This is a genomic window from Jeotgalibacillus aurantiacus (assembly GCF_020595125.1).
GTDB lineage: Bacteria > Bacillota > Bacilli > Bacillales > Jeotgalibacillaceae > Jeotgalibacillus > Jeotgalibacillus aurantiacus.
This window is the reverse complement of the sequence record NZ_JACNMS010000004.1, coordinates 57,672-115,342: the sequence shown is the minus strand read 5'-3', so window position 1 is coordinate 115,342 and position 57,671 is coordinate 57,672. Positions and strand designations below refer to the sequence as shown.

The 57,671-nt window shown below is 43.5% G+C and carries 51 protein-coding genes and 1 other annotated feature (1 of these 52 only partly in view); of the genes, 14 read left to right on the top strand and 37 right to left on the bottom strand.

Annotated features, from left to right (window positions below; all coding sequences use genetic code 11):
* Positions 1 to 183 precede the first annotated feature (183 nt).
* Together H7968_RS13420 and H7968_RS13415 are read left to right on the top strand one after the other, a co-directional pair.
* A complete protein-coding gene (locus H7968_RS13420; RefSeq protein WP_227396634.1) occupies positions 184 to 1,494 on the top strand; it encodes a purine-cytosine permease family protein in 1,311 nt (436 codons plus the stop codon).
* An 86-nt stretch (positions 1,495 to 1,580) separates the two neighbouring features.
* Positions 1,581 to 2,063: a universal stress protein gene (locus tag H7968_RS13415; protein ID WP_227396633.1), complete on the top strand. Its 483-nt coding sequence runs from the start codon at positions 1,581 to 1,583 to the stop codon at positions 2,061 to 2,063.
* Positions 2,064 to 2,098: 35 nt separating this feature from the next.
* Here the strand turns inward: H7968_RS13415 and argH are convergent, their stop codons facing one another.
* The 10 genes from argH to sppA all read right to left on the bottom strand — a co-directional run bounded on the left by argH (position 2,099) and on the right by sppA (position 12,119).
* Positions 2,099 to 3,475, bottom strand: a complete 1,377-nt coding sequence (gene argH / locus H7968_RS13410; RefSeq protein ID WP_227396632.1) for an argininosuccinate lyase — start codon at positions 3,473 to 3,475, stop codon at positions 2,099 to 2,101.
* On the bottom strand, positions 3,472 to 4,686 hold the full coding sequence (locus tag H7968_RS13405; RefSeq protein WP_227396631.1) for an argininosuccinate synthase: 1,215 nt from the start codon (positions 4,684 to 4,686) through the stop codon (positions 3,472 to 3,474). Before H7968_RS13405 ends, argH begins: the two co-directional genes overlap by 4 nt.
* A 489-nt stretch (positions 4,687 to 5,175) precedes the next feature.
* The gene (locus H7968_RS13400) at positions 5,176 to 6,012 is read right to left on the bottom strand and encodes an EcsC family protein (RefSeq protein ID WP_227396630.1); all 837 of its coding nucleotides are present in this window, start codon (positions 6,010 to 6,012) and stop codon (positions 5,176 to 5,178) included.
* A gap of 372 nt (positions 6,013 to 6,384) precedes the next feature.
* Positions 6,385 to 7,569 (bottom strand): acetate kinase, encoded by a 1,185-nt coding sequence (locus H7968_RS13395; protein ID WP_227396629.1) that lies wholly within the window; start codon positions 7,567 to 7,569, stop codon positions 6,385 to 6,387.
* A 226-nt stretch (positions 7,570 to 7,795) separates the two neighbouring features.
* Positions 7,796 to 8,779: a class I SAM-dependent methyltransferase gene (locus tag H7968_RS13390; RefSeq protein ID WP_227396628.1), complete on the bottom strand. Its 984-nt coding sequence runs from the start codon at positions 8,777 to 8,779 to the stop codon at positions 7,796 to 7,798.
* A 118-nt stretch (positions 8,780 to 8,897) separates the two neighbouring features.
* The gene (gene tpx, locus H7968_RS13385; protein ID WP_227396627.1) at positions 8,898 to 9,398 is read right to left on the bottom strand and encodes a thiol peroxidase; all 501 of its coding nucleotides are present in this window, start codon (positions 9,396 to 9,398) and stop codon (positions 8,898 to 8,900) included.
* Positions 9,399 to 9,462: 64 nt separating this feature from the next.
* Positions 9,463 to 9,855: a GerW family sporulation protein gene (gene ytfJ / locus H7968_RS13380; protein ID WP_227396626.1), complete on the bottom strand. Its 393-nt coding sequence runs from the start codon at positions 9,853 to 9,855 to the stop codon at positions 9,463 to 9,465.
* The gene (locus tag H7968_RS13375) at positions 9,839 to 10,453 is read right to left on the bottom strand and encodes a hypothetical protein (protein ID WP_227396625.1); all 615 of its coding nucleotides are present in this window, start codon (positions 10,451 to 10,453) and stop codon (positions 9,839 to 9,841) included. The genes ytfJ and H7968_RS13375 overlap by 17 nt, the downstream gene beginning before the upstream one ends.
* 110 nt (positions 10,454 to 10,563) lie before the next feature.
* Entirely contained in the window at positions 10,564 to 11,103 is a 540-nt protein-coding gene (locus tag H7968_RS13370) for an RDD family protein (protein WP_227396624.1), read from the bottom strand.
* Positions 11,104 to 11,117: 14 nt separating this feature from the next.
* The gene (sppA, locus tag H7968_RS13365; protein WP_227396623.1) at positions 11,118 to 12,119 is read right to left on the bottom strand and encodes a signal peptide peptidase SppA; all 1,002 of its coding nucleotides are present in this window, start codon (positions 12,117 to 12,119) and stop codon (positions 11,118 to 11,120) included.
* A gap of 143 nt (positions 12,120 to 12,262) precedes the next feature.
* Here sppA and H7968_RS13360 point away from each other — a divergent pair, with 143 nt between their 5' ends.
* Complete coding sequence (locus H7968_RS13360) at positions 12,263 to 13,063, top strand: NAD kinase (RefSeq protein ID WP_227396622.1); 801 nt, start codon at positions 12,263 to 12,265, stop codon at positions 13,061 to 13,063.
* A gap of 270 nt (positions 13,064 to 13,333) precedes the next feature.
* On the opposite strand, the gene H7968_RS13355 is transcribed toward H7968_RS13360, so the two are convergent.
* The 6 genes from H7968_RS13355 to H7968_RS13330 all read right to left on the bottom strand — a co-directional run bounded on the left by H7968_RS13355 (position 13,334) and on the right by H7968_RS13330 (position 18,994).
* Positions 13,334 to 13,576 carry a hypothetical protein gene (locus tag H7968_RS13355; protein ID WP_227396621.1) on the bottom strand — a complete coding sequence of 81 codons (243 nt, stop codon included), beginning with the start codon at positions 13,574 to 13,576 and terminating at the stop codon, positions 13,334 to 13,336.
* A 79-nt stretch (positions 13,577 to 13,655) separates the two neighbouring features.
* The gene (rarD, locus tag H7968_RS13350) at positions 13,656 to 14,573 is read right to left on the bottom strand and encodes an EamA family transporter RarD (protein WP_227396620.1); all 918 of its coding nucleotides are present in this window, start codon (positions 14,571 to 14,573) and stop codon (positions 13,656 to 13,658) included.
* Positions 14,574 to 14,655: 82 nt separating this feature from the next.
* Positions 14,656 to 16,251 carry an amidohydrolase gene (locus tag H7968_RS13345; protein ID WP_227396619.1) on the bottom strand — a complete coding sequence of 532 codons (1,596 nt, stop codon included), beginning with the start codon at positions 16,249 to 16,251 and terminating at the stop codon, positions 14,656 to 14,658.
* 111 nt (positions 16,252 to 16,362) lie between these two features.
* Positions 16,363 to 16,563, bottom strand: a complete 201-nt coding sequence (locus tag H7968_RS13340; RefSeq protein ID WP_134375083.1) for an alpha/beta-type small acid-soluble spore protein — start codon at positions 16,561 to 16,563, stop codon at positions 16,363 to 16,365.
* An 81-nt stretch (positions 16,564 to 16,644) separates the two neighbouring features.
* Positions 16,645 to 17,856: a tRNA uracil 4-sulfurtransferase ThiI gene (thiI, locus tag H7968_RS13335; protein ID WP_227396618.1), complete on the bottom strand. Its 1,212-nt coding sequence runs from the start codon at positions 17,854 to 17,856 to the stop codon at positions 16,645 to 16,647.
* Positions 17,846 to 18,994 carry a cysteine desulfurase family protein gene (locus tag H7968_RS13330; protein WP_227396617.1) on the bottom strand — a complete coding sequence of 383 codons (1,149 nt, stop codon included), beginning with the start codon at positions 18,992 to 18,994 and terminating at the stop codon, positions 17,846 to 17,848. Before H7968_RS13330 ends, thiI begins: the two co-directional genes overlap by 11 nt.
* A gap of 206 nt (positions 18,995 to 19,200) precedes the next feature.
* Between H7968_RS13330 and brnQ the strand changes: the two genes are divergently transcribed.
* Positions 19,201 to 20,550, top strand: a complete 1,350-nt coding sequence (gene brnQ / locus H7968_RS13325) for a branched-chain amino acid transport system II carrier protein (RefSeq protein WP_227396616.1) — start codon at positions 19,201 to 19,203, stop codon at positions 20,548 to 20,550.
* A 116-nt stretch (positions 20,551 to 20,666) separates the two neighbouring features.
* Here brnQ and H7968_RS13320 read toward each other — a convergent pair whose 3' ends face one another.
* The gene (locus tag H7968_RS13320; protein WP_227396615.1) at positions 20,667 to 22,358 is read right to left on the bottom strand and encodes a septation ring formation regulator EzrA; all 1,692 of its coding nucleotides are present in this window, start codon (positions 22,356 to 22,358) and stop codon (positions 20,667 to 20,669) included.
* A 164-nt stretch (positions 22,359 to 22,522) separates the two neighbouring features.
* Here H7968_RS13320 and hisJ point away from each other — a divergent pair, with 164 nt between their 5' ends.
* Positions 22,523 to 23,326, top strand: a complete 804-nt coding sequence (hisJ, locus tag H7968_RS13315; RefSeq protein WP_227396614.1) for a histidinol-phosphatase HisJ — start codon at positions 22,523 to 22,525, stop codon at positions 23,324 to 23,326.
* Here hisJ and refZ read toward each other — a convergent pair.
* Positions 23,302 to 23,925 carry a forespore capture DNA-binding protein RefZ gene (gene refZ, locus H7968_RS13310; protein ID WP_227396613.1) on the bottom strand — a complete coding sequence of 208 codons (624 nt, stop codon included), beginning with the start codon at positions 23,923 to 23,925 and terminating at the stop codon, positions 23,302 to 23,304. The genes hisJ and refZ overlap by 25 nt on opposite strands.
* A gap of 176 nt (positions 23,926 to 24,101) precedes the next feature.
* On the opposite strand from refZ, the gene H7968_RS13305 reads away from it, so the two are divergent.
* On the top strand, positions 24,102 to 24,581 hold the full coding sequence (locus H7968_RS13305; protein WP_227396612.1) for a GAF domain-containing protein: 480 nt from the start codon (positions 24,102 to 24,104) through the stop codon (positions 24,579 to 24,581).
* A gap of 167 nt (positions 24,582 to 24,748) precedes the next feature.
* Here H7968_RS13305 and megL read toward each other — a convergent pair whose 3' ends face one another.
* Positions 24,749 to 25,960 carry a methionine gamma-lyase gene (gene megL / locus H7968_RS13300; RefSeq protein ID WP_227396611.1) on the bottom strand — a complete coding sequence of 404 codons (1,212 nt, stop codon included), beginning with the start codon at positions 25,958 to 25,960 and terminating at the stop codon, positions 24,749 to 24,751.
* Between the two features lie 200 nt (positions 25,961 to 26,160).
* Complete coding sequence (locus tag H7968_RS13295; RefSeq protein WP_227396610.1) at positions 26,161 to 28,011, bottom strand: sensor domain-containing diguanylate cyclase; 1,851 nt, start codon at positions 28,009 to 28,011, stop codon at positions 26,161 to 26,163.
* Positions 28,012 to 28,451: 440 nt separating this feature from the next.
* Between H7968_RS13295 and rpsD the strand changes: the two genes are divergently transcribed.
* Together rpsD and H7968_RS13285 are read left to right on the top strand one after the other, a co-directional pair.
* Positions 28,452 to 29,054, top strand: a complete 603-nt coding sequence (gene rpsD / locus H7968_RS13290) for a 30S ribosomal protein S4 (RefSeq protein WP_227396609.1) — start codon at positions 28,452 to 28,454, stop codon at positions 29,052 to 29,054.
* 162 nt (positions 29,055 to 29,216) lie between these two features.
* Positions 29,217 to 30,152 carry a phosphotransferase gene (locus H7968_RS13285; protein WP_227396608.1) on the top strand — a complete coding sequence of 312 codons (936 nt, stop codon included), beginning with the start codon at positions 29,217 to 29,219 and terminating at the stop codon, positions 30,150 to 30,152.
* A gap of 50 nt (positions 30,153 to 30,202) precedes the next feature.
* Here the strand turns inward: H7968_RS13285 and H7968_RS13280 are convergent, their stop codons facing one another.
* The 3 genes from H7968_RS13280 to H7968_RS13270 form a co-directional block, all read right to left on the bottom strand.
* Entirely contained in the window at positions 30,203 to 30,976 is a 774-nt protein-coding gene (locus H7968_RS13280; RefSeq protein ID WP_227396818.1) for a DUF817 domain-containing protein, read from the bottom strand.
* An 89-nt stretch (positions 30,977 to 31,065) separates the two neighbouring features.
* Entirely contained in the window at positions 31,066 to 31,278 is a 213-nt protein-coding gene (locus H7968_RS13275; RefSeq protein ID WP_134375062.1) for a helix-turn-helix domain-containing protein, read from the bottom strand.
* 9 nt (positions 31,279 to 31,287) lie between these two features.
* Positions 31,288 to 31,767: a DUF2975 domain-containing protein gene (locus H7968_RS13270; RefSeq protein WP_227396607.1), complete on the bottom strand. Its 480-nt coding sequence runs from the start codon at positions 31,765 to 31,767 to the stop codon at positions 31,288 to 31,290.
* 163 nt (positions 31,768 to 31,930) lie between these two features.
* Between H7968_RS13270 and H7968_RS13265 the strand changes: the two genes are divergently transcribed.
* Complete coding sequence (locus H7968_RS13265; RefSeq protein WP_227396606.1) at positions 31,931 to 33,094, top strand: DUF4317 domain-containing protein; 1,164 nt, start codon at positions 31,931 to 31,933, stop codon at positions 33,092 to 33,094.
* A gap of 468 nt (positions 33,095 to 33,562) precedes the next feature.
* Here the strand turns inward: H7968_RS13265 and tyrS are convergent, their stop codons facing one another.
* Positions 33,563 to 34,825, bottom strand: a complete 1,263-nt coding sequence (tyrS, locus tag H7968_RS13260) for a tyrosine--tRNA ligase (RefSeq protein WP_227396605.1) — start codon at positions 34,823 to 34,825, stop codon at positions 33,563 to 33,565.
* A gap of 59 nt (positions 34,826 to 34,884) precedes the next feature.
* Positions 34,885 to 35,094: a binding site (T-box leader), on the bottom strand.
* Between the two features lie 149 nt (positions 35,095 to 35,243).
* On the opposite strand from tyrS, the gene H7968_RS13255 reads away from it, so the two are divergent.
* On the top strand, positions 35,244 to 38,201 hold the full coding sequence (locus tag H7968_RS13255) for a transglycosylase domain-containing protein (protein WP_227396604.1): 2,958 nt from the start codon (positions 35,244 to 35,246) through the stop codon (positions 38,199 to 38,201).
* A gap of 100 nt (positions 38,202 to 38,301) precedes the next feature.
* On the opposite strand, the gene acsA is transcribed toward H7968_RS13255, so the two are convergent.
* Complete coding sequence (acsA, locus tag H7968_RS13250) at positions 38,302 to 40,020, bottom strand: acetate--CoA ligase (RefSeq protein ID WP_227396603.1); 1,719 nt, start codon at positions 40,018 to 40,020, stop codon at positions 38,302 to 38,304.
* Positions 40,021 to 40,205: 185 nt separating this feature from the next.
* Here acsA and H7968_RS13245 point away from each other — a divergent pair, with 185 nt between their 5' ends.
* Genes H7968_RS13245 through H7968_RS13235 form a run of 3 tightly spaced genes read left to right on the top strand, consistent with a single transcriptional unit; the run spans position 40,206 to position 42,664 of the window.
* Positions 40,206 to 40,838 (top strand): GNAT family N-acetyltransferase, encoded by a 633-nt coding sequence (locus tag H7968_RS13245; RefSeq protein ID WP_227396602.1) that lies wholly within the window; start codon positions 40,206 to 40,208, stop codon positions 40,836 to 40,838.
* A 15-nt stretch (positions 40,839 to 40,853) separates the two neighbouring features.
* A complete protein-coding gene (locus tag H7968_RS13240) occupies positions 40,854 to 41,501 on the top strand; it encodes an acetoin utilization AcuB family protein (RefSeq protein WP_227396601.1) in 648 nt (215 codons plus the stop codon).
* Positions 41,471 to 42,664 (top strand): acetoin utilization protein AcuC, encoded by a 1,194-nt coding sequence (locus tag H7968_RS13235; protein ID WP_227396600.1) that lies wholly within the window; start codon positions 41,471 to 41,473, stop codon positions 42,662 to 42,664. The genes H7968_RS13240 and H7968_RS13235 overlap by 31 nt, the downstream gene beginning before the upstream one ends.
* A 55-nt stretch (positions 42,665 to 42,719) precedes the next feature.
* On the opposite strand, the gene motS is transcribed toward H7968_RS13235, so the two are convergent.
* The 4 genes from motS to H7968_RS13215 all read right to left on the bottom strand — a co-directional run bounded on the left by motS (position 42,720) and on the right by H7968_RS13215 (position 46,640).
* Positions 42,720 to 43,442, bottom strand: a complete 723-nt coding sequence (gene motS / locus H7968_RS13230; RefSeq protein ID WP_227396599.1) for a flagellar motor protein MotS — start codon at positions 43,440 to 43,442, stop codon at positions 42,720 to 42,722.
* Positions 43,435 to 44,238 carry a MotA/TolQ/ExbB proton channel family protein gene (locus H7968_RS13225; protein WP_227396598.1) on the bottom strand — a complete coding sequence of 268 codons (804 nt, stop codon included), beginning with the start codon at positions 44,236 to 44,238 and terminating at the stop codon, positions 43,435 to 43,437. The genes motS and H7968_RS13225 overlap by 8 nt, the downstream gene beginning before the upstream one ends.
* 115 nt (positions 44,239 to 44,353) lie before the next feature.
* Complete coding sequence (gene ccpA / locus H7968_RS13220; RefSeq protein WP_227396597.1) at positions 44,354 to 45,352, bottom strand: catabolite control protein A; 999 nt, start codon at positions 45,350 to 45,352, stop codon at positions 44,354 to 44,356.
* Positions 45,353 to 45,560: 208 nt separating this feature from the next.
* The gene (locus tag H7968_RS13215; protein WP_134375042.1) at positions 45,561 to 46,640 is read right to left on the bottom strand and encodes a bifunctional 3-deoxy-7-phosphoheptulonate synthase/chorismate mutase; all 1,080 of its coding nucleotides are present in this window, start codon (positions 46,638 to 46,640) and stop codon (positions 45,561 to 45,563) included.
* Positions 46,641 to 46,861: 221 nt separating this feature from the next.
* Between H7968_RS13215 and H7968_RS13210 the strand changes: the two genes are divergently transcribed.
* Positions 46,862 to 48,997, top strand: a complete 2,136-nt coding sequence (locus H7968_RS13210) for a cell division protein FtsA (protein WP_227396596.1) — start codon at positions 46,862 to 46,864, stop codon at positions 48,995 to 48,997.
* 35 nt (positions 48,998 to 49,032) lie between these two features.
* Here H7968_RS13210 and ytxJ read toward each other — a convergent pair whose 3' ends face one another.
* The 8 genes from ytxJ to H7968_RS13170 all read right to left on the bottom strand — a co-directional run.
* On the bottom strand, positions 49,033 to 49,353 hold the full coding sequence (gene ytxJ, locus H7968_RS13205; protein ID WP_227396595.1) for a bacillithiol system redox-active protein YtxJ: 321 nt from the start codon (positions 49,351 to 49,353) through the stop codon (positions 49,033 to 49,035).
* Between the two features lie 27 nt (positions 49,354 to 49,380).
* Positions 49,381 to 49,797, bottom strand: coding sequence for a YtxH domain-containing protein (locus H7968_RS13200; protein WP_227396594.1), 417 nt, complete (start codon positions 49,795 to 49,797; stop codon positions 49,381 to 49,383).
* Positions 49,798 to 49,817: 20 nt separating this feature from the next.
* Positions 49,818 to 50,306, bottom strand: a complete 489-nt coding sequence (locus H7968_RS13195) for a DUF948 domain-containing protein (RefSeq protein WP_227396593.1) — start codon at positions 50,304 to 50,306, stop codon at positions 49,818 to 49,820.
* A gap of 568 nt (positions 50,307 to 50,874) precedes the next feature.
* Complete coding sequence (murC, locus tag H7968_RS13190) at positions 50,875 to 52,182, bottom strand: UDP-N-acetylmuramate--L-alanine ligase (protein ID WP_227396592.1); 1,308 nt, start codon at positions 52,180 to 52,182, stop codon at positions 50,875 to 50,877.
* Positions 52,183 to 52,298: 116 nt separating this feature from the next.
* A complete protein-coding gene (locus H7968_RS13185) occupies positions 52,299 to 54,896 on the bottom strand; it encodes a DNA translocase FtsK (RefSeq protein WP_227396591.1) in 2,598 nt (865 codons plus the stop codon).
* Between the two features lie 612 nt (positions 54,897 to 55,508).
* The gene (locus H7968_RS13180; RefSeq protein WP_227396590.1) at positions 55,509 to 56,624 is read right to left on the bottom strand and encodes a DUF3221 domain-containing protein; all 1,116 of its coding nucleotides are present in this window, start codon (positions 56,622 to 56,624) and stop codon (positions 55,509 to 55,511) included.
* Between the two features lie 280 nt (positions 56,625 to 56,904).
* Positions 56,905 to 57,516, bottom strand: coding sequence for a YtpR family tRNA-binding protein (ytpR, locus tag H7968_RS13175; protein WP_227396589.1), 612 nt, complete (start codon positions 57,514 to 57,516; stop codon positions 56,905 to 56,907).
* A gap of 12 nt (positions 57,517 to 57,528) precedes the next feature.
* Positions 57,529 to 57,671 carry the 3' end of a DUF1444 domain-containing protein gene (locus H7968_RS13170; RefSeq protein ID WP_227396588.1) on the bottom strand. The gene runs 667 nt beyond the window's last position, so the window shows 143 of its 810 coding nt (coding positions 668-810); the start codon falls outside the window, past its right edge; the stop codon is at positions 57,529 to 57,531.

Below are 57,671 nucleotides of genomic sequence, written 5' to 3'. Positions count from 1 at the left end.
TGAAAGGATCAGGCTGTAAATATCCAGTTCCATTTTAACAAATCCCCTAACCCTTGTCGTTACTTATTTCACGCTTCTGAATTAACGGATTATTCACACATTTTTAAACCATTTCCGCACTTCCTTACCTGTGTTAAACTAACTAATGTTTAGACACACTAATGAAATAGGTTGGAGCCTTCTATGCAGAAAACAAATGACGTTAGAAAAATACAGATTGAAAAAATTGGACTCGATGAAGTTCCTGCATCCCAGAAACAGACCCGCTGGTATGATTATGCTTTCATTCAAATTGCTTTTTCAGTAAATACAGGGAATGTTCTCGTACCTGCTCTGGCCGTATTAACGGGGGGACTGTCAGCAGGATGGGCTATGGCATCCACACTGACGGGCGCACTACTTGCCTTTTTACTCGTTTCACTGCTCTCGTTACCAGGTGCACGCCACGGACTTCCAGCTCAATACGTGATACGTACGATGATTGGCACGAGGCTGTCCAGATATTTCGCTTCTCCTGTGCGCTCCATTACTTCGCTGTACTGGTTCAGCGTTCAGACGATCGGCGGCTCTATTGTGATCCAGTTTATTTTGAAAGAGTATTTCAGCATCAGCGTCTCTTTACTGGTGCTGACCTCATTTTTCGCCATCATTATGACCGTGCTGGCATTGATCGGTTTTGATGCAGTAAAGAAAACAATTAAATGGTTTATTCCAGTCCTTTTTCTAAGCCAGGGATTGATGATTTATTTAATCATCCGTCATATCATGTCTGATGACTTTGTTGCTGTAACCAACGGTGAATTTTCATTTGGCATGTTTTTATTTTTTGCCGGTCTTGCTTTTGTACAGTATGTGTCCGGTGTAAGTGCATCATCAGATATGACCCGTTACGCAAAAAGTCCATCTGAAGGATTTACAGGTGTCTTTATCGGAAATGCAATCGGCTTTACAGCTGTATCATTTATCGGCACGTTTTATGCTGCATCACTCGGTTCCGTGAATCCGTTTGTCACTGCAAGCGAGCTGACCAGCTCTTCTCCACTGATTTTGCTGATTGCAGCAGGTGCGGTAATCTCTATGATATCCATCAATCTCAGCAATGCATACACAGGAGGTTATAGCCTGCTGAATGCTTTCCCGAGACTTGGACGGGTTAACAGTGCCATTTTATTCGGTTTTGCTGCGACAGGTTTGAGTCTGTTCCCGGTGATCGTGGAACAGGCGGAATTTTATATCTCTCTTTTAGGTGCAGCCATTGTCCCGTTATCCGCTATTATTATTACAGACTATTTGTTTTTCAAGAGGCTGGCGATTCAGGAAGAGGATCTGCTGAAACTCATAACAGGAAAATCGCTGAAAAATACGGCCGCTGTATTAACCGTCATATCCTGTATCCCGCTTTATCTGATTCTTCCTGATCAGGCATCACCAGGCTTTACTGTATTTCTCACTGCTTCTCTTTTATATGCATGTCTAAAATCAGCAGGAAAATAAAAGTCACAAAATGTCTGTAATTTCAAAAAAATAAGCAGGAATTTTGTCGCTCTCCGGGGTAATATATAACTAAGGAGGCGATAACAATGACATTAAGCTATGATCACATTCTCGTTGCAGTTGATGGCTCCAAGGAAGCCGAGTGGGCGTTTAAAAAATCAATCGGGATTGCCAAACGTAACAATGCAACACTGAATTTGCTTCACGTCATTGACACACGTTCTTTTGCCGTTGTGGAAGCATACGACAGAAGTGTGGCAAAGCGCGCAGAATCTTTCGCAGAAGAAATGCTCGAAGATTACAAGAAAGAAGCGCTGAACAAAGGTGTTACAAAGGTTAATATTTTTGTAGAGTACGGATCTCCGAAAGTGCTTGTGCCAAAAGAGTTCGCCCAGAAAGTCGAAGCTGATCTGATCATTTGCGGCGCTACAGGATTAAACGCAATGGAAAGATTCCTGATCGGAAGTATTTCTGAACACATTGTGAGAGCAGCAAAATGTGATGTGCTGGTTGTCCGGACGGACGAACCTCCTGAAAAAGAAGAACACACCGAAGAATACAACATATAAATAACAGAGGGACAGGCACGATGCCTGTCCCATTTTTATGCTTCCAGTATGGTTTTTGCTTTTTCAATCTGGTTTCGCACCTGGCTGAAGCCTGTGCCACCCTCTGACTCTCTTCTCTTCACTGCTTCAGAAGGTTCCAGTACGGTAAATACCTCCTCATCAATGAGTGAAGAAGCCTCCTGCATGTCTTTCAATGAAAGGTCCTTCAAATAAATATTCTGCTGAATACAAGTCAGCACGAGTTTGCCGACGACTTCATGTGCTTCACGGAAAGGAAGACCCTTCGCCGCAAGGTAATCAGCGAGTTCTGTGGCGTTTGAGAAGTCCTCATTAACGGCCTGGCTCAGTCTTTCCGTTTTCACTTTCATCGTATCAATCATTCCGGCAAATATTTTTAACGATCCCATCAGTGTATGAACCGTATCAAACATGCCCTCCTTGTCTTCCTGCATATCTTTGTTATAGGCCAGCGGAAGACCTTTTAGAACCGTCAGAAGTGAGAACAGGTTGCCGAACACTCTTCCAGTCTTTCCACGCACAAGCTCTGCCATATCAGGGTTTTTCTTTTGAGGCATAATACTGCTTCCGGTAGAAAAAGCATCTGCCATCTCGATAAACTGAAATTCCTGACTCGACCAGATGATCATTTCTTCGGCAAAACGGGATAAGTGCATAATCGTCATGGAGGCATTAGCTAAAAATTCGATAATAAAATCGCGGTCACTAACGGCATCCATGCTGTTTTCATAGATCGAAGAAAAGCCAAGCAGTTCTGCTGAACGCTGACGGTTGATCGGAAACGTTGTCCCCGCAAGTGCACCGGCGCCAAGAGGTGATACATCGATCCGCTTCATGGAATCTTCAAAGCGTCCATAATCCCGCTCCAACATCCAGAAATAAGCCATCAGGTGATGGGCGAATGACACCGGCTGAGCCCGCTGCAAATGCGTATATCCCGGTGCAATTGTTTCTACATGTTCACCAGCCTGTTTTAAAATCGCTGACTGAACGGATCGGATCAGCTCCTGAATCTCAAGGACACGGCGCTTCAGATACAGGTGCATATCAGTGGCAACCTGGTCATTCCGGCTACGCCCTGTATGCAGTTTCCCACCAACCTGTCCGATTTCCTGAATCAGAAAGTGTTCAAGGTTTAAATGAATGTCTTCGTTTTGGACCGAGAAAGGCAGCTTTCCATCAGCAGCCTTCTCCTTCAGTACAGACAGTCCATGTATAATTTCATCTGTTTCTTTTTTTGTTAAAATTCCGCACTCCCCAAGCATCGTAACGTGGGCAACTGAACCTTCCAAATCCTCCATGACAAGCTGCTGATCAAAATCAATGGAAGCGTTAAATTCGTCTACCCATTCTTCAGGGGATTGGGAAAAGCGTCCTCCCCATAATTTACTCATAAGCTCTTCACGCTTTTGCTTTCTTTTTGAACCATCGAGTGAACCTTTGTTGGAAGTCCCCACAGCTTAATGAATCCAACAGCAGCTGAGTGATCGAATTCATCATCAGATGTGTAAGTCGCAAGCTTCTCGTTATATAGAGAATTCGGTGACGTTCTTCCTTCGACAATGGCATGCCCTTTAAACAGTTTTACTCTGACAACACCGTTTACGTACTGCTGGGTTTCCTGGAGGAATGCTTTCAGTGCGTCTGTTAATGGCGAGAACCAAAGTCCCTCATAAATAATTTCAGTCAGCTTTTTCTCAATCACCGGCTTGAAATGCGCCATCTCTTTTACAAGTGTCAGGTCTTCAAGCTCTTTATGCGCCTTCATCAGCGTGATGGCACCAGGGCACTCATACACTTCTCTTGATTTAATACCGACAAGTCTGTTTTCCACATGGTCAATTCTTCCGACACCATGCTTACCAGCCACCTCATTGAGCTTCAAAATCATATCAGCCAGTGCCATTCCCTGTCCGTTCAGCGCAACCGGCACCCCATTTTCAAATGTGATTTCGATTGTTTCCGGTGAGTTTGGTGTTGTTTCAAGTGATGCGGTTAAATCGTAGGCACCTTCAGGAGGAGCTGCCCAAGGATCTTCTAAAATGCCGCACTCGTTACTTCTTCCCCAAAGGTTCTGGTCAATGGAATACGGGCTGTCTAAGTTGATCGGAATCGGAATGTTGTGCTTTTTCGCATAATCAATTTCTTCTTCTCTTGACCAGCCCCACTCACGTACAGGTGCCAACACTTCTAATTCAGGATTCAAGCCGTTAATGGCCACTTCAAAACGAACCTGGTCGTTTCCTTTTCCAGTACATCCGTGCGCTACGGCTGATGCACCTGTTTTTTCAGCTACTTCAACAAGCTTTTTCGCAATCAGCGGTCTTGATAGTGCTGAAACGAGTGGATATTTTCCTTCGTACATCGTGTGTGCCTGAAGGGCAATCAATGCGAAGTCCTGTGCAAATTCATCTTTTGCATCAATGACATAGCTGTCAACTGCTCCTACTGTTATTGCTTTTTCTTTTACGAAGTCAAGGTCTTTTCCTTCTCCAACGTCAAGGCAGCACGCGACGACGTCGTAGCCCTGATCCTTTAACCACTGTATTGCTACTGATGTGTCGAGACCGCCTGAGTATGCAAGAACTACTTTTTTGTTCGCCATGTATATCATCCTCTTTCGTATTTTTATTAATAATAATGTATATTTATTCTCTTTATGATGAATGTATCATATCAGCGTTTTTATGAAGATGCAATAGTTATTCACGAAAAAGATAGAAGTTTAATTTTTCTGAAAATAATATTCATTATGGTTACAAAGAGCCGGCCATGCCTCCCCCTGCGCTTTCCGCGGCCGCGCGGTGAGCCAGCTGTGCTACGCACATCTGTCTCACCTGTCGCTTCTCTGCCGCAGGAGTCTCCGGGGGAGGCATGGCCTCTGTGAGAAATTTAGTTATAGTCTTAAATTAGCTTCAAAATATTAATTATAACTTTCATTCGTGTCTAGAAATGCACATCGGTTTCACCTGTCCCTTTCCGCCACAGAAGTCTCCGGGGGAGGACGGTCCTTGGGAGATGTTTAATGATTTTATAAACAAAAAAGAAACAAATGCATGTATACATCTGTTCCTCTACTTTTTGATTTATGAAATCAGTCATCTTTCTTATCCATTAAGAAACGGTATTGATAGAAGTGTTCGGCGAATTCGGTGATTTTTCTTGTGAGCTGGTAGTTTGATACGGCTCCGATTGAGACTGAGATGACTGGGATGTTGGAGATTTTTTTGTCTTGAAAAGAACGTATGGCGAATGTTTTGATGAGTTGGAGGCCCGGGCCTTCGAGCCACTTTTCGTTGATGAGTTCGTCATTTTCTGTAAAGAAGTAGTCCATTTTTTTTGAGTCGGCTGTCTGGATGAGGTCGTCCCAGGCTTTTCTCTGAAAGCGTTTAGGGAGGGTGGCAGCATGAAAAACTTTTAGCGCAAGGGTCATTTCGTATGGGGTATGTATATCCCTGCCGTATGATGTGGCAATCATCTGGATCGCTCGGATATTAAGGAGCAGCATGGCGATCAGGTCAGTCAGGAATGCGACTGTGCCTCCTGTACCGGCTATGCCCCCCTGTACGAAGGAGTAGAGTCGGTGTTTTCCGGTTTGCTGCAGTGACAGGTAATTTAACTGGTCGATTGAGAGCTGTTGAAAATCCTCCAGCTGTTGAATCGTATCATCGAAGGCTCTGGCGGTTTTCATCATTCTCTCCCGTTCATCCTGCGTCAGCTGAAACCCCTGAAGCGTACTGTGCATATGAAACAGAGAGGTGTCTATTTTTGAAAAAAGCTCTTTTTTTAATTCCTCGGGTAAAGCGGAGAATGACCGCTCAAGCCATTTGGCAAAAATATATGAAAGGTCATTTCCATGAATAGGTGTCAGCCCTTCTCTCCATGACAGTATTTCTTCGTATACATCTTTCTCTCTATCCGTCCACGACATGTTATCCCCACCTGACGTTTTCCTTTATTATACTATTAAAAACGAGAAAAAGCCCTTTTGTCTCAAATAAAAACAAAAGGGCTTAGAGTGTTGAATTTTTAAAGACAAACTTCAATTTTCGTGACAATAAATTAAGATCACTCTTAAAAGTGATAATTAAAGGGCTGTTGATGTGGAGGGTTTCCACACAAAAAGTGCCATGTCATTCCGTAGACTTCTGCGGCAGAGGAGCGACAGGTGAGACAGCGTAATGCGGAGCATTAGCTGGCTCACCGCGCGGCCGCGAAAAGCGAAGGAATGACCTGGCACGATTTAGAATTTCGACAACCTGAGCCCTTTTGTCTCAAATAAAGACAAAAGGGCTTTGTCGTGTTACGTCAAACGTGTCACGTCACGTGCAATCATAACCTCTTCATTTGTCGGGATGACCATGACTTTAACAGGTGAATGAGGATAGTTGATAAATGCTTCCTCTCCACGTGTTTTGTTAAGTGCAGGATCCCAGTAAATCCCCATAAATTCAAGACCTTTTAATACTTCTGCACGGATCACGTCACTGTTTTCACCGATTCCGGCTGTGAAAATGATCGCATCTACTCCATTCATACGGGCAGCGTAAGAACCGATGTATTTGTGGATTCGATTTGAGAAAACATCAAGTGCCAGTCTTGCACGTTCGTTCCCTTCAGCTGACTGAAGCTCGATGTCGCGAAGGTCACTTGAGAATCCGGATACACCAAGCATTCCTGAACGTTTATTCAGAACGTCAAGCACACCTTCAGCCGTCTGGTTCGTTTTCTCCATGATGAATGGAATCAGCGCAGGGTCAATGTTACCGCTTCGTGTTCCCATTGTCACACCTGCAAGTGGTGTGAAGCCCATGGACGTATCAATCGAGCGACCTCCTTCAATCGCTGCGATACTTGCACCATTTCCGAGGTGGCAGGAAATCAGACGAAGCTGCTCAAGCGGGCGGCCGAGCATTTCTGACGCACGCTGAGATACATATTTATGGGATGTTCCGTGGAAACCGTATTTACGGATTCCAAAATCTTTATAATAGTCATATGGAAGACTGTATAAGAATGAGCTTTCAGGCATTGTCTGATGGAATGCTGTATCAAATACAGCCACTGCAGGCACTTCAGGAAGTACATTGCGGAAAGCTTTAATACCAGTGATGTTTGCAGGGTTATGAAGTGGAGCAAGCTCTGACAGCTCTTCAAACTTCTCGATTGTTTCTTCTGTGATGACAACAGAATCGTTAAATACTTCTCCACCGTGTACAACGCGGTGTCCGATTCCATCAATTTCATCAAGTGATTTGATGATTCCTGCTGATGTCAGCTTGTCCAAAAGCAATTTTACTGCGACTTCATGATCTGGAATATCAGTGACTTCCTTTTGTTTTTCACCGTTTACTGAAATGGTGAACACACTATCGTTCAGGCCGATCCGTTCAATAAGGCCTTTTGTAATGACAGTCTCTTCCGGCATTTCAAACAGCTGAAACTTTAGCGATGAACTGCCTGCATTAATGGCAATGACTTTAGTCATAAATGAATTCGCTCCTTTAACAATCTATAAAATTAAAAGCATTATTACATGATTACCCTGCTTTTTTATTGTTTATCCACGTTCATTTAATCATTGAATGACTAAGGCTTCAAGGAAAAGCTTATGATGGCAACGTTTACACGCTAAAGTGTTTATTTTCAGAACATTTAACAGTGCTGATCTTTTCATAGTATAAGAAGATCAGCACCTCATAAAAGTCCAGTCATTACTTGTTTTCAATCATCCACTGCTGGATTTTGCCCATCATATTCTGAACAGCAACACCATTACTCAACTTAGGCATTTCAGCAAGCAGTACCTGTTTCGGCGGTTTGATTTCTTCTCCCTGCTTTTGGAGAATGAGAATGCTTTTAGCAGATTGCTCATTTTTAAAGAGTGAGGATGGAAGTTTAATCAGGCCCTGAATATGAACGACTTTCTTTAAATAGTCATGCAGCTGGGAAGACAACGGTGATTCAAAAATGCCGTTAGGCACAAGGAAAAACAAATAGCCACCGGCTTTCACGTGCTGAATGCTCTGCTCAATAAATAAGTGGTGAGCGTAGGAATGTCCTTCAGCTGCCTGAAGTTCATAGTCAGCCGCTCTTAAGTCGTTCGGATAGTAGCCGACTGGCAGGTCACTGACAACTGCATCTGCAGGATCAATAAAAAGCGGCTCCAGGGAATCCTGCGTATATAAATGCAGTGGCTGCTGTGTCAGATTCGCTCCTGCATAGGCAAGGCGGATCAGCACTTCATCAATTTCAACACCGTGTGATTCAGCCACTTTTCCATCCAGCTGATTCATAATAGATAAGACAAGGTTACCGGTTCCGAGTGCCGGATCAAGGATTGTCATCTGCTTTTGATTGCCGGTGAATTTATCAAGAAGATAACCAATGACCATGGCAATAGAATCCGGTGTCATCTGGTGATTTGGCTGAATATGTTCTTTCATTCCTTTTAATACAGCGAGCTGAAATCCTTTACGGAGATCGTCACGCTTAAAATTCTCTAATGGATGTTCATGATATTGCTTATCCAATCTTTTTTGCACAAGTGGCTCCAGGGAATCCGAAGCTTCATTTAAAAACCAGCTTTCTCCTGTTTCTGCAAGTGCTTCAAGGTAAGTTACACCCCGGGCATCCTGAATCACAGATGCCGTTTCGTTCAGAAAGGTAAAGATTTTTTCGACTGGTGAAACACTCATTCCGTTCACGCCCCTAATCGGTTTTAATCAATGTTTCATTGTAACGTGTCCGTTATGAAAAGGAAAGTAAAAAGCCGGTTCCCTTTCTGACAGGGAGCCGGCTTTCAATGATGAAAGATCAGTTTGCTGATTTTGCTGCTGCAATGGCAGCTTCATAATCCGGGTGGTTCGTTGCTTCAGAAACGTATTCAGCATGAACAACTTTGTCGTTTGTGTCAATCACAAAGACAGCGCGCGCCAGAAGACGAAGCTCTTCAATGGCAACGCCGTACGCTTTACCGAAAGACAGCTCTCTATGATCGGATAATGTGATCACATTTTCAAGTCCGTTTGCCCCGCACCAGCGTTTCTGTGCAAATGGCAGGTCGGCTGAGATTGTCAGCACCTCAACGTTTTCAAGCTCTCCCGCTTCCTCATTGAAACGTCTTGTCTGTGCATCGCACACACCCGTATCAATAGAAGGGACGACGCTGATTAATTTGATTTTTTCAGCAGAATCTTTCAGTTGGAATGGGGACAAATCATTCGCCAGCACTTCAAATTCAGGTGCCTGATCCCCAACCTTCACTTCATTTCCAAGTAACGTAACAGGGTTGTTTTTGAATGTTACAGAAGCCATAAAAAAAATCCTCCTTCAATATGTATTCTTTCTCATCATACTGAAAGGAGGGCATGTTATTCAACTAATGCGTTTCTTCGGACTGTTGTTTTCTGAACATTTCCTGAATACGGCCAATCGTTTCAGGAGCCATATCCATAAGCTTTTCAAGAAGGTGTGTTCCCTCATTCATGTGATGCATGGATACGCCTTCTTTTCCAACGATCAGAAAGGCAACAGGCGTAATTGACACGCCACCGCCGCTTCCACCGCCGAAAGGGTGTCCTTCCACCGTTTCCTCAAAAGCCGACTGAAACTCACTGCCACCTGCGGCATAACCAAAACGCACACGCGAAACCGTCATAATGGTCCGGCCATCACCTGTTTCGACCGGATCACCGATAATGGTGTTGACATCAACCATCTCTTTCAGCTGCTCCATTGCTGATGACATAACGCCTTCAATTGGATGTTCCATTTTTTTCACCCGCTTTCCTGTCTATGGCCTTATTTCTTAATAGAAATAACAGGCCTGCTTTTATAAGCTGTCCGGCTTTGATCGATCCTATACATGAAAATCCCACACTGAATGACGGTTCGTTAAATGACGGATACACGTTCACATCCGGCTTGCATCTGAACGGCACCCACAAACTCATCCCCGTTTGAAGAAAAGCAAGTACAGGATACATCATCCCGATTACCAATGCCGTTGTGTCAGCTGAACCTGTTCCTGCCTTCACTCTCAGGTCATACTTTTCAATTGAAATCTTACGGAGCGTCTGTCTTCCCCATGTTCTTAAACCTGTTGTCTCTGCCTTCAGCTGCTTGTATTGATGCACAAGGAGTTTGAAATCATGGACAGTCATTCTTTTTTTCTCACCGTTCACTTTCATTTTTACAGACAGCTTTTGTCCGTATTTAAAAGGGATGATCCATTTTTTTATCCTAATTCCTGCGGCATACAGTTTCAGCACACAGAAAATCCTGTCACGGCCTGACTGAATGTCTATTGACAATTTAATTTTAATAAACAGAATGATAAGCGGTATTAGCAACAGGAATAGCCAGTTCATTAGCGCCACCTCTTCCTTATTATCCCCGGAGCACCAATAATTATTTCAACTTTACCCACTTACAAAAAAAGAGTGGTGAGGCGTCCATCAGGACTTCTCACCACTCTTTTTTATGATTGTAGGTAAGTTGCTTTTTCAGGCTTACCTGCTATGACTGTCCGTTCGTGAATGACGGTTGTTTCAGCAAGGAGGTCGTGAATGCCCTGTTTTTTCGGTGTAAAAGCTACCACACCATATAAAAACAGGAAGACCGGCAGACTGAAAAAGGTAATTGCGATGTGAAGGTAGCGTCCAATCAGCTCTCTGAAAAGCACTGTCACCCAGCTTAATTTTTCTGATGGCAGTGCAACAACTCTCAGTCCAAAAATCATTTTTCCGAGTGTCTGACCGAGTATTTTGGTCATCAGTACGAAGTAAGCAAAAAAGACAATGCCCGTCGCAATATTGATCGGGCTGAACATACCACCTGTCAGCTCAATACCTGCAAGCCGGAAAGCAGGCTCAATGAGCAGCCCATTTAACGCTGCAATGACCAGTAAGTCAAATAAGTAAGCACAAACCCTGATCCAGAAGCCTCCGTAATGCGGCTCATATGTCACCGTAGAAGGAACAGCTTCGGACTGAAGTGCTTCGTGTTCATGATGGTCCATGAATGTTCCTCCTTTTAGTTGGAATATAAGTACATCGGACGCGGTCCGCCGGTGTTATTCATGATTTCAGACAATATCTGTGTTTCCGGACTGCCAAATAATCTGGATGCCTGATAATTAAACAGAGAGGCGAAATCGTTCGGCATACCGTAACGGATGACCTGAGCATTTCCAATCTCCAGGTCCTCTTTTAATGCTGCGATTACGTCTTCCTCGTAACCAAATTCATCGATCAGGTCGAGTTCAAGTGCCTGAATACCGTTATAAATACGGCCGTCCGCAATCTCTCTTACCCGTTCTTCCGGGAGATCACGTCCGTTGGCAATCACATCGACAAATCCCTGATAAGAATCTTCAAGCATGCTTTGTACAATGGCCAGATCCTCTTCTCTTACTTCCTCAGCCGGGTTTAACATATCTTTAAATTCACCGGATGTCACGCTGACAAATTCCACACCAAGCTCATCTGCCAGTCCACTGAAGTTAATGCTTTGAAGAATAACACCTAATGATCCCGTCATCGTTTCTCTGCTGGCGAAAATCTTATCTGCAGGTGCTGAAACGTAGTAACCGCCTGATGTAGCCTGAGCCCCCATCGAAACATAGACGGTTTTATCTGTTTCCTCGATAATTTCCACAAGCTTGTCATGAATCTCTGCACTTTCTACAACACCGCCACCAGGCGTATTCACGCTAAGTACAATTCCTTTTATCGATGCATCCTCTTTTACCTGATTAAGCTGATTCATAAAATGGGTATGATTATACCCGACAGGACCGAGAAAACTTCCTGTATCGCCTGTATCCTGAATCGTTCCATTCAACTCAAGCACCGCAATTCGGTCTGAAAAGCTGCCGTCTTCAATGACTTCCTCAGGTAGTCCGTCAAGAGAAGCTGCAGTTGAGAACATTTCTTCAAAATCAGTTGTCAGGGCAACTGAGGCAAAATTAATTCCCGCTGATACAACAAACAGCACAACGGCAATACCCAATGCGATCCATCTTTTTGCTGACATTCTTATAGCCTCCTTTAATCTCTCAAATATCCTTACGTTCCAGTTTTGGATATGTTTCATTTCATGATACACTTTTTGTATGTACATGAATATGGTACAGCACTACATATCGACGCATTCAATTGAAACCGGAGGGATCTTTGATGGAACAACGACGTAATATGTATTTTTATGCCCGTAAAGATGACAAAACAAAAGAACAGGTGTCCATGCTTGAAGAACTGGCTGAGCGCTACGGATTTTCTGTTGTGGCTGATTATAAAATAGCAAATATTATTGTCAGTGTCGGAAGTGACGGTGCCTTCCTGCAGGCCGTGAGAAAAACCGGATTTAGACAGGACTGCCTGTACGCCGGCGTATCGACATCAGGGAAAAAGAGCCTTTATTGTGATTTCCATATTGATGACGTTTCATCCATGATCGAAGCGATGACCAAGGAACAAATTGAGGTTCGTAAGTACCCAACCATTGAAGTCACAGTTGACGATGAAACGAAATTCCTTTGCCTGAATGAGTTCAGCATCCGCTCTGGCATTATTAAAACATTCGTCATGGATGTCCACATTGATGACCTGCATTTCGAAACATTCCGTGGTGATGGCATGATTATTTCCACTCCGACCGGAAGCTCTGCCTATAACAAATCAGTCGGTGGCGCAGTTGTGGATCCAATGCTTCCGTGTATGCAGGTAAGCGAGCTTGCATCGGTGAACAATAACCGTTTCCGTACACTCGGGTCTTCCTTTATCTTAAGCGGACACCGTAAGCTTCGCCTTAGTGTGACACAGGATGGCAATGACTATCCGGTGATGGGGCTCGATAACGAAGCACTCGGCATCAGCCACGTCCAGCACGTTGATCTTGCGCTGAGTGAGAACATTGTTAAAACGGTCAAGCTGAAAGACAATTCCTTCTGGGAAAAAGTAAAGCGGACGTTTTTATAATTAAAGCCTCTATTGAAAAACCGTGCCGGATTATTCCTTCGCTTTCCGCGGCCGCGCGGTGAGCCAGCTAATGCTCCGCATTACGCTGTCTCACCTGTCGCTTCTATGCCGCAGGAGTCTACGGAATAATCCGGCACTTTTGTGTGCTTATTGAATGATATCATTTATGAAATTGTGCATAGCAAGAGAGTTTTCATCGATAGAAAATTATCCAAAAGAACTCCTTTGTTTCTCATTTCATGTCCATCATTCTATACTTTCAAAATCCATTTAGTCTGAGAACTGCACAAGAATGGTCAGGTTTTCTTTCTTCTCAAAAACATTAAAGTCTTGAGCCACATAAAAAGGGCCAGGGACATCCGCAGACTCCTGCGGCAGTGAAGCGACAGGTGAAACCGGTGTGCGAAGCACAACGGGTTCACCGCGCGGCCTTAGAAAAGCGAAGGCGACTCGTCCAGCCCCGACAAGCATAAGGCGAAGATGAAAAGAGGGCTGATCTTTGCCCTCTTTCATCTTTGACTTATGACCTCGAGGGGCTAGTCGCCGCAGCTAGACAATGGAAAGCGGAGGATGTCCCTGGCCCGATTTTCAGTCACACTGCTTTTTTTCTCCTCACCGGCACCTGCATCGCCCACTTCGTTCTCGAAATCGTAAAGACAGCAAGCCCCATCCAGATAAAGATAAAGGAAATCAAGTCAACGGCATTAAAAGGTTCTCCGTAAAAAAATACACCGAGTATTAACGTAATGGTCGGCGCGATGTACTGCAAAAATCCGACCATAAATAACGGAATCCGCTGTGCCCCGTTTGCAAAGAGAAGTAGCGGGATCGCTGTGGCAGCACCTGCTGCAACAAGAAGAAAATCAGTCCCGAAAGATACATTGAACAGCGCAAGATCCCCTGCTGTGCCGAGATAACCAAGATATAAAAGAGCAATTGGCATAATTGTCAGCGTTTCAAGTGTTAATCCAATCGCTGCGTTCACCTTCAGCATTTTTTTCACCAGACCATACAGACCAAATGAAAAGGCGAGGATGAATGCGATCCATGGAAATTGGCCGTAGGAGATGGTTAAAATCAGTACCCCGATCAAAGCCAGTACAAATGAAAGAACCTGCGCCCTGCTCATTAATTCCTTCAACACGAGCACTCCGAGCAAAACAGACACCAGTGGGTTAATGTAATAACCAAGACTGGCTTCAACCATCTGACCGGAATTAACTGCCCAAATATAAACAAACCAGTTGATACTGATCAGGACAGATGCAGTCACCAGCGCTGCAAATCTCTTTTTCCGTTTCAGAAGTGAGAAGGTCTCACTTCTGAAAGCTTTGAACTGTCTTGTTGCCACCAGTAGAATGAGCATGAACCAGAATGACCAGAAAATCCGGTTGGCGAGTATTTCATCAGCCGGTACATGCTCCACCAGCTTCCAATAAATCGGCAATAATCCCCATAATGTATAGGCAAAAGCCGTATAAATAATTCCTTTACGTTCTTCAGTTCCCATATTGTTTCTCCAATCATTCGACTTTCTAACATAACGGGACTAATTATACGCCTTCTGACATGTTTGCAGCAATGAATCTGGCTCACGCACGTGAGAACACAGTCTTACCGTCTACAACCGTCTTTTCCACCTTCATGGTCAAGAGCTCATCTGGATGCACTTGAAATGGATCCTGCTCCAACGCGGTAAAGTCAGCGGCAAAACCTTCTTTCAACACCCCGCGATCGTTTTCATGATGACACACGTATGCACTGCCTTTTGTAAACAGAGAAATGGCTTCGTATACAGACAGACATTCATGCTCCTTATAAACGGTCCGTTCCGGGTCACCCGGTTTTGTTCTTGTAACAGCTGCATGAATGCCAAGCAGCGGATCCAGCGGCTCAATCGGCGCATCCGATCCTGCTGCCAGCGCAATCCCGCGGTCGAGAAGTGTTTTCCAGGCATAATTCCACGTCATGTTTTCTTCACCAATGCGGTCAATGACCCACGGGAAGTCTGACGGTACAAACCTCGGCTGGATGTCAAGCACGATTGGCAGTTTTTCCGCACGTTTGATAAGCTCTTCATCTAAAATCTGTGCATGAATCAGCCTGTCCCGCTCTCCGTTTGACGGATATTCCTCAATGGCATCGAGCATATATTCAAACGCCTGATCACCAATGACGTGAACCGCTACCGGCATGTCATACTGACGCGCTTTATAAACGAGCTGTTTCAGCTTTTCCGGACTGTGAATGGCAACCCCTTTTTCACCCGGCATATCTGCATAACCGTTTTTAAGCAGCGCAGTCCGCCCGCCTAACGCGCCATCAGCAAAGATTTTCATCGCACCGAATTCCACATATCTCGAACCGGATCGGAAGGAATGTCCCTGTCTGTGCCAGTCTTCAATCACCTGATGATGAACGAGAAGGTGGGCACGGAACGGACGTCCATCCTCTTCAATGATCTTCTGAAACGCACGGTACGTTCTTGTAAAATCACCATAATAACTGAGATCTTCCGTATGGCCACCTGTCAATCCAAGCGACCAGGCGTGCTCAAGGGCGGTTTTCAACGCTTTTTGAATATATTCATCCTTAATGGGTGGCAGTGCCGGAATCATCAGATCCTGTGCCTGGTCCTTTAATTGACCGGTCAGGTCGCCTTTTGCATCACGATCAATCACGCCACCTTCCGGATCAGGTGTATCAGCTGTGATTTTCGCCAGTTCAAGTGCCATGGAATTAGCGACAACCGCATGCCGGCAAATTCGTTTTAATAACACAGGGTGGTCAGGGGCTGCCTCATCAAGCTCCTGTGCAGTTAACACCTGTGCTTCATTCCACTGGTTCTCATTCCAGCCGTCTCCCTGAATCCACTCACCTGCAGGAAGCGCCTGTGCCTTTTCCTTTACAGCCTCCAATACTTCCTGTTTGGACTTCATCGAGGATAAATCAAGTCGGAGCAGGGTTTCACCCACACCCACAATATGTAAATGACTGTCAACAAATCCCGGGAACAATACGGCTCCATTCAGATCCTGAACGCGGTCAACTTCACCATTTGCCAGCTTTAACAGCTCTTCTTCCGTGCCAAGTGCAGCAATTTTACCGTTATTCGTCAAAATCGCCTCAACCGTTTCCCCTTCACGCTGCATCGTATAAATCGTGCCATTTTTCCACAACTGCTTCATTCGTCATTCCTCCAGATTTTTCGACTCTAGAAACAGTTTACAAAAGACACGACAAAAAGAAAAGAGTGTAGAGTTGGGGGTCTGCCCCCGACTCTACACTCCTTTTATACATTATTTAGAGTAACCGTTAAGCTGTTGTTCAGCCATCTGAACAAGACGCTTTGTGATTTCTCCTCCTACTGAACCGTTAGCGCGAGCTGTTGAATCAGCTCCAAGCTGAACGCCAAACTCAGTAGCGATTTCGTATTTCATTTGATCCAATGCTTGTTCTACACCTGGAACAAGAAGTTGGTTTGAGCTTCTGTTTGCCATGTGTCTCACCTCCTCTGTGACTATAGAATGTGCAAAAACACACGGCTTATCACTGGTAAATGATACTAATAACAGAAGTGTTTAAAAAAGCTCCTCAAACTTTTGTTCCTGTGCACGGTAACCGACCGTCAATTTCACTGACTCAGTCTGCTCAACGGCCTCTTGAATTAAAGCATCAAAATCAACAAAGCTTTCATAAAACTCAACTTTTTCAAGCTTCGGTTTTGTTTTCGGTGCAGCAGGTGTAAAGATCGTACAGCAGTCTTCATAAGGCAGAATCGACGTTTCGTATGTGCCAATCTCTTTGGCAATGTCGATGATCTCCGTTTTATCAGCTGCAATTAACGGACGGAGGATCGGCGTGCTGCTGACCGCATTGATCGCTTCCATACTTTCTAACGTCTGGCTGGCCACCTGGCCGAGACTTTCCCCGGTAATGATGGCACGCGAGCCAGTTTTCTTACGGATCTCATCTGCAATGCGAAGCATCATTCTTCGCGTAGAGGTCATCGTATAGTTTTCCGGAACCTGCTGATGGATGGTCTGCTGAATTTTCGTAAACGGCACAATATGCAATTTAATTGAGCCTGAAAATCCTGATAAGATTGCGGTCAGCTCTTTCACTTTTTCCTTCGCTTTTTCGCTTGTAAATGGGGGGCTGAAAAAATGAATCGCTTCAATTTCCACACCGCGTTTCATCATCTGGTAACCTGCAACCGGGCTGTCGAGTCCGCCAGACAGCATCAGGCTGGCCTTATTCCCTGTGCCGATCGGCATTCCACCGGCACCCTGAATGGTTTCAGCAGACAGGTAAACCGCTTCCTCCCTTACCTCAACAACCAGCTCAATATCAGGTTTTTTCATTTCAACTGTTAACCCGTCCACATTTCTTAAAACGTGAGATCCGATTTCAAGATTCAGTTCATTTGTATCGAGTGGATATTTTTTATCAGCTCTTCTCGCTTTCACTTTGAAAAGATCGCCTTTACCTCTTACTGCTTTCACAAGATCAACTGCTTTTTGCTTTACGTCATCGAGGTCTTTTGATGCCTTAACCACAGGACTGAATGATTGAATACCGAAAACGGGCTTCAATCTTGAGATCACCACTTCCGTTTCTGATGCATCAGCAAGCTCAATATGCATGCGGTCCCTGCCTGAATCAAAGCGGACCGGTTTTAAATCTGACAATGTATTTTTTATATTATTCTCCAGCTGTGAGATAAAACGGTTACGGTTTTTTCCTTTAGTCGAAATCTCACCGTACCGGATCAGAATTCGTTCAGCGTTCATTTCTTTTCACTCCTTCTAATAAGGGAGGAATGACTTCTTCCCATATCTTTTTAAACTCTTCAAGATCATTAAGGGATACATCGGGTGAGAGACTAATGCGGAAAGCACCTTTAATCACGTCATCGCTCAATCCGAGCGCTTTTAAAACGTGGCTCTTTTTCGTTATCCTCGATGAGCACGCACTTGATGTTGATAAATAAACACCCATTTTCTCAAGAGCATGAACAACAACCTCGCCTTTTAAAAGCGGCACTGAAACAGCGAGAATATGCGGTGCCTGGTCATTGGCCGAAACGACCTCCGCTTCCTCACGCGTTTCAAAAAAATTCCTTAATAAGTCTCTTCCTTCTATTAGATGTTTCCGATGCTCCTCTAATTGTTCAGAGGCCAGTCTCATCGCTTTAGCCAACGCGACGGCACCAGCTGTATGAACTGTTCCGCTTCTCAAGCCAAACTCCTGACTTCCTCCAAGCATTTGCGACACTACTTGCTGATCAGTGTTCAGATAAAGCAGGCCTGTCCCTTTAAGTCCATGGAATTTGTGAGCTGACAGTGATAATGCATCGATGCCTGCTTTGTCAGGATCTATCGGAAGCTTTCCGAATGACTGGACGGCATCTACGTGAAACATTGCTCTGGAATGGTTTTTAATCACTCTACCCGCTTCTTCAATCGGCTGAACAGAACCAATTTCGTTATTCACATGCATGATTGAGACAAGAATGGTTTCTTTTTTCAGCGCAGACCTTAACTGATCAATCGAAATAACGCCTCTCTCATCAACCGGCAAATACGTCACGGCGAAACCTTCCTTTTCTAAATGACGAAACACTTCGAGGACAGATGGGTGCTCAATATTCGTTGTAATGAGATGATTTCCACGCGAACGTAAAGACTGGGCAAAACCCTTTATCGCCAGGTTATTGCTTTCCGTCCCACCTGAAGTGAAAATGACTTTTCCACTTCCGTTTAAATACAAAGCAGCAGATTTTCTCGCCATTTCAACCAGCTGAGCAGCTGTTTCTCCCATACCATGAAGAGAAGAAGGATTCCCATAATATTGTTCGGTTACTTTTATATAAGATTCCAGCACAGCCGGATCCGGTTTCGTTGTTGCACTATTATCAAGATAAAGCATTTGTCTCACTCTTTCGTATGGTGTACGCAAACCTTATTAATCCTATCATACTAAATGAATGATGTGTGATGAAATCTCCTGTTTGAATGCGCCTTCAATATATTGAATTTTCCCCTTATTTAGACTTTTGTTATTTTCGACAAATTTCGATTTTTCTATGTTATGATGTTTCGGTGAAAAAAGTTAGTGCATATATGGAGGGAACTATGACTGGTAGCAAAATAACTTTTGGTAGCGTTCTCACAATTGGACTGATGCTGTTTGCACTTTTCCTTGGCGCAGGCAACATGATTTTTCCACCCCTGCTCGGTCAGCAGGCTGGTGACCAAAGCTGGGTTGCCATTGCCGGCTTCTTAATTACCGGTGTGGGTCTTCCGTTACTTGGTGTCATCGCGATTGCAAAATCCGGAGGCAGTCCTCAGATTCTGGCAAGTCGTGTACACCCAATTTTCGGAATAATCTTTACAATCACATTGTATTTAGCAATCGGTCCTTTTTTTGGGATACCACGAACCGCAACTGTCTCTTATGAAATCGGAATTTTGCCATTTTTACCTGAATCAATGGGTGGCGGCTGGACATTAATGCTGTCTTCTTTTGTGTTCTTCGCCATCACAGCTTATCTGGCATTAAATCCAACAAAACTTGTTGATCGGATCGGCAAATACTTAACACCCGCACTCGTTGTGATTTTAACAGTGTTAGTAGCCGGCGCATTTTTCACGCCAATGGGTGAGGGCGGAGAAGCAGTTGCCGCTTACGAATCCTCACCATTTTTCGCAGGGTTTCTCGAAGGCTATCTGACGCTGGACGCCATCGCGGCACTTGTTTTTGCACTGGTGGTCATTTCAGCAGTCAAAGACCGGGGAATTACGGATCAGCGCCTTGTAGTCAGAGTGACCATTCTTGCAGGTGTCATCGCTGCAACAGGACTTGCATTGGTTTATATTGCACTTAGTCACCTCGGGGCTACAAGCATCGATGCAATAGGTACTCAGGAGAACGGAGGGGCGATTCTTTCAGCTTCTGCTGCCTATTTATACGGATCAAGCGGCGCCGTTATTTTAGGTCTGGCGATTACCGCAGCCTGTTTGACAACATCCATTGGACTCGTTGCATCGGTATCAACTTATTTCTCAAAAATTGTACCGAACATTCCTTATAAAGGCTTCGTCTTTATTTTTTCAGGATTCAGTATGATTGTCGCAAACATCGGCTTAACACAACTGATTGCTGTATCGGTACCGGTACTCGTGATGATTTATCCGGTTGCCATTGTGTTAATGGTGCTGGCGTTTCTTCATAACATCATTAACGGTTATCGCGCAGTATACGTTGGTGCAATCATTCCAACCGGAATAATTGGAATCGCTGATGGCCTTGCTGCTGCAGGATTTGCAGGGAATCCACTCAGCTCGATGCTGTCATTCCTTCCATTGATGGAGCAGACAGTCGGCTGGATGATTCCAGCAGTAACCGGAGGAATCATCGGATACTTGATCGCTGTTTCATTCAGTCACACAAAAAGAACAGCGGCAAGCTTGAAGAATTCCTGACACAGCTGCGGATCATTAGTCCGCCACACCGCACGGCCACATAAAGAGATGAAATGACCTCGCACGATTTAAACATTTATCAATATAAAAAAGAGGTGTCCGCGGACACCTCTTTTTTAAACGTGCTGTTCTTTTAAATCATCAATTTTCTTTAATGCGCCCGGCTCCACTTTTTCAATCGTTTCTGCAGCCTGCTCCAGCGCATCCTGATACTGACCTCTTCTGAACAACATCTCCGCCTCATTTAATCCGATAAAAACAACTTCATTTTTACTTCTGTAACGGTTTCCGTACTGGATAACCCGTTCAGCAGATTCTGCGGCATTCATCATATCAAACGTACTTTCTTCAAACGCTTCTGTCATACGCTCTGCTGAGGAAGAATGCTGACTGATCAGCTTCATATTCATCGGACGTTCAGCCAGCAGACGGTCAATCTGTTCAAGCTGATCATTCACTTCCTTCAGCTCCATATGCCAGTAATCCGGTATTTTCGGAAGGTTTTTTTGAGATACCAGCTTAACAAGTTCTTTCAGCTTTTTAAAGCAGTTGTCCTGAAGCTCACGAACCGTAATTTCATCACTTCTCAGCTTTTGAAGCTGGCTTGATGAATTCTTTTGCTGCTCTTCAATTTCAGCAAGTTCTGTTTCAAGCCTTTCAGCCTCAACGGCCAGAATCGTAAAAGCGGTTTCCCCCTCTTTACGGCGATCTGACATTAAATGAAACTCTTTTGTTATTCGCTCAAGCTGTTTTTCATGGTCCTTCGGGAGATCAAGATTCGTCTGATCCAGTTGATATCCCTGACGGACATAGTCGACTTCCCTCGTCAATTCTTCATTGCGTTTGACAGTCTCTGTCAGCTTTTCAGACAATGGCGCTAACTTATCATTCAGCTTTGATCTCGCTTCCACTTCGTCCTCAAGCTGATCATAAAATTGATCTAAAGCGTCCTGAACGGACTGACGAATGTCATCAGCCTCATCCAGTTCAAGACGAAGCAGATGTTTTTGAGCCAGTCCAATTTGTGATTCCAGCTCCGGATCGGCCTTTTCAAACCCGAGATGGGACAAAGGAAATCCCTTATCCGACATTTCGTTAAAGCCATCCTTCAGCTCTGAACGCTGGGAAGGAAGCGAATACTGCACTTCATCATTCAAAGATGGCAAACGTTCAATAATAGACTGAATATCATTGATTTCCTGTACCAGCGCCAATACAAGCTCTCTTGCCTGAAGATAGTTCCCTTCTCCCGTGAGAGACTGATACTCGTCAAGCTTCGGTTCCACTGCGTAGATTTTCCGTTCCAGTGCTTCAGCAGATTTACCGAATGAGTGGCGCTCTGCCATCAGTGTGGAACGCGATTCCCTGAACACCTGCTGAATGTATTCCATTTCCTCTCGGTTCTTCTCATCACTGCCCATTAAATCCTCAAGCTCCTGAAGAATCACATTCATCTGTTCCTCTGCCGTTTTCAGCTCTTCTTCAATCGCTTCACGAACTTTTTTTGATTTATTAAAACGGAATTTATCAATATGTTCCTCCGCATCAAACAGCAGGGAATCAACCTCGGTAAGCTTTTCATCCACGATATACGTCCAGGAATCTCTCCATTTTTCAAACAGTTCTTCTGTCTGTCCGTTCATATTCAACTGTTTGACTTTGGTCATTTCCTCAAGTACGGGACGATGCTGAATATCAAGCTTCTGTTCTTCAAGAACATCGACCTCTTTATATTGCTTTTTGCGCCAAAAAAAGGCTGTACCGATTAAAATTACCGCTAATAGGACGGATCCAATTATGTACTCCATCTCTTGCCTCCTGTTCAATCCTGCTGACGATTTATGTAAAAGTCTCTGTTTCAAAAAGTATAGTGACTTTATGATACCATGTTATTAGTGATATTTCTTGTTTTTTCTTATATTTTTGACATGACTTTTTTCATATCATTTTTTATGAAAGGGAGTAATTCATCATGCCTTTTAGAGATGGCCACATTCATTCCCCGTACTGTCCTCACGGATCACGGGATTCGTTTTACCAATATATTGAGCGTGCGATTACACTTGGATATAAGGAGATCTCATTTATGGAACATGCTCCGCTGCCGAAAGGATTTACAGATCCCGTTCCGGATCAGGACAGCGGGATGAATCCGGATGATCTGGAAAAATATTTAAGTGAACTGTCGGATCTAAAAAAACAATATAAAAGAGACCTGATCATTCATACAGGTCTCGAAGTGGATTTTATTGAAGGATTCGAAGCACAAACAACGGACTTTTTAAACCGTTATGGTCATGAGCTGGACGATTCCATTCTTTCTGTTCATTTTTTAAAAAATGAAGACGGCTACGTGTGTATGGATTTTGATCCAGATGCATTTAAAACATTAATCGACACGCATGGGACGATCGATCACGTTCATTCACTCTATTATAAAACAGTATTATCTTCTATCGAGGCAAATTTGGGGCAGTATAAGCCTCAAAGAATCGGGCATATCACGCTGGCCAATAAATTCCGGAAACTTTATCCCCCTGAATCAAGTCATGAGCACGAAATCAACCTGATCCTGCAGGCGATAAAAAAGAACAATCTTGAGCTGGACTATAACGGGGCCGGTACCGTTAAACCTTATTGCCTGGAAGTATACCCGCCGGCACCTGTTGCGTTGAAAGCCAAAGAACTTGGCATCCCATTAATCTACGGATCTGATGCCCACACAGCATCCGGCCTGCATCAGGGTGCAGATCAGCTGATTGCGCTTAAACCGTAACAGGATGTCACACTCATAAACCATTTATCCATTGCGTCCATATATCTTTCAGAAAAGTATGTCTCTGAGGTATGGACATTCCAAAGCTCACGCACAGACTGTCCCTGTAAAAAGGGGGCGGTAATCATTGAGGACAGCTGAATCAGAAAAAAGGAAGGGGGAAGTTTAAAGCTGATCCCCCTTTCAATATCCTCAGCCATCATCATCTTCCATAAGTACTGTTCTTTCCTTAAATAACTTGCGGTCATCTCCCGGATCAGCTGATTATCCATCGTGATCTCTCTCCAGGCAAACCTGGCAAAACGGTGATGCTGCTGCTGAAACAAAACGGCTCTCCTCGCAGCTGCCATGACAAATGACTTCTCTCCCCTCAACTCCAATGACCCCTCGAGAACAGCCAAATAAGGTTCAAAAAAGGCAATCAGGCATTCTTCCAGGAGACCTTTTTTTCCTGAAAAATAGTAAGAGACGGTAGCAACATTGACTCCTGCGGCGGCTGAAATTTCCCTGACACTGGTGGCATGAAAACCTTTCGTATAAAACAAGTCTACTGCTGCGGTCATGACCTCTGACTTAGTTTCCCGTTGAAGCACTGCCATTTATATAACCTGCCCTTCAAATGAATTGATTCCGGTCTTCGTCTGTGATACAAATATAATATTATCTATCTTCTACCATTCTCCATTTAGGTGATTGATCCTTCATAAACCTTTCATCAAATAGCGGGAGGATTTTCAGAAGAATAAAACTTTTATCGAAATGAAGGTGAGCTTACATGTTTACTGTCGAAATGTATAAAGGAACAAAAGAGGAGCAGTACGGACTGCTTCATAAACAATTGAAAGCACTGCTTGAAGGAGAAGATAATGCCATTGCTAATTTAAGCAATGCTTCCGCCCTTCTCAATCAGTTTCTTGATCAGACAAACTGGGTCGGATTTTATCTGCGTGAAAACGACGGGCTCGTTCTCGGACCATTTCAGGGACTTCCAGCCTGCGTAAGAATCCCATTCGGTAAAGGGGTTTGCGGGACCGCAGCAGCTGAAAACCGCACGCTCCGTGTCGAGGATGTTCATGCATTCCCCGGACATATCGCATGCGATGCTGCCTCACAATCTGAAATTGTTGTGCCGATTGTTAAAGATGGGGAAGTTGTAGGGGTACTCGATATCGACAGCCCGATCAAAAAACGCTTTGATGAAACGGACCAGCAGGAGCTTGAGAAGTTTGTAGAGATTTTGCAGGAGTTTATCTAATTTCTGAAATGCTGACTAGATAAACCGTGCCGGGTCATTCCTTCGCTTTCCGCCATAGGAGTCTCCGGAATGACCCGGCACTTATTGTCTATTCACGTTCTAAACATTATCTTTAAAGTCAATAAAATAAAAAAGGTGATCCCGCTTGATGGATCACCTTTTTTATTTTATTGCATCTGCACAGCTCTCTTTTCTACTTTCTTAAAGGCCTGTTCTAAGTCTTCGCATATATCTTCCCATGATTCCAGGCCGACTGAGAGTCTGAGCAGAGAATCTGTAATACCCATTTTCGCCCTGACTTCGGGCGGAACAACTGAGTGAGTCATGGTAGATGGGTGCTGAATCAGTGTTTCGGCATCCCCGAGACTGACTGCGATCTTGATCATGTTTAGTTCATCCATAAAAGCCTGAGCCATTTCTTTTGTGCCATTGATTTCGAATGACAAAATGCCGCCTGGACGTTTCATTTGATCTTTTGCCATTCTGAATGATGGATGGTCAGCGTCACCAGGATAATGGATTGCCTTCACCATTGAGTGAGCCTTCAGGTAAGAAGCAATTTTTTCTGCATTATCACAGTGACGATCCATTCTGACAGCAAGCGTTTTGATTCCTCTGATCAGCAGCCAGGCATCAAACGGGGACATAATGCCGCCGATATCCTTCTGAGTTGTCATTCTGATCTCCTGCATCTCTTCAGCAGATTTACCAACGAGCAGACCGCCAACAACATCGCCGTGACCGCAGATGTATTTCGTGGCGCTATGCAGGACAAAATCCGCGCCAAGTTTGATCGGATTCTGAAGATAAGGCGAACTGAACGTATTATCGACAACCACCGGGATCTCGAGCTCCATTGCCACCTGACAGACCATTTTCAAATCGATACACTCCATCGTCGGGTTGATTGGCGTTTCCACATAAATGCAGGCTGTATTCTCAGTAATCGCCTGTCGGAGTAATTCCTCAGATGACATATCTGCATATTCATGTGTAATCGAAAATTTCTTCTCCATCATTTCCAGCAGTCCAAACGTACAGCCGTATACCCCTCTTGAACAGACTACATGGTCCCCGCTTTTCAGCAAGTGGAACAGCACAGCTGAAACAGCAGCCATTCCTGACCCGAACGCAAGCGCTCCTTCACCGTGCTCAAGTGTCATGATTCTATCTTCGAGCACCTTCACAGTCGGATTGCCAAGGCGGGAATAAATATATCCTTCTTCTTGACCCGCAAAACGCTTTTCTCCCTGCGCAGCGTTCTCAAATGTAAATGTAGATGTTTGAAAAAGCGGAGGTGTAAGTGATCCCTGGTAATGGGATGAATCATACCCTGTATGAACAACCTCTGTCTCAAACCGCTTTTTGTTCCTCTCCATAAAAGCTCCCCCTAAAATGTAATCGCTTTCATTTTTATTCTACCTTTTTTTATAATATATTCAAAGAGCAGAAAAATGCAGATATTTGCAATACAGCTGATATGTGTAAAAGTATGATTCCCTATGCAGAAACAATTATCTTCGGCATAAAAAAACCGGAACGGCTCAAAAAGAGTGCTGTTCCGGTCTGTTTTCGTTATTCAATAGATCCTCACTGCATCCCCGGAGGCATATGACACTTTATTTTTACCTGTGTTTTTTGATTCATAAAGTGCAATATCTGCTCTTTTAACCAGATTAATCATCGAGAATCCCTGACCTGCTTTCCAACCGGCAACGCCGCAGGAAATGGTGATTGCCGGATCGGTATGCTGAGGCGCACTCATTCGGATGGAGTCTGTCAGTTCAATTCCCTCTTCCAGTGTAAGGTTACTGAAATACAGGGCCAACTCTTCCCCACCCCAACGGGCACTAATAGAGGAATCACTTTCAAAACTGGATAACAGTCTGGCAAGCTGAATGATGACCTGATCTCCTACCTGGTGTCCGTGTGTATCGTTTACTTTTTTAAAGTTATCAATATCAATCAGAACAAATACCCCGCACTCGTCTTTTTCTATTGAACGTTCAACAAACTTATCCAGATAATGGCGGGAGTAAAGTTTTGTCAGATGATCTCTGTTGATCATTTCCTGCATTTCAGCCCGTAACATTGAATTGATGAGTGCCAGAGCGGAATGATGAATAATGGATTTAAACAGTTTAAACATATCAAAAGAGAAAGAATACGGCTGTTGATGGAGAACAACACAAAACCCTTTTAACTCTTTCAAATGAACCATCGGGACGGCCATGACAGAACGGTAAATGGGATGTTTTGATAAAGAGCCCTGATAATCAGCCGTATAGACTGCTTCTGCACCGTCCTCAAACTGACTTTTCAGATTGAGTAAATATTCATGGCTTTCCGGTTCATAAAAGAAGTCACAGCTGCCATCCAGCACCTTCAATTCTTCCTGACCGGTTAAAACAAAGCCGATTTCGGAAGGTTTTAAACACGTTCTGAGTTGTTTATGAAGGTAATTCATCATTTCTGTCATATTTAGATTTGAGTTCAGCTGATGAGACAGATCATTGATCAGGCTCAGATCTTCAATCAGCCTCCTCGATTGCTGATAAAGCTTGGCATTTTCAAGTGCATTCCCCGCGGTTGATGATAACACTTTTATAAATTCCTGCTCGTGGTCCTTAAAAGGCACCTGTGATTTCTTGACCGTTTTGAGCAGCCCGTACACTCCCTGTTTTCCCTTTAAAGGGGAATACAAAGCTGCCGGTGATCCCTGATCATCATAGGACAATTCAGAGGATACAAATGCATGCATGATGGCAGGATTTTCTGTCTGATAATCGAGGTATTCAATTGGCAGATCCGTCTGCTTATCATATTCATCAGATAGAAGGAGCGTAAAAGAGTGCTGTGGAAAAGTTGATTTTAATGAATTGATAATTTTACCCAGTATTTCGTTTACATCCATAATGGAGTTAAAGGCTTCTGTTACTTTAAATAATTCATGATATCTTTTTCTTTCCGTTGAAGTGGCAATCATCTTTCTGACGTTCTGATAAAGCACAGTTATATCGCACGCCATTATCGTCAACAGTTTGTCGTCCTGCACCCACTTTGCACCAGTCACAGGTCTCAGTCCGACAATTCCCATTAAAACGTCCCCATCGTAACAGGGAATTAAAATATCCCCCTTTTCCAAATAATGAAGCCCGGGACCTGCCTTCGTAAAAGGTTCATTTTGTATATTATTCAAAATATCGAGACTGTCTGCCAACCTGATTTTTTCTGATTCATTAAAAACATACAATTGACGATCATTTTTATATAAGTAAAAGGTTTTCTCTATGTCGAATTCCTGGATCAGCAAAGCCGTCAGCTGACGGTACCAATTTCGTATAGATGTTTGTCCGGCCATTGAATTTGACAGAATCTCAAAGATTCCCGCTTTAAATCGGTCCATAAACGGCTTCAGCGTTTCCATCATTCCACCTTCATCCCTTTTTAATATCAAACTTTTGTCTCGAAGTTTTTAACATAACTTTTTATTTATGTATTTTTCAGATATTTACAAATATTTATTATAGCACAATTCCCAGCTATTTCTACATAAAAAATAATATAATTATAGACAAAATACTTCGTTTATCGTATTTTCAGGGGATACTAAATAAATCGATTCATGGAAAACATTTAGAAATCGCCCTTGACATAAATCTTACTGGGATGTATGATGTTCTTTGTGTAAAATAATGCAGCCTTTTGTGAGTACATGAATTTTTCATTTTGTTCCTGCTTCAATACAGGTGCATCGTGTAACCCCTGCTGCAGGGCGATGGTGCAAGATGACAAAATGATGATTGATGGTTCATCACAGTACTGGTTTTTATTTTACAACAAAATAAAAACACAAGGAGGAGTCAAACTATGGCTCGTTATACAGGTCCAGCATGGAAACTGTCCCGTCGTCTTGGTGTTTCACTAAGCGGCACAGGAAAAGAATTAGAAAAGCGTCCTTACGCTCCAGGTCCACACGGTCCTACTCAGCGTAAAAAACTATCTGAATATGGTCTTCAGCTTCAGGAGAAGCAGAAGCTTCGTCACACATACGGAGTAACTGAGCGTCAGTTCCGTAACCTATTCGATAAAGCTGGTAAACTTCAAGGCCGTCACGGTGACAACTTCATGATTCTTCTTGAAGCTCGTCTTGACAACCTTGTATACCGCATGGGTCTTGCACGCACTCGTCGTCAGGCTCGTCAGCTTGTTAACCACGGTCACGTAATGGTTGACGGTTCACGCGTTGACATCCCATCTTACAGCGTAAAGCCAGGACAAACAATCAGCCTTCGTGAAAAATCACAGAAGCTGAACATTGTGAAAGAAGCAATTGAGCTTAACAGCTTCACTCCTGAATACGTAACGTTCGATGCGGACAAGCTTGAAGGTACATTCACTCGCTTCCCAGAGCGTAACGAACTAGCTGCTGACATCAACGAAGCGCTAATAGTAGAATTCTACTCTCGTTAATCTGCCTCTGCAGCTTAACAGAGACAAAACCCCTGATCACGTTGTTTTTACAACATGGTCAGGGGTTTTTTTATGAATTCCAACTGAAATGTAGGGTATTCAAAAGGAAAAACACAACCTTATACCGAAGTATCCATTACTAATTATGTATAGGAGAACACAATGGAACTTCAGAATATACAAACAATCACATCACACTATAATTTAACGATCAAATGTGCAGAAAAACTTTCAGAGCGCGTTTTTCTCATTGTTTCTGACCACTATGAGAAGTTTATTCTTAAAGAGAAGAATGATTCCGTTCAGATTAATCGAGAAATGCACCTACTTCATCACTTACAGACAAATCACTTGCCCGTGCATTCCATGATCATTAACAATAACGGTGAATATTACACCCATTACGGAAATAAATATTATTCATTATACGATCATATTGAAGGTTCTACATTTAATGCTTTGGAAATGATTCACTATCCAAATAAAGTAAAAGTCGTAGGGTCGGCTATTGCAGATTTAAACAATGCCATGAAAAAGCTAAGCTTTTCAGAACTTTTTCCAAATAAAAATCTCTATCAAATGGTTTATTCTTTCGCTGTTCATGAAATAGTAAAAGCAGATTCATCTGATATTTTAATGAGAATTTTTAAAGAATTAGACGAAGAAATACATAATATTGTCCGTTCCATACCCAAGCAGTTGATTCATCGCGATGCACACATCTACAATATGATTGTCAATGATGAATCCTTGAAAGCTTTCATTGACTTTGACCTCGCAGAAATAAACGTCAGCACCTTCGATCTCTGCTATTGTTCAACCAGCATATTAAGTGAAGTTTTTATAAATCCCGAACTGAGAAAAAACTGGTTCACATTTGTACAGGAACTCGTAAACAGTTACAGTGAACACAAACCACTTTCAGACGTTGAAAAGCAGTCTATTTGGTACATTATGCTTTGTATACAGAGCATCTTCATGGCTTATTTTTCACATGATAAAAATCTGTATTCAGTAAACAAAAAAATGTTCCTATGGATTTACAACAATCGAAAAAACATTGAACAGAATGTATCAGCAGGAATTTTCATTAAATAACAAGCCATTTTTTCTTGAATAGTTTAAATAAGATAACCACAAACAGATAATCAATTCTTTTTCACAAGCTTCAATTGAGCAACTATGAGAAAACTGACAATCACGAGCAGCAGCCATGAGCTGGCTTTTCCAATGTCAACAAGACTCCATGCTTCAGTTTGATAAGGATAGGTCCAAGCACCAAAAAAGGTGGCAATATTTTCAGCAACCCAGATAAAAAAACCGATCAGGATAAATGAAAGCACAAGATGCATGCGATACTGCCTTCTTCCAACCTTATACAAAACAGCTGTCCGCCAAAACACAATGATAACAAGAGCAGAAAGCCACCAGCGGACGTCCATCCAGAAGTGATGAATGAAGAAATTCAGGTATATCGCAGCAGCAAGAGGAACGACAAAAACAAACGGCGGCCAATGTACAAGCCTAACATCAAGTCGCCGCCATGCCTGACAGAGATAACTTGCAACGCTGGCATACATGAATCCGCTGTATAACGGCACACCAAAAACCATGGAATTTGCCTCCTCCGGATAAGACCATGACCCCATATTCACTTTAAACACTTCAAGCGCAATGCCAATCAAATGAAATAACGTGATAACCTTCAATTCATCCCTTGTTTCCAATCCTGACTTCAACATCCACCACTGCATGAGGACACAGATAATCAGCAGCCAGTCATAACGTGGCAAAAAAGGAAGTGTGATGTACTTTGTCAAAGCAAGAGAAAGGAAAATCACGACAGGAAATACACATGATAAGGACTGTTCCCATCCGAACCGGAGCAGTTGCATCATTGAGCCACCATATCTGTCTGCCATAATCCAAAAAGGAACCCTTGTGAATTTATCATCTGAGATAGTGGAAGTATTTCTGGTTCGATTCATCTCCCTTTCCCTCCCCTGTTCTTTTATTCCTCATCACTCCTGTACTCCAAGATATCACCCGGCTGACAATCCAGTGCTTTGCATATTGCTTCAAGTGTTGAAAATCGAATCGCCTTTGCTTTACCGTTTTTCAGAATGGATAAATTCGCCATGGTAATACCGACTTTTTCAGTTAATTCCGTTACACTCATTTTCCTCTTTGCGAGCATCACATCTATGTTAATTACGATCGCCATATTCTCACCTCACACTGTTAAATCGTTTTCTGTTTTGATTTCAATTGCATTGTTTAACAGCATTTGCAGCAGGTAGGCAAATACCCCCACTACAAATGATGCACCAACAAGAACAGCTCCCACCAGAATTACGCCTGGTGCATCATCCAGTTCAGCCACCGCATAAAAAAATGGCATCGTCATCACATAAATCAGACTGATAACAAACGCACAAATCTTTATCTTTTTCAAAGCAGCTACAGAAAGGCTTGAAAAAGCTTCATTTCGATCAATGTATCCTAATAACTTAAATGACTGAAACAAAGCAATGAAAAACGGGACAACCGTTACATACATCGCACCAATAATCAGAAGCAGCCAAATGCCGAAAACAGGGTCATCCGCCACATTCCACGCAAACGGAGCCAGTGCAAAGGCACAAAATACACCCACTACTAATGCCATCACGAAAAGCACCAATTTTAAAAAGATTGTAGAACCTTTTTTCATCAGAAACACCTCTTTTTGTTTGTTGTGCTTTTAGAATAAACTAAAATTTATTGTTTATCAATAAATAATTATTGTTTAAGGTTATTTATTTAATTCAGACAGGAACGGATGAGGGTATGTTAAAATGAGAGAATGTTTTTCTGAATTGAGGAGTGAATGAGCCATGGAGAAAAAAGATATCGCAGGAATACGTAAACAATTCAAAACTGATAATGACCTGTTAAACATCTCAAATATATTCAACGTTTATATCATGAAGGATTCCACTGACATTTATCACGCTCAAAGACAGCCATTCGGTATGCTTGATAGCGATCAGCAGGAGCTGTTTTTGAATAACTTCAAAAAAATTCTGACTGGCCAGCTGAACGAAAAACTGTTTGAATTAAAATTCCAGCGTGATGCAGAGAACTCGAGTCAGCTGATTTTACATAAAGGCCTGCTCGGTTCCGCAGAGGACTTCGAAGACCATATGCTGCAAATGACAGAAAAGATGATTCAGGATCATCCTTACGAGAAGGATATCGTGATTACCTTTATTAAAGCTGAATACATGAAACCAACCAGACGCAGTAATGATGAAACGGAGGAAAACAGCAGAGATACGGTATACTCCCATCCGTTTATTTTATGTACCATTAATAAAACCGAGGAGCCGAAAAAAGAGATTCAGTTTGATTATGTGGAAAAAGAATTTAAGTACAAAGTTGAAGTGGATCCGATTATCGATCTAAAAAACCCTTTAACAGGCTTTATGTTTCCCTGTTTCACAAATGATACGTCAGATGTAAACCATGTCCTTTATGCGGCTTCTAAAGCCAATGAACCGGATTACCGCTTTATTGAGGAGGTATTGAACGGTGAAGAAATTATGACCGCTAAGGAAGATAAAGCAGTGTTTGAAGAGGTGATCAAAGATGTTGTTGGAGATCAGCTCTCTCCTTCTACTCTTGCTACAGTTTACAGCGAAATTAATCAGACGATAGAAGAACATGATGCTGATGAAGCACCTAAGCTTGACTACAGGGACGTTGAACGCATTTTGACAAGCAGCGGAGAGAAAGTGGAAACAGAGAAAGTAAAGGAAGCATTTGCCCGCATTACAGATAATGAAGCCTATGAATTAAAAGCCAACAGCGTGGTGCCGAAATTCAAGTCCAAATCGATCAAAATCCAGACAAAAATCGCCAACATTGCTATCAGCCCACAGGATTTACAGTATATTAAGCAGGTAAATTATAAAGGAAAACGCTGCATTATGATTGAGCTTGAAGAAGATGCAGAAATTGAAGGGTTTAAGATGATTCCCGAGGTGTTTGGGGAATAAGCGTTTTTATGTAAAAAAGATCCCGCGGAATTTGGCCTGTTAACAAACAGGACCGCTCCGCGGGATTCCATCACAATGGAAAATGATTCAATCGTTTCAATTTTTTATTCCATCTTTCTGGAATTTAATTCGATCGTTTCAAAAATGAATTCCTTCACAACACAAATTAGCGATCCTTTTTCCTTCAAAACCCCCTGTAGATTCAATCATTCCATTGCATGATTCCTTCCCTTCAGAGTTCGTTACCACCAAAAAACAATCGCCTAAATACCAAAACTTACATTTTTATGCTTAATGCACTTTTTAAAAATTTCACAAGTACTTAAGTCATAAGTAGTGCCGGGGCATTCCGGAGACTCCTGCGGCAGAGAAGCGACAGGTGAGACAGCGTAATGCGGAGCATTAGCTGGCTCACCGCGCGGCCGCGGAAAGCGGAGGAATGCCCCGGCACGGCTTCATCATTAAAGCTTAAGCATACTGAATCATAAAGTACTTCTTCTTCCCTCTTCTAATAATCGTGAACTCATCATCCAGGCGAACGGTGCCTTCCAGCTCAAACTGCAGGTCAGTCACACGCTCCCCGTTAATGTAGACAGCTCCATTTGTTACATCTTCACGCGCCTGACGTTTTGATGGAGAAATTTTCGCATTGACCAGTACCTCAACGAGATTAAGGGAGTCGTCTCCTCCGACCTGATGAGTAGGTACGTCCTTAAAGCCCTGACGGATTTCCGCACTGCTTAATGACTTCAGGTCTCCGCTGAATAAGGCAGCCGTAATACGCTGAGCCTGTTCAAGTGCAGCTTCCCCGTGAATCATTCTCGTCATTTCTTCAGCAAGTGCTTTTTGAGCAGCACGTAAATGCGGCTCCTCCTCCACTGCCTTTTCAAGTCCTTCAATCGTTTCACGGTCGAGGAATGTAAAGAATTTCAGGTATTTGATCACATCTGCATCCGTTGTGTTGATCCAGAACTGGTAGAACTCGTATGGTGAAGTTTTCTCAGCATCTAACCAGATTGATCCACCTTCCGTTTTACCAAACTTCGTCCCATCCGCTTTTGTCACGAGTGGAATGGTCATCCCGAATGCTTTTGTTTCTCCGTCATTCATTTTGCGGATCAGCTCGAGGCCGGTTGTAATATTGCCCCACTGGTCACTTCCGCCGATCTGCACTTTACAATTGTATTCCTTGTAAAGATGGTTGAAGTCCATCGCCTGTAAAATCGTGTATGTGAATTCAGTGTAAGAAATTCCGGTTTCAAGACGTGAAGCGATCGTATCCTTCGCCAGCATGTAATTAACCCCGATATGTTTACCGTAATCACGCAGGAAGCTGATCATATCAATTTTTCCGATCCAGTCAAGGTTGTTCACCATCACGGCCTCGTTGTCACCTTTTGCATCGTACAGTTTTTCAAGCTGCTTTGAAATCGCTTCTACGTTGTACTGAACCTGCTCAGGTGTCTGCAGCTGACGTTCTTCCTTCTTTCCACTCGGATCCCCAATTTGACCGGTCGCTCCACCAACGAGCACTACCGGACGGTGACCGTGATTCTGAAAACGTTTCAGTGTCAAAAATGGCAGCAGATGTCCGATATGGAGACTGTCTGCTGTCGGATCCGCTCCGCAATATAGTGAAACAGACTCTTTTTCAAGCAGTTCTTTCATGCCCGCTTCATCTGTCTGCTGATAAATAATGCCGCGCCATTGTAAATCCTCTAATAAGTTCATGTGTTGATCCTCCTTTTTCTATAAAAAAACGCATAAAAAAATCCCTCGCATGTTCATCATGCAGGGACGCTTTTATGCGTGGTACCACCCGGCTTAAAGAGATTGCTCTCTTTCACTTCATTGGTTTAACGGCAGAAAATGCCGGCTTTCACAACTGAAAGCAGCTCTGAGAGTGTAATTCACAAATCATGTGTAACGGTTTGCACCATCCACCGTTTCTCTAATGCTACACGATTGATTTCCTACTGCGTTCTCTTCTTCGCTGATCGAATATCAAATTGATATGGTTAGTTTTAGCACATCATTTTAATCATTGTCAAGCTTTGTTCAAGAAATCTGGTAACCTATTTGAAATTTACATTTCACGAAAGACAAATATGATATAATTGTAAAGATGCTGCAAGGAGGATGATAGTAATTGGCAGAACAAAATAAAACCTTTCGGGAAAGGCTCAAAACATTTACTGCAACTGCGGTGAAATGGGGCGTTCCACGGAAACTGCATACGTCATACCAGGTTGTCTGGAATCTTTTATTATTACTGATTATCTTTGGCGTAATTGGCGCTGCATTCGCCGGCGGTGTCGGTGCAGGTTATTTTGCCTCTCTCGTAAAAGATGAGAAGGTTTTGTCGTATGAGTCACTGGAGCAGAATATTTATGACTACACTGAAACATCTGATTTATATTTTGCAAACAATGTTTATCTCGGTAAGATTCGGACGGATCTTGAACGGGATGAGGTTACACTTGATGAAGTATCCCCTAAGCTGATTAATGCTGTTATTGCTACAGAGGATGAGTACTTCATGGAACATGACGGGGTCGTTCCAAAAGCGATCATGCGTGCCCTTTATCAGGAAGTAACGAATGCTGCCAACCAGACCGGGGGCAGTACCCTTACACAGCAGCTGATTAAAAATCAGGTGTTAACAAACGAAGTATCTTTCGACCGGAAAGCCAAAGAGATTCTTCTCGCACTTCGGGTCGAGCGATTCTTTGAAAAAGAAGAAATTCTTGAAGCCTACTTAAATGTAGCTGACATGGGAAGAAATTCATCCGGCAGGAATATCGCCGGTGTTCAGACTGCTGCTGCCGGAATTTTCGGTACAACGGCTGCAGAGCTTACGCTTCCACAGGCTGCCTTTATTGCCGGACTTCCACAGGCACCATTTGGATACACACCCTTTACAAATGCAGGGGAATTAAAATCTCCGGAAGCTCTCGCACCAGGGTTTGAGCGTAAAAATGAAGTCCTTTCAAGAATGCTTCGTGAAGGATTTATTACCCAGCAGGAGCATGATGAAGCAGTAGCATACGATTTGACACAGGATTTTATTCCGCCATCATCAGGAGCTCTTGAACGTTATCCTTATGTAACGGAAGAACTGGAGCGTCGTGCTCAGGATATCCTTAAGTATGTGCTTGCTGAAAAAGACGGATACTCCAAAGATCAGGTTGACGCGAGCGACACCCTTTCTGAAGAGTATGCACAGCTTGCTGCCCGTGATATGAGACAAAGCGGGTATCAGATCCACTCCACCATTGATAAAGAGATTTACGATGCAATGGAGGAAGTGAAAAATAATTACGACCGATTTGGCACTACTTTTTCAAGCATGGTCTACGATCCGGAACTCGATGCAGAGGTTGAAGTTTTTGAGCCGGAAGAAGTCGGAACCGTACTGATGGAAAACACCACGGGTAAAATTATCAGCTTCACAGGCGGACGCGATCATGAGATTCAGTCAATGAACCATGCCACACAATCATTCCGTTCAAGTGGTTCCACCATTAAACCGCTTGCTGTGTATGCACCGGCTGTTCAATATGGTCTGATTGGTGCTGGATCACCTTTAGCGGATGTTGGGTTTACCTATAACGGCTGGACACCTTATAACTATGTTTCAAATAGAGAATATGGTCTTGTCCCTGCAAGAACCGCTCTTGCAGCTTCACATAACCTTTCAGCCGCAAGACTATACGGGAAAATGCTTCAAAGAGGATACACTCCGGGTGAGTTCCTTGAAGTTATTGATCCTAAAGGAATTCAGGATGAAGAATATGGTTATCCTGCATTCTCACTTGGAGGTATGACGAAGGGTATTACAGTGGAGGAAAATGTGTCTGCTTATGCAGCCATTGCAAATATGGGGCAGTATAATGAACCCTATATGATCGAGAAAATCCTCGATAAAGAGGGAAATGTTGTTTTCGAACATACGCCTGAATCAAAAGAAATGTTCACACCTGCCACTTCTTACGTCACGATTGATATGATGAGAGATACCTTAACCGGGATCGGGTCAGGGCGATCTGCTCCTGGCGTGTTGAATTTTTCTGCAGACTGGGCAGGAAAATCAGGAACATCTCAGGATACACGCGATAACTGGTTCATCGCATCAAACCCTGAAATCACTTTCGGCTTATGGCTTGGTTATGATCAGCCTCGTACACTTCAAAACGCAAGTTCCGTCAGAGCGATCCGTTTATGGGCGCTGATGATGAACCGTGTAAATGAAGTGAGAAGCGAATTGACAAGCCCCGGCCGTAATTTCCAGCAGCCTGAAGGTGTTGTAAGCCGCTCATTCTGTTCGTTTACAGGGTTACCTGCAGATCAGGCATGTTCGGCAGCAGGTCTGGTCACATCAGATCTCTTCACAACAGCTTATCAGCCATCAGGTGAAGACGCAGGCCTTGAAACAACGAAATACGTAATGCGAAATGGTGAGCGCTTCGTAGCGTTGGAGAGCACACCTGATGAGTTCGCATCAACAGGTGCCGTACTAAGTCCGGACTATGCTCAGGATATGCTGTTCCCTTACGGTGGAGATGCCTCGAAGCTGTTCCCTGAAGACAACAGTTTCTTTGATAATCTGCTGGTCGCAGACAGTCGTCTTGAAGACGATGGAAGTAACCCTGGCGGCGTGACAGCAAGCGTGAATGGTACAACGGTAAGCTGGACGCCATCCGGAAGCGGCGATGTCGTTGGATACCGTATTTATTCCGGAACCAGTGTTGTAGCTGTCAGACAGTTTGATGATGACAGAGCAGCATCATTACCTAACGGAACTTACGAGATTGTAGCCGTTGATGTAGCGGGTAAAGAATCCGGAAGATCAAACGAGGTAAGAGTAGGAGCAGAACCTGAGCCGGAGCCTGAAGAACAGCCTTCTCAGCCTACTCAGCCGGCTACTCCTCCTTCTGGCGGAAGTGGAAATGGAAACGGTGGCGGTGGCTCAACACCACCAGACGAATCAGATCCTCCGGAAGAAACACCTCCTCCAGAAGAAACACCTCCACCGGAGGAAGAACCGCCAGCCGAGGAACCGCCTCCTGAGGAAGAACCACCTCCTGAGGAAGATCCGGCAGCGTAATGTGAAAGAGACCGCAAAATTGCGGTCTCTTTTTATGTTGAAGTGACTTTGATTATGAGACTAAAAAAAAGAGCACATTTCTGCGCTCTTTTAATTACGATTAATCCTCCATTGTGGACAGATCTCCTGTTGGAAGGTCCAGCTCCCATGCTTTTAATACGCGTCGCATAATTTTACCGCTCCGGGTTTTAGGCAGCTTGTCTTTAAATTCAATTTCTCTCGGTGCTGCATGGGCAGACAATCCTTTTTTCACGTGCTGGCGGATCTCTTCTTTGAGTTCATCTGTTGCCTCATATCCTTCACGTAAAGCAATAAACGCTTTAATGATTTCGCCGCGAACAGGATCCGGTTTTCCGATCACCCCTGCTTCAGCGATAGCTGGATGCTCAACCAGCTTACTTTCCACCTCGAACGGTCCTACCCGCTCGCCTGATGTCATGATCACATCATCAATTCGGCCCTGGAACCAGAAGTAGCCGTCTTCATCCATATAGGCTGAGTCTCCTGATACATACCATCCGCTCGGCATAAAATAAGATTCGTATTTCTCCTGGTTATTCCAGATCGTATGCATCATGGACGGCCAGCCTTTTTTAAGAGCAAGGTTCCCCATCCGGTTTGGAGGCAGTTCATTTCCCTGGTCGTCGACAATGGCAGCCTCTACACCTGGAATCGGTTTACCCATCGAACCCGGGCGAATGTCAATCGCGGGATAGTTACAGATCATTTGTGCACCTGTCTCTGTCATCCACCACGTATCATGAATACGGTGCTGGAACACTTTCATTCCCCAACGGATTACCTCTGGGTTCAGCGGTTCTCCAACGCTCAGGACGTGACGGAGTGCAGACAGATTATACTTTTTAACAAGCTCATCTCCCGCTCCCATCAGCATACGGAAAGCAGTCGGTGCACTGTACCATACTGTAACTTCAAAGTCTTCAAGCGTCTGATACCAGGCTTCCGGACTGAACCTTCCACCAACGATAACTGAAGTGGTTCCAGTCAGCCACGGTCCGAAAATCCCATAGGATGTTCCTGTCACCCAGCCCGGGTCTGCAGTACACCAGTAAATGTCATCTTCACGAAGGTCCAGCACCCATTTAGCTGTCTGATAGTGCTGCAGCATCGCACGCTGAACATGCAGAACCCCTTTTGGTTTACCTGTTGAACCGGAAGTATAATGTAAAATCAGTCCGTCATCCAGCTGAAGCCACTCTATCTGGAATTGACGGTCAGCTGCATTGAAATGTTTATTAAAGTCTATGTATTTACCTTCTTCTTTTACATCATCTCCGACGACCAGTACATGCTTCAGATGCGGCAATGCATCAACCGGTATCCGCTCAAGCAGCTCAGGCGTTGTTATGATCGCTTTCGCCTCACTGTCTTCCAGACGGTCTCTTACCGCACCTTCCATAAATGCTTCAAAAAGCGGACCGACAATCGCTCCGATTTTTAACGCCCCCAGCAGGGCAAAATACAACTCAGGTGATCTCGGCATAAAAATAAAAACTCGGTCCCCTTTTTCAATATCAGCCTGACTTTTCAGCACGTTAGCCGCCTTATTGGTCAGCTCTTTCATTTCTCTGAACGTATATTTTTCATTACGATTCGCATCTCGGTAATAAAGTGCAACTTTGTTTTTCCGTTCCCCTTCAGCATGGCGGTCAATGGCTTCATAGGCCATATTCACTTTTCCTGACTGATGCCAAGAAAAATGCTTCTCCGCTTCTTTCCAGTCAAACGACTGGGCTGCTGCTTCATAATCCTGCAAATTATAGTTCCCTTTAACCGATGGTAACGCTTCCAATTTCATCTCGTCGTCCCCCTATAAGCAAGTTCTTTACCAGTATAGTACAATTCACTATTTTTCTCAATTTTTTTAATATTACGTGAACGTCATTTGTCGAAAGGGAGTGAAATTCAGTTTTAAGTTGAAAGCGCTTTTATGATTGGGGTATGCTGTATAGTAGGATACTTATGAAATGTAGGTGACAGCAGATGGATCATCCAAAACTGTATAACGCAAAGGAATTAAAAACTGCTAAAGGAACGATTGTGATCGAAGGACCGATTTCTAAAGATCAGCTGACTCTAATGGAATTTCACGAGGACCTGGTCGCTTTCCGTCCTCCTGCCCAGCAGCATAAAGCACTGATTGAGATCGCGGACCTTCCTGAAGGACGGATCATTATTGCTCGGGAACATAACACGATCGTTGGGTATGTCACATACCTCTATCCTGACCCGCTTGAGCGATGGTCGCAGGGAAATATGAAAAATCTGATTGAGCTTGGTGCGATTGAAGTCATTCCGAAATATCGCGGAGCATCCGTTGGAAAGAACCTGCTGCGTGTCTCAATGATGGATGATGCGATGGAAGATTATATTGTCATTACAACCGAGTATTACTGGCACTGGGATTTAAAAGGAACAGGCTTAAACGTCTGGGATTACCGGAAAGTGATGGAAAAAATGATGAATGCCGGCGGGCTTGAGTATTATGCCACCGATGATCCTGAAATCAGCTCACACCCTGCCAACTGTCTGATGGCACGTATCGGAAAGAGAGTCGATCCGGATTCCATTCAGAGATTTGATCAGCTTCGATTTATGAATCGATTTATGTATTAACAGGAGGGCATCTGCATGATTATAGAAGATATGATGGTCCGTGATGTTCATACGCTGGCTCCGGACTCAACACTTGAAGAGGCAATCGAATTAATGGCGAAGGAAAAAATCCGTCACGTTCCGGTTATTGATGTCAACAGAAAGGTCGTGGGCATTGTCACAGACCGGGATATTAAAGAATTCTCTCCTTCTCCTTTTCAAACCGAAAATCGTGAAAAGCTTTTTCAGACAAAGGTATTGGATATGATGACAACACCTGTCATTACAGGTCACCCTCTTGATTTTGTTGAAGAAGTCGCAGTCATCTTTATGGAAGAGCAGATCGGGTGCCTGCCGATCGTCAGTGAAGATCAGCTGGTGGGCATGATCACCGAAACCGATATTTTACATACACTGATTCAATTAACCGGTGCAACCCAGCCAGGATCCCAGATTGAAGTAAAGGTTCCGAATAAACAGGGCATGCTTTATGAGGTTGCAGGGATTATCAGAAAAAATCATTCCAATATTCACAGTGTCCTCGTTTATCCGTATAAACAGGATGAATCTTATAAAATATTAGTATTCCGCGTTCAGACAATGAATCCGATGTCCGTCATTGATGATCTGCGAGAAGAAGGGCATGAAGTATTATGGCCAAATCTGCCAACGAATCCACTGTAAAAAGAGATTCTGTTTTCATCTATTCTGATGACCTATTAAACTACCGATTTTCAGCAGATCATCCATTCAATCAGAAAAGACTCCAGCTGACATTGGATTTATTGAAGGATTCCGGTTTTATCAATGATGAGGACATCATCCCTCCACGATCAGCAACAGATGAAGAGCTGGCCCTTGTGCATGACCCGGCGTATATAAAAGCTGTGCAGCTTGCCGGACGTGGGGAACTTTCAAAAGATAAAGCTGAAAATTTCGGGCTGGGAACAGAAGATACACCTGTATTTAAAAATATGCACGAAGCCAGCGCAAGACTGGTTGGAGGCACACTGACAGCTGTTGATGAAGTGATGGAAAACCGTTATCAGCATGCATTGAGCCTTGGCGGCGGGCTGCATCATGGTTTCAGAGGAAAAGCGTCAGGATTTTGTATATATAACGACAGCTCTGTTGCCATCCGCTACATGCAGCAGAAGTACAATGCCCGTGTGCTGTATATTGACACAGATGCGCATCATGGTGATGGGGTTCAATGGTCGTTCTATGACGATCCATCCTCCTGCACCCTTTCCATACACGAAACCGGCAGATATTTATTTCCCGGTACCGGCGCTGTAAATGAAAGAGGTCACGGGAAGGGTTATGGATATTCTTTTAATATCCCGCTGGACGCTTTTACGGAGGATGATTCTTTTATAGAGGCTTATGAAAAGTCGTTCAGGAAAGTCATTGAATTTTTCAAACCTGACATCATCCTGACTCAAAACGGGGCAGATGCACATTGTCTGGACCCACTGACTCACCTGTCCTCAACCATCCGCACCTATGAGGAAATTCCAAGAATTGCCCATGAACTGGCACATGAATATTGCGACGGAAGATGGATTGCCGTTGGCGGTGGCGGTTATGACATCTGGCGGGTTGTTCCTCGCGCATGGTCAAGAATCTGGATGGAAATGACGGGAGCTGTTCCGGAAAGTGACAACATTCCACAATCCTGGCTTGATAAATGGCAGGGCGAATCACCGGTTCCACTGATGAAAACGTGGAGTGATCCTGATGGAATCTGCCAGGAGATCCCGAGAAGAAGAGAAATTTCAGAGAAAAACAGACAAACAGTAGAAAAAGCACTCTATCCTATCTTAAAAATAAAAAACAAGAGCTGAACTGCGCTCTTGTTTTTTAGTGATTTGGAATGACCCGGCACGGTTTGTATATAAATCAGGAGCCTTCCCCCTCATTTAAATACTGATTCAGAATCACGATTTCCACACGTCTGTTCAGTGCCCAGTTTGCAGGACCATCATTCGGTGCCACCGGCTTTGTATCACCATATCCAACAGCTGAAAAACGATCTGCCGACAGGCTGTGCTCATTGATAAAATAACGGACAACGCTACTTGCTCTCGCTCCTGAAAGCTCCCAGTTAGATGGATAAACTTCAGTTTGAATCGGGCGATTATCCGTGTGCCCTTCTATTCTTACGAAGTTTGGAATGCCTTCTAAAAGGGGCCCGATTCCTTCAAGCAGCGGAATCGCTTCCGGCAGGATATCCGCCTCACCTGAATTAAACAGAACCTGTTCCTGCAAAACTATCACCACTCCGCGATCTGTTTGGGATGCCTCTGCCATATCCCCCAAATCATTCGAATCGAGAAATGAATTGATTTCAGCATAAAGACTCTCAAGCTCCTGATCTTCTCTGATCTCCTCTTCAAGCCACTCCTCATCAAAAGGGATAACAGAGTCAGATTGATCGAAAATACCATTATTTCTGAAAGATTGCGAGATTGACTCGAATTTTTGCTGATCTACCTGCGAGATTGAAAAGAGAAGAATAAAGAAAACGAGAATCAAAAGGGTAAAATCAGCAAAAGTCACCATCCACTTCGGCGCTTGACTGTCAGTATCCGGCATTTTGTTGAATCTGACTCTTCTAGCCATTTGCCTTCTCCACCTTAACCTCACCTTTTAAACGATCCTGTTCAGATAAATAAACAGAAAGCTGTTCCTCAAGCACTCTCGGGTTCTGTCCATGGTGTACACCAATGACACCATCTATAATCATCTGCTTTTGAAAAATTTCCTTTTCGGTTTTTTGAGCAAGCCGTCCTGCCATTGGATTAAACACAAGATTCGCCAGCAGTACGCCGTAAAAGGTTGTTAAAAGGGCAATCGCCATATTAGGTCCAATCGCGGCCGGATCATTTAAATCCTGAAGCATGAGAACGAGTCCGATTAATGTACCGATCATTCCCCATGCAGGCGCATAATCACCAGCTTTTTCAAGCATTCTGCGATTTACTTTATGGCGCTCTTCAAGAGACTGAAGCTCTGCCTGCAGAATATCGACCATTGTGTCCCCTTCCACACCGTCAATCGCAAGATAAATCCCCTTTTTAATAAAAGGATCCTTAATCCCCACCATCTCCTTTTCAAGCGCAAGCAAACCATCTCTTCTCGCAATTTCAGACAGTTTGACAAAGAGGGATACGATTTCATATATCTGATCAGGTGACCGCCTGAACGACTGCAGGCTCACAGATCCGAACCTTTTCAGAGATGAAGCAGGAAATGTGACAAGCAAAGCAGCAAATACACCGCCAAGAACAATTAATAGGGATGGTAAATGAAAGAATGAAGCAAACCCGTCACTACCGCTATTCCAAAAAATCGCCAGACCTACGAGCAAAACACCGGCGACCACCCCAATTGGTGTAATCCAGTCATACCTTTTCATTATTAATACTCCCCGTTCATTCGTAATTTATGTATTAAGATAGTAAAAGCTCATTTGATTAAACAAATGAGCTTTTACTTATATATTATATCGGATAAAGTGATCTCTTGTTTATTTATTTAGTAGATTGTCTTTCTTCAATTCGGTGAGGAAGAATAACCGTCTGATCCTCGATCACTTCTTTATTCATCAGTTTTGTCAACAGACGCATCGCAACGGCACCAATGTCATATAGTGGCTGCACTACGGATGTAAGCTGAGGACGGACCATCAGTGCAAGCTTTGTATTATCAAAGCTGATCACTTCCACATCATTTGGAATAGATGCTCCCTGATCCTGGGCACCATGAACGATTCCAAGCGCCATTTCATCATTTCCAACAAAAATAGCAGTCGGCTTTTCATCAAGCTGCTGTAGACGTGACCATGCTTCAAGTCCGCTGTCATACGTGTAATCCCCTTCAAATACGAGCTCTTCATTATAAGTGAGTCCCGCTTTTTCCAGTGCTTCCTTGTAGCCTTCAAGCTTCATGGCACGATTGATCGTGTCATGAAAAGGTCCACTCACAAATGCCACTGTTTTGTGACCTTTTTCGATCAGTGAAGTAACAGCATCCACCGAAGCCTGATAATAATCAATGTTGACAGATGGTGTCTGCTCGGTTGACTCCACAGAACCCGCTATTACAATCGGTACAGGAGAGCGCTGGAACTCGGATACATGCTCCTCGGTAATATTTCCTCCCATAAAGACAATGCCATCTACCTGCTTACCAAGCATCGTATTTAACAGATGAAGCTCTTTTTCTTCATTCTGATCAGAGTTACTTAAAATAATGTTGTATTTATACATCGTTGCGATATCTTCAATTCCGCGGGCAAGTTCAGCGAAAAAGATGTTTGAAATATCAGGAATGATGACGCCAACCGTTGTCGTTTTTTTGCTGGCAAGTCCTCTTGCAACCGCATTCGGGCGGTAACCGAGACGGTCAATGACCTCCAGCACTTTTTTCCTTGTCGCAGGCTTTACATTTGGATTTCCGTTCACGACACGTGACACGGTCGCCATGGATACGTTCGCTTCGCGCGCCACATCATAAATCGTAATATTCATCGTCAGCTCTCCTTTGTCTATTCTCATTTTCATTTATTTTCATTTTACATGATAAACCTCAGTGTTACGAAGGATTTAATGCATTTTAAATGAAGTTTGCTCAATTATGTACATAATCATATACGAGGACGGTTGCGCTTTCAATTAATATCATAAAAAAACTGAAGCTTTCCTGCACAATTGTCAGGAAAGCTTCAGAATTAAGCGGTTATTTTGCATGTACGCCCAGGTATTGCTGGACAGCATCCCAGAAATCGTTGAACTGATCAAAGTTCATCTGCTGGGCAGAATCAGAAAGGGCAACTGCAGGGTCAGGATGGACCTCAGCCATTACTCCATCTGCGCCAATAGCAAGTGCTGCTTTTGCCGTCGGAAGAAGAAGATCACGGCGGCCCGTTGAATGCGTAACATCAACGAATACCGGTAAGTGAGTTTCCTGCTTAAGAATCGGAACAGCTGAAATATCGAGTGTGTTTCTCGTCGCTTTCTCGTACGTACGGATTCCGCGCTCACAAAGGATAATCTGATCATTCCCCTGTGCCATAATATATTCCGCTGCATTGATGAACTCATCAATCGTCGCAGCAAGTCCGCGCTTCAGAAGAACAGGCTTTTTCGCCTGTCCGGCAGCCTTTAACAGCTCAAAGTTCTGCATGTTGCGGGCACCGATTTGAATAACGTCGATATAATCAACTGCCTCTTCAATATGTGCCGGGTTCACAATTTCACTGATAACAGCAAGATCATGCTTATCTGCCACCTGCTTCAGAATCTGTAACCCTTCAAGACCAAGGCCCTGGAAATCATATGGTGATGTACGTGGTTTATATGCTCCCCCACGCAGCAGTTTTAGTCCTTTTGCTTTTACTTCCTTTGCTACTGCCTCCACCTGCTCGTAGGATTCAACAGCACAAGGACCGAAGATAAATTGCGGGCTGCCATTACCGATCTTTTCACCCTTCAGTTCAACAATCGTATCTTCTGCTTTCTTTTTACGGGAAACAAGCAATGCCTTGCGATGGTCGTCTTTTTGAAGCTCAAGTCCCGCTTTAAAAATCTCTTTAAAAATATGCTCAATGGTAGAATTAAGAAATGGGCCTTTATTATTTTCAGTCAGTAAATCGAGCATCGCTCTCTCACGGACAGGCTCAAAACGATTTACTCCCTGCTTTTCTTTTACACGTCCAATTTCCTGGACCAGTTCCGCGCGCTGGTTAATAATATCCAGCAGCTGCAGATTCATCTCGTCTACTTTCTGTCTTAACTGATCTAATTCTACGTTACTCATCATAACATCCCTTTCCTTAGAAAATACCATTGATACTCTTCCCCGTATCTTTTCCAACGTGTTTAATTGTGCTACATTTTGTATAACAGTAAACCGATGTACTCAATAGGGGCTTATCAATTGTTCCCTATTATAAAACAACATTTTTAAAATGTCACGAAAAATATTTTATTAATTAAACGCTTTTAAGCGGTAAAGCGTTAAAGGAGGATATTTTACCATTGCCCAGGTCGAAATACTTTGCGCTAGATATTGGTACACGCTCAATTGTCGGACTCATAATGGAACAAACTGATTCCGGATACTACATCACTGATATGGTACAAAAAGAACATAAGGAAAGAGCCATGCTTGATGGGCAGATTCACCATGTGCCTGCCGTTGCTGCTCTTATACTGGACATTAAATCAGAATTAGAAAAAAGGCACGGAGCGCTGACCCATGTGTCAGTTGCTGCAGCAGGCCGTGCACTGAACACCCAGCGCTCCACCTATGCTGTTCCTCTCTCGGGAAGGCCTGCATTAACAAAAGAAGACATTTTACATATGGAATTGAGTGCTGTTCAAGCTGCCCAGGAAGCTGCCGCTGAAAGTCAGGAGAACAGCCATCATTACCACTGTGTCGGGTACTCAGTGCTTCATTATTTTCTTGATCAGCAGGAAATTGGAAGCCTTGAGGATCAGCAGGGGGACGAGGCTTCTGTTGAAATTATCGCCACCTTTTTACCAAGGGTTGTCGTGGAATCCTTGCTTGCCTCACTTAAAAGAGCCGGTCTCATCATGAGTGCACTCACGCTTGAACCGATCGCAGCGATCAATGTGCTGATTCCTCCTTCCATGAGACGACTCAATGTTGCGCTTGTAGACATCGGAGCAGGTACATCGGACATCGCCATTACGAATCACGGAACAGTAACGGCTTACGGCATGGTACCGGTTGCCGGAGATGAAATGACCGAAAAATTAAGTGATACGTATCTGCTGGATTTTCCAAATGCAGAAGGTTTGAAACGCGCTTTATCAGATGAACAGGAATCGATTGAAATCACAGATATTCTCGGTTTTTCTCAGGAACTTTCAAAACATGACGTCATTACCGACCTTTTACCAGCTGTAGACAAACTGGCACATGCTATTTCCGGGGAAATAAGAAGATTAAATAATGAGCAGGCACCAAAAGCTGTCATGCTCGTAGGCGGAGGCAGCCAGACACCAGGACTTACTCAGCTGCTGGCAGAAAAACTGGATCTGCCGGAAAACAGAGTAGCAGTAAGAGGCATTGAGGCGATACAGAACCTGACGCTGCACGACAGCATTAAAAGAGGGCCTGAGCTTGTTACACCGGCAGGTATCGCCATCTCTGCCAACCAGACACCGATTAATTATATTCCGGTCACGGTCAATGGTCATGAAATCCGTATGTTCGAAGTGAAAGAATTGACCGTTGGGGATGCGATTCTATCGGCGGGACTCAGTATTCCAAAACTTTACGGAAAACCGGGTCTTGCGAAAATGATTACACTTAACGGGCATACTATCACACTTCCCGGCACTCACGGTGAAGCCCCGTCCATTATACTTAACGGAGCAATGGCTGATTTAGATACAGCTATCAAAGCAGGCGATGATTTGACGATTCAAAAGGGTAAGGATGGTCAGGCATCTGAAGTGAGCCTGAAAGCGATGCTTGAAGAATCATTGACCTTTAATGTTTATGTAAATGGTGAAACGGTGCACTTTATAAGAAAAGTGTTCGTGAACGGTAAGGAAGAATCCGCTGATTATGTGTTAATGGATAGGGATGATATAACGGTTCAAAAGAAGCTGACGATTGCTGATGCCTGTCAAAAGGCCGGGTTTTCTCTTCAACAGAATAAAACGCCATTCTCTCTGGTCATTGATTCAAAAACGATGTATTTTCCGCAATGGGACGGTGAACTTCTCGTTAACAAACAGCAGGTTAACCGGAACGCTTACTTAAAAGAACTCAATCCTCATGATCAGATTGATCTTAAAAAGCCTGTTCAGCCAACTGTTTCAATGCTGAAAAAAGCAATGGAAGTGGTAGACGTTCCTTTCTTTGTGACGTTTAATGGAGAAAAGGTTGAATTTCAGTCATCCGGTACGGAATTTTATAGAAATGACCTTTTGCTTTCACCCGATGAACCTCTCGAGACCGGTGATGAACTTAAAATGAAACGAACAGCTGGTCACGTATTTTTCCAGGATATTTTTTCTCATATAGATTGGACGCCCCCGGTTAAATCCGGGAAAATTGATATCCGGCGTAACGGAGAAAAAAGTGAGCTGACTGCTCCAATATCTTCAGGAGATGTACTGGAGATCATCTTTGACTGAAAAAAGTGGACCGCTCATTAGAGCAGTCCACTTTTTTATTTGTTATGTTCTTCTTCAAGACTTTTCTCATTAATTTTAAAATGAGAAGTATTCCATACCGGTTGCCCATTTTTCACATGAAATACCTGTGGAGATTCATGTTTTGTATGGAATGCCTCTGCAATATGATTGGAAAGAGGACGGGATTCCTGTACAGCAAGGTAATAGGAATCTGTCTTATGTTTCTCCGTAAAAACCTGGTAGGCATTAAAAGCCGAAGCAGATACCGGACACGTTAAGCTGTGCTTAAGAAAGTAAAAATCTTCTCGGGACTCCAGCAGCTGCTCAAACTGGTCGACCGTATCAATTTTCTTCATACAAAACTCCTCCGTCTTACTGAAAAATTATATTCTGCTGTCAGGCGTATCTTCCTCTGTTGGAGGAGTTAGTGGATCCACCGGATGAACCGTTGGCAGCGAAGGATCTTTGGCCAGTGCTGGTCCTGCAGTTTCTTCAACCTGGCTGTCACCCGAACGGGAAGACTTTACTTTCTCAATCACTGAATTTGAACGTGATTGAACCGTCTTAGACAACTCAGATGATTTTTCTTTCGCTGCTGTTGCAAGCTCAGAACTCTTAGCTACTGCCTGGTCCTTCAACTCGTATGAACGCTCTTTAATCTTTCCAGCCTGATAATTGAGATCCTGCCTGAATTCTCCGCCTGATTTTGGTGCAAGGAATAATGCCGTAACCGCTCCTGCGATACTTCCGATAAGTGCGCCAATAATAAAGTCCTTAGAATTAGATTCATGTTTCCCCATGATAGTCCCTCCTGGAATGTTTATTTTTCAGTCCGGTCAACAGGTGGAAGCGCACGTTGTGGTTCCGGATACTTTTCTGCTTTTTGTGATCCGTCAGCAGTGCGATCCTTTTTCCACTTATTGCGAAGCTCCATAGCAACATTGCTCCACTGAACGACCTGTGCAATTTTTTCTTCATTGTTTTCCGCAGAGCGTGAAATTGTGCTTGTAATCTTTCCGATTGAATTGTTCAGCTGTTGAACATTCGTTCCAATTCCTTTTACTGCATCTACAACAGAGTTCAGCTTGGCAGATTTATTTTGAACATCTTCTGCAAGCCCGTTCGTCTTATGTAATAAATCGGTTGTTTCACGGGTAATACCATCCAGTTGTTTCTGAAGTGCTGCAACGGTATCTGCCAGACTGTTCAGCGTTTTTTTGACCGCAGTCAGCGTTACCGCCAGACTGATGCACAAAATTAAAAATCCCCCTGCTGCAAGCAGCGCACTAATATAAAGTAAGATTTCCATGAATTCAGCTCCCTTCTATTTATAATGATTGTTTTACCCTTGCCGGGAATTTGGTAAACGCTCTTTCTTTCTATTCTCTAAAGCCTCTACAAATTCCTTCAAGCATCTTATCGTATTTGTGAAAAATTAATCAAGCATGATGATCTGTCATTCTCACCACTGGCATTTCTCAGACTCCATCGTATTAGCAGTGATGGAACATCGATGTATTATCAAGATGGTACATGTTATTTGGTCATGTCGTAAGCCGCCTACTTTCTGTCGATAGTATGGATATTTATGTTATAAGCCGTATCAGCTTTTCTTAAAATGTCGATAGAAAGATGAATTTTGTGGCTAAGTAGCTCCAAAACGTTTATAGCAGACCTTTTTCTGTTGATAACCTCCCTATTTTTGTTGTAAGGAGATTTTTACTTTCAGATTCAAAACGTAAGTCTCCAGTTGCCGGTCATTCCTTCTCATCAACGATAAGACTACTCAAAAATCATCATTTCTCAAGCTCGCTTCCAGACAGACCAAGCTTCATAAAAAAGACAGCTCTCAAAAGCAGAGCTGTCTTTTAAATAAATCAGTTATTTTCGTTCAGGTAGGCTTCAAATGATTCCTGGAACTTCTGGACGTCCCCGGCTCCCATAAAGATCAGTACAGCATCTTCATGCTTGGCAAGTGGAGAAGGGTCCTCCGCTGTCAGAATCTCAGCTCCGTCAACCCTTTCCTTCAGGTCATTAATTGACAGCTTCCCATGGTTCTCACGCGCTGAGCCGAAAATCTCACATAAATACACATGATCTGCCCCTTTAAGACATGAAGCAAAGTCCTCAAGGAACGTCTGTGTCCGCGTAAATGTATGAGGCTGAAAAATCGCCACCACTTCACGGTCCGGGTATTTTTTCGAAGCTGAATCAAGTGTCGCTTTGATTTCAGTCGGGTGATGCGCATAGTCATCAATCAGGATTCTGCTACCGATTTTCTTTTCAGTAAAACGGCGCTTTACTCCCTTAAATGTCTTGAGCTGCTCCTGCACAGATTCTGTCGGGATGCCTTCATAATGGCACAGCGCAATGACAGAAAGTGCATTTAAGATCGTATGATCACCGTATGTCGGGATCTGGAATGAAGCAAAGTATTCATTTCTGACAAACACATCAAATGACGTTCCTTCTGTTGAAGTCGTTACATTTCGGGCCTGGAAATCGTTCTCTTCATTAAAACCGTAGAAAAGAACCGGCACATTGGCAACCATCTTCTGAAGATACTCATCATCACCACAGGCGATAATGCCTTTGTTAACCTGCTTCGCCATATCCTGAAAAGCAGAGAAAACATCGTCAATATCAGCAAAATAATCCGGATGGTCAAAATCAATGTTAGTCATGATCATATAATCAGGTGAATAGGACAGAAAATGTCTTCTGTACTCACACGCTTCAAATACAAAATATTTACTGTCTTCATATCCTTTACCGGTACCATCACCGATCAGGTAAGAGGTATCTGCCCCTCCCTGCATCACATGAGCAAGAAGGCCGGTTGTAGATGTTTTACCATGCGCACCCGAAACGCCAACAGAGATATAGTTATGCATAAAGTCGCCAAGGAACTTATGATAACGGATTGTTTCAACGCCCTGTTTCAGTGCTTCATCAATTTCCTCATGTTCATCCGGGAATGCATTTCCAGCAATAACTGTCATTCCAGGTTTAATATTATTTCGGTCAAAAGGCAGGATTGTAATGCCACGCTCTTCAAGCGGAACCTGAGTGAAAAAACGCTTCTCTATATCTGAGCCCTGTACATCGTGTCCCATATCGTGAAGGATCTGTGCAAGGGGACTCATACCTGAACCCTTGATTCCTACAAAGTGAAAACTTGTCATTATTGAACCTCCAGCAGTCATCTGATTTATACGCAGATGACAGTGTTAAATTATCATTCAAAATCGCACATATTTTCTTATTATAGCATGTTTCATCATTTCAACAAATAAAGCGTTTATAGCTGCTTTCCTGTACCCGTTTCCTGAAGCTGCTCCAGATCTTCACCTGTCATCATGACATCACGTGGACGGCTTCCTTTTGCTTCAGAGATCCAGCCGTGCTTTTCCATCTGATCAATCAATCTGGCAGCACGGTTATAGCCGATTCTAAAATGGCGCTGTAAAAGCGATGTGGAAGCTCCCCCATGACTCATCACAAATTCACAGGCTTCAAGCAATAATTCATCTTCTTCGTCCTGAATATCAACTTTCGCCAGAAGCTCTTCCTGCTCAAATAAGTACGATACCTTTCTCTCATTACGTACGTGTGCCACTACCTGATCAATTTCATCGTCTGAAACGAAGGTGCCCTGAAGCCGGACAGGTTTTGACGCACCATTTTCAAGAAACAGCATATCTCCCCTTCCGAGCAGACGCTCCGCTCCGGATGAATCAATAATTGTACGTGAATCAACCTGAGAGCTCACAGAAAACGCAATCCGGGTTGGTACGTTTGCCTTGATCAGTCCGGTGATGACATCCACAGAAGGTCTTTGCGTTGCGATCAGCAAATGAATACCGCACGCTCTCGCTTTTTGGGCAATTCGGCAAATGGCTTCTTCAACGTCTGCCGGTGACATCATCATCAAATCAGCCAGCTCATCAATGACGATGACGAGATAAGGCAGCTTTTGCGAATAATGTCCGGCTTCTTTGACTTTTTGATTATATCGCTTAATATCACGGACACCTGAATGGGCAAACAGCTGATAACGTCTTTCCATTTCTTCAACAGCCCATTTTAGTGCAGCCGTTGCTGCTTTTACATCTGTAATAACCGGGCTGACCAGATGCGGAATATGATTATATGGTGCCAACTCTACCATTTTAGGGTCAATTAATAACATTTTCAAATCATCTGGTGAAGAATGATACAGAAGACTTACCAGAATGGAATTAATACATACACTTTTACCTGAACCGGTAGCTCCGGCTATCAGACCATGCGGCATTTTCCCGATATCCGTTACGACCGGCTGACCCTCAATATCAAGGCCAAGTGCTACCGGCAGGGTCGCGTCCGATTGCGTAAAAGCTGGATCGGCTAAAATCTCCCTTAAGGCAACCGGACGGCTCGTCGGATTCGGTATTTCAATGCCAACAGCCATTTTCCCCGGTATCGGTGCTTCCATCCGGATATCTCTGGCTGCGAGTCCGAGCTTAATATCATCGGTTAAGCTCGTAATTTTACTGACTTTAACTCCTTTTTCAGGAAACAATTCAAACCTCGTAACGGATGGTCCCTGTGTCACATGTTTCACTTTGGCATTCACATTGAAATGGAACAAAGTCTCATCTAAAAGCTCTGCCTGAGCATTCAGCCATTCTTCATCACGTTCTTTAAATACGGGCGGAAGCAAAAGATCCTGCGATGGGAAAGCGTAATACGGAAGATCCTGATCCTGTTCTTCACTCTGCTGAATCACTGATTCTGAAACAGGTTGCGCTTCTTCCTGAGCTTCAGGCGTCTTTTCCTCAGCCACTGGCTGACTGACAGGCTCTGCCGGCTTTTGAGTCTGCTTTCTGCGATCCTGATTCAGCATCATGACATTAAACGGCACCGACCTTCTTCTTGGCCTTTCATCTTTGGTATCCGTTTTTTCAGTTGCTGATTCAGTGTTTGCAACCGGTTCTGGTTCTTCTTTCGCTTCTTGAGCTGAATGACTCAGGTCATGTTGCGTCTCATCATAAACGATTTCCAGCTTATTCTCTGATTCCGTTTCTTGTACGGCAACTGGATTGTTTTCGGTTGTTTCCGCTGAAATGTCAGTAACCTCACCAGTTTCGGTTGTTTCGGTTGTTTCAGCTTTTTCTGTTATATCTGCAATTTCGTTTGTTTCTGCCTTATCTACCGTATCTGCTATTTCAATTGCTTCTGTTATATCCGTTGAATCTGCTTCTTCAGTTTTGCGCTCAACCATCACGGCTCCTGTCTGAGTGTGCTGCAGCACGATATCCGGACGGTTTGTTTCAACATCGGTTTCTTGTGCTGAAGCTGGCTCTTCCGCTTCCATTGAGGATTCGGCTTGATTTCCAGCATTGTCTTTAACATCAGACTCCTGTTTCACCAGTGTATGCAAAGACCGTTCCTTTTTCTGCTCATTCAGGTGAATCACCTTATTCTGCTTGTCCTCTGAAACCGGGCGATCCTTATGTTTGCTGAAAGAAGAAATCTCATATTCAATTTCCTCGCTATGTATAGTCACCGGCTTTTTCTTCGGACGCTCCCTGAATCCATAAATAGGAGAAGGTACGTCTGTCGGCTGAAAAGGTCCTGCATTTGGGCTTTTTTCAACTTTTCTTGGCCGCTCCTGTTCCGGTTTGACCGCCTCCTGCTTTTGCTGCTGAGATTTACGCTCAGGCTGCGTTCTTTTAACAGAAGACTCGTCAGGTATTAGCGGGAAACGGAACTCCCCTTTTGGATACTGATAGGTCATTCTTGTCGTTAATTCCTTTTGCTGTATACGCTGTTGCGGGTGAACAGGCTTATGTTCCTGTACAGATTCATCCTCATCGCTTTGAATGATTGATAATATTTTTTTAATCCAATTCATCTTTACAACCACTCTTTTCTTACTTACTTTTTAGTAGGATTTTTTATTGTATAAATGTGATGTTCTATCCACTCACTTCCCCTATTTTAGCAGGTTTTACTCTACAATCGTGTCGAAATTGATGATTTAGTTAAATCGGATGACGGGTGAGCGTGACTTGTTTCGTATTCGGGTGTCTATTGTCATCTGGAAAAATAAAAAACCGCTCTGGTTTTGGGCTGAGCGGTGGGATGATGATATGCTTTTTAAAAAACGGGCTGGGACGCATCCTCCGCTTTCCGTGGCCGGGCGGTGAACCCGTCTGCGCTTCGCACAGTCGGTTTCACCTCCACAGGAGTCTGCGGATGCGTCCCAGCCCTTTGGTCAATAGTATCAATCATTATTAAATACTAAAATTGGAAGCTTGATTTGAAAAGCTACAATTAATCTGTAATTAAGATAAAAATTACTGCCGATAATTTTAGTGTTTCTTTTTGTAGAAGATTGCATGTGTATATGAATGAAACTGGACCCTAACTTGAGAAGACAAGGAGTTTTGTTCTTAAATAAATGAAATTACTCTTTACCTGACTCTGCGATTTGAATATACGCAGAAAATTCTCAACTTCGATATCAATCCTTTATAATGAATACAGATTCTTCTTCGTTATCGCTATTTAATACTGTCACAGTCCATTCATCAGTTGTTTCATCATATTTAACCTCTGAGATTGTTTTGACCGGGAATTCTGTCAGTAACGCTTCATCAACGAGTTCTTTTACGACTTGTGCTTCAGCTTTATCGGCATTTTTTGGGTGATAGGTAGGCAGAACAGTCACGACCACTGCTGATCCGCTCCCAGGATAAGATTCTTGAATCATTCCTGTACTAGCCACTTCAACACGCTGACCGACTTCAAGCTGTTCAGCAGCTCTCGGGAAAACCCAATCCACTGCACCGAAAAATTCACCAGCAACAGTGCCAACCTCCACTGCATAAAACGATCCCTCATTTACTTCGAATATATATTCCCCTTTTAACGAAGGATCTTCAGTAACTAATGATTCAGGCCATACGACTGCGTCTTCTGGATTTTCTGGGACAGGTTCTCCTTCAATTTCAAACACAATCTCAATATCAGGGAAAAGTGACTGTAATTTTTTCTGATCCTCTTCACTGATAAAATTATGCCATATGATTGTTTCTGCTGTGTCAATGTCTGAACTAATAGAATAACTAGCACTCTCATATTGAGTGATTATTTTATCAAGTTCATCTGCTACCCTATTTGTTTGCTCAATTAATTCTTCCTGTGTAAAAGGGGTATAATAAAAATGTATTGCATCATATGGCACTTTCCCCTGATCAACGTAGTTCTGCATATAAGTTGTTAGTGGCTCTAAGTACTTTTCCGGTTCTTTTAAACCTACCCAAATACCTTGTCTGGGCCCATCATTTTTGTTATAAATGATCCCTGCACGATTACGCTCTGTTTCACCCTCAAAGTATTCACCTAAAAGAACACTGACATCTATCATTTCGACCGGTTGCTCCGGTACTTTACCCGTATCCTCAAGTTCTCCAATGACTGCTTTGCCATCAATCACTTCAATTGTCTCGAACTCAGTAGGATTTATATTCACTTTCTCATCGACAGCCTCATTACTGCCATTAGTGTTGTTTTGAACAGATTGACCACATCCTGCCAGCATTAAAATTAGGCCTATACAAAATAAACGCTTTTTCATTTAACTAACCTCCCTCATTCCTTATTTTATATGCATTGGACGGAAATAGGTGGAAAAAGTTACAGAATACTGAAGATGAATAGGGGATTTTCCCGATTAATATTGTTTTATAGAATGTATTGATCATATTCATGATACTGTCGATACATAATTAAACCCGGGCTGAAATGTTGATGGGACTAAGCAATATGTTGATAGACCACAAAATAATGTCATTAGAAAAGCCGGCCGGTGTAGATTTACACCAGCCGGCTTTATCAGCAGTAAAATTTACAATACTTTAGTTAGACAACGGGAATGCCTGACCGGGTTCGTAGGAGTCTTCGAGTACGAGGATTCCTTTTTTGTCCGGTGCGTCAGGCAGTGCAAGTTCTTTGGCTGAACAGATCATGCCGCTTGATGGAACGCCGCGCAGTTCTGCATCTTTAATGATCATGCCACTCGGCATTACAGCGCCCGGCTTGGCTACAACCACTTTTTGACCTGCTTCAACGTTTGGTGCGCCGCAGACGATCTGTAGCTTTTCTTCTCCTACATTCACCTGACAAACGTTGAGTTTGTCAGCGTTCGGGTGTTTTTCCATCTCTTCAACGTAGCCAACAACAAATTTCGGTGTGAAGTCAGCCTCAATCTGATGGTCAAATCCGGCCTGCTGGATCACTTCATTGATTTGCTTAAGTTTTTCAGCGTCCATGTCAACTACGCCTTCTGCATCGTATGAAAAAGTTGAAGATGCTTCAAAAATGTTATAGCCTGTCACTTCATTTGTTTCATTGTTTTTAATTTGAACAACATTGCCTTTTCTTTCAAAGGCTTTGGAATGACGTGGCGTGTCATTCAGTTTAATGAGGACTACATCACCAATACCATGCTTGTTATAAAATACGTTCATCAGATTGTCTCCTTATTCCCTGCGTTTATTTTTTCCTAAGATAAAGACCGGCTCCAGTTCTCCTTCTTCGTACATGAAAGATAAAGCTGTGATCGGTACATGCCCTGCTGCAAAGAAGGACATGGCCATTTGAGCCAGTACATCATACCCTGTTT

Coding starts and splice junctions, on each gene's coding strand:
- H7968_RS13420 (WP_227396634.1), top strand. CDS start 184: ATGCAGAAAACAAATGACGTTAGAAAAATACAGATTGAAAAAATTGGA.
- H7968_RS13415 (WP_227396633.1), top strand. CDS start 1,581: ATGACATTAAGCTATGATCACATTCTCGTTGCAGTTGATGGCTCCAAG.
- argH (WP_227396632.1), bottom strand. CDS start 3,475: ATGAGTAAATTATGGGGAGGACGCTTTTCCCAATCCCCTGAAGAATGG.
- H7968_RS13405 (WP_227396631.1), bottom strand. CDS start 4,686: ATGGCGAACAAAAAAGTAGTTCTTGCATACTCAGGCGGTCTCGACACA.
- H7968_RS13400 (WP_227396630.1), bottom strand. CDS start 6,012: ATGTCGTGGACGGATAGAGAGAAAGATGTATACGAAGAAATACTGTCA.
- H7968_RS13395 (WP_227396629.1), bottom strand. CDS start 7,569: ATGACTAAAGTCATTGCCATTAATGCAGGCAGTTCATCGCTAAAGTTT.
- H7968_RS13390 (WP_227396628.1), bottom strand. CDS start 8,779: ATGAGTGTTTCACCAGTCGAAAAAATCTTTACCTTTCTGAACGAAACG.
- tpx (WP_227396627.1), bottom strand. CDS start 9,398: ATGGCTTCTGTAACATTCAAAAACAACCCTGTTACGTTACTTGGAAAT.
- ytfJ (WP_227396626.1), bottom strand. CDS start 9,855: ATGGAACATCCAATTGAAGGCGTTATGTCATCAGCAATGGAGCAGCTG.
- H7968_RS13375 (WP_227396625.1), bottom strand. CDS start 10,453: ATGAACTGGCTATTCCTGTTGCTAATACCGCTTATCATTCTGTTTATT.
- H7968_RS13370 (WP_227396624.1), bottom strand. CDS start 11,103: ATGGACCATCATGAACACGAAGCACTTCAGTCCGAAGCTGTTCCTTCT.
- sppA (WP_227396623.1), bottom strand. CDS start 12,119: ATGTCAGCAAAAAGATGGATCGCATTGGGTATTGCCGTTGTGCTGTTT.
- H7968_RS13360 (WP_227396622.1), top strand. CDS start 12,263: ATGGAACAACGACGTAATATGTATTTTTATGCCCGTAAAGATGACAAA.
- H7968_RS13355 (WP_227396621.1), bottom strand. CDS start 13,576: ATGAAAGAGGGCAAAGATCAGCCCTCTTTTCATCTTCGCCTTATGCTT.
- rarD (WP_227396620.1), bottom strand. CDS start 14,573: ATGGGAACTGAAGAACGTAAAGGAATTATTTATACGGCTTTTGCCTAT.
- H7968_RS13345 (WP_227396619.1), bottom strand. CDS start 16,251: ATGAAGCAGTTGTGGAAAAATGGCACGATTTATACGATGCAGCGTGAA.
- H7968_RS13340 (WP_134375083.1), bottom strand. CDS start 16,563: ATGGCAAACAGAAGCTCAAACCAACTTCTTGTTCCAGGTGTAGAACAA.
- thiI (WP_227396618.1), bottom strand. CDS start 17,856: ATGAACGCTGAACGAATTCTGATCCGGTACGGTGAGATTTCGACTAAA.
- H7968_RS13330 (WP_227396617.1), bottom strand. CDS start 18,994: ATGCTTTATCTTGATAATAGTGCAACAACGAAACCGGATCCGGCTGTG.
- brnQ (WP_227396616.1), top strand. CDS start 19,201: ATGACTGGTAGCAAAATAACTTTTGGTAGCGTTCTCACAATTGGACTG.
- H7968_RS13320 (WP_227396615.1), bottom strand. CDS start 22,358: ATGGAGTACATAATTGGATCCGTCCTATTAGCGGTAATTTTAATCGGT.
- hisJ (WP_227396614.1), top strand. CDS start 22,523: ATGCCTTTTAGAGATGGCCACATTCATTCCCCGTACTGTCCTCACGGA.
- refZ (WP_227396613.1), bottom strand. CDS start 23,925: ATGGCAGTGCTTCAACGGGAAACTAAGTCAGAGGTCATGACCGCAGCA.
- H7968_RS13305 (WP_227396612.1), top strand. CDS start 24,102: ATGTTTACTGTCGAAATGTATAAAGGAACAAAAGAGGAGCAGTACGGA.
- megL (WP_227396611.1), bottom strand. CDS start 25,960: ATGGAGAGGAACAAAAAGCGGTTTGAGACAGAGGTTGTTCATACAGGG.
- H7968_RS13295 (WP_227396610.1), bottom strand. CDS start 28,011: ATGATGGAAACGCTGAAGCCGTTTATGGACCGATTTAAAGCGGGAATC.
- rpsD (WP_227396609.1), top strand. CDS start 28,452: ATGGCTCGTTATACAGGTCCAGCATGGAAACTGTCCCGTCGTCTTGGT.
- H7968_RS13285 (WP_227396608.1), top strand. CDS start 29,217: ATGGAACTTCAGAATATACAAACAATCACATCACACTATAATTTAACG.
- H7968_RS13280 (WP_227396818.1), bottom strand. CDS start 30,976: ATGGCAGACAGATATGGTGGCTCAATGATGCAACTGCTCCGGTTCGGA.
- H7968_RS13275 (WP_134375062.1), bottom strand. CDS start 31,278: ATGGCGATCGTAATTAACATAGATGTGATGCTCGCAAAGAGGAAAATG.
- H7968_RS13270 (WP_227396607.1), bottom strand. CDS start 31,767: ATGAAAAAAGGTTCTACAATCTTTTTAAAATTGGTGCTTTTCGTGATG.
- H7968_RS13265 (WP_227396606.1), top strand. CDS start 31,931: ATGGAGAAAAAAGATATCGCAGGAATACGTAAACAATTCAAAACTGAT.
- tyrS (WP_227396605.1), bottom strand. CDS start 34,825: ATGAACTTATTAGAGGATTTACAATGGCGCGGCATTATTTATCAGCAG.
- acsA (WP_227396603.1), bottom strand. CDS start 40,020: ATGAAATTGGAAGCGTTACCATCGGTTAAAGGGAACTATAATTTGCAG.
- H7968_RS13245 (WP_227396602.1), top strand. CDS start 40,206: ATGGATCATCCAAAACTGTATAACGCAAAGGAATTAAAAACTGCTAAA.
- H7968_RS13240 (WP_227396601.1), top strand. CDS start 40,854: ATGATTATAGAAGATATGATGGTCCGTGATGTTCATACGCTGGCTCCG.
- H7968_RS13235 (WP_227396600.1), top strand. CDS start 41,471: ATGGCCAAATCTGCCAACGAATCCACTGTAAAAAGAGATTCTGTTTTC.
- motS (WP_227396599.1), bottom strand. CDS start 43,442: ATGGCTAGAAGAGTCAGATTCAACAAAATGCCGGATACTGACAGTCAA.
- H7968_RS13225 (WP_227396598.1), bottom strand. CDS start 44,238: ATGAAAAGGTATGACTGGATTACACCAATTGGGGTGGTCGCCGGTGTT.
- ccpA (WP_227396597.1), bottom strand. CDS start 45,352: ATGAATATTACGATTTATGATGTGGCGCGCGAAGCGAACGTATCCATG.
- H7968_RS13215 (WP_134375042.1), bottom strand. CDS start 46,640: ATGAGTAACGTAGAATTAGATCAGTTAAGACAGAAAGTAGACGAGATG.
- ytxJ (WP_227396595.1), bottom strand. CDS start 49,353: ATGAAGAAAATTGATACGGTCGACCAGTTTGAGCAGCTGCTGGAGTCC.
- H7968_RS13200 (WP_227396594.1), bottom strand. CDS start 49,797: ATGGGGAAACATGAATCTAATTCTAAGGACTTTATTATTGGCGCACTT.
- H7968_RS13195 (WP_227396593.1), bottom strand. CDS start 50,306: ATGGAAATCTTACTTTATATTAGTGCGCTGCTTGCAGCAGGGGGATTT.
- murC (WP_227396592.1), bottom strand. CDS start 52,182: ATGACAAGTTTTCACTTTGTAGGAATCAAGGGTTCAGGTATGAGTCCC.
- H7968_RS13185 (WP_227396591.1), bottom strand. CDS start 54,896: ATGAATTGGATTAAAAAAATATTATCAATCATTCAAAGCGATGAGGAT.
- H7968_RS13180 (WP_227396590.1), bottom strand. CDS start 56,624: ATGAAAAAGCGTTTATTTTGTATAGGCCTAATTTTAATGCTGGCAGGA.
- ytpR (WP_227396589.1), bottom strand. CDS start 57,516: ATGAACGTATTTTATAACAAGCATGGTATTGGTGATGTAGTCCTCATT.